This is a genomic window from Streptomyces sp. NPDC005722 (assembly GCF_040630935.1).
Classification (GTDB): Bacteria; Actinomycetota; Actinomycetes; order Streptomycetales; family Streptomycetaceae; genus Actinacidiphila.
The window spans coordinates 53,951-109,618 of the sequence record NZ_JBEXYN010000006.1; the positions used below are offsets into that span (position 1 = coordinate 53,951).

The 55,668-nt window shown below is 73.3% G+C and carries 52 protein-coding genes (2 of these 52 only partly in view); 23 read left to right on the forward strand and 29 right to left on the reverse strand.

Features of this window, described 5'->3' with window-relative positions; all coding sequences use genetic code 11:
• Positions 1 to 213, forward strand: partial view of a helix-turn-helix domain-containing protein gene (locus ABZ479_RS09785; protein ID WP_500461013.1) — the final stretch only. The gene continues 645 nt to the left of window position 1, outside the view; 213 of the gene's 858 nt are visible here — the last part of the coding sequence; the start codon falls outside the window, past its left edge; the stop codon is at positions 211 to 213.
• A 160-nt stretch (positions 214 to 373) separates the two neighbouring features.
• Positions 374 to 583, forward strand: coding sequence for a DUF397 domain-containing protein (locus ABZ479_RS09790; protein WP_499600004.1), 210 nt, complete (start codon positions 374 to 376; stop codon positions 581 to 583).
• Between the two features lie 94 nt (positions 584 to 677).
• Here ABZ479_RS09790 and ABZ479_RS09795 read toward each other — a convergent pair whose 3' ends face one another.
• Positions 678 to 1,520, reverse strand: a complete 843-nt coding sequence (locus ABZ479_RS09795; protein WP_500461014.1) for a hypothetical protein — start codon at positions 1,518 to 1,520, stop codon at positions 678 to 680.
• A gap of 106 nt (positions 1,521 to 1,626) precedes the next feature.
• Here ABZ479_RS09795 and ABZ479_RS09800 point away from each other — a divergent pair, with 106 nt between their 5' ends.
• From ABZ479_RS09800 to ABZ479_RS09810, 3 genes are all read left to right on the forward strand, one after another.
• Complete coding sequence (locus tag ABZ479_RS09800; protein WP_500461016.1) at positions 1,627 to 2,820, forward strand: aminotransferase-like domain-containing protein; 1,194 nt, start codon at positions 1,627 to 1,629, stop codon at positions 2,818 to 2,820.
• Between the two features lie 51 nt (positions 2,821 to 2,871).
• Positions 2,872 to 3,657: an SDR family oxidoreductase gene (locus ABZ479_RS09805; RefSeq protein WP_500461018.1), complete on the forward strand. Its 786-nt coding sequence runs from the start codon at positions 2,872 to 2,874 to the stop codon at positions 3,655 to 3,657.
• Positions 3,658 to 3,936: 279 nt separating this feature from the next.
• Entirely contained in the window at positions 3,937 to 5,469 is a 1,533-nt protein-coding gene (locus tag ABZ479_RS09810; RefSeq protein WP_499599996.1) for a sodium:solute symporter family protein, read from the forward strand.
• Positions 5,470 to 5,557: 88 nt separating this feature from the next.
• Here ABZ479_RS09810 and trxA read toward each other — a convergent pair whose 3' ends face one another.
• Together trxA and ABZ479_RS09820 are read right to left on the reverse strand one after the other, a co-directional pair.
• The gene (gene trxA / locus ABZ479_RS09815) at positions 5,558 to 5,896 is read right to left on the reverse strand and encodes a thioredoxin (protein WP_500461019.1); all 339 of its coding nucleotides are present in this window, start codon (positions 5,894 to 5,896) and stop codon (positions 5,558 to 5,560) included.
• Entirely contained in the window at positions 5,893 to 6,312 is a 420-nt protein-coding gene (locus ABZ479_RS09820) for a MerR family transcriptional regulator (RefSeq protein ID WP_500461021.1), read from the reverse strand. The genes trxA and ABZ479_RS09820 overlap by 4 nt, the downstream gene beginning before the upstream one ends.
• A 122-nt stretch (positions 6,313 to 6,434) precedes the next feature.
• Here ABZ479_RS09820 and ABZ479_RS09825 point away from each other — a divergent pair, with 122 nt between their 5' ends.
• The 4 genes from ABZ479_RS09825 to ABZ479_RS09840 all read left to right on the forward strand — a co-directional run bounded on the left by ABZ479_RS09825 (position 6,435) and on the right by ABZ479_RS09840 (position 11,718).
• A complete protein-coding gene (locus tag ABZ479_RS09825; RefSeq protein ID WP_500461022.1) occupies positions 6,435 to 9,008 on the forward strand; it encodes a bifunctional FO biosynthesis protein CofGH in 2,574 nt (857 codons plus the stop codon).
• A 203-nt stretch (positions 9,009 to 9,211) separates the two neighbouring features.
• Positions 9,212 to 9,964 (forward strand): SCO2400 family protein, encoded by a 753-nt coding sequence (locus ABZ479_RS09830; protein ID WP_500461023.1) that lies wholly within the window; start codon positions 9,212 to 9,214, stop codon positions 9,962 to 9,964.
• Positions 9,965 to 9,981: 17 nt separating this feature from the next.
• Positions 9,982 to 10,467 carry a hypothetical protein gene (locus ABZ479_RS09835; protein ID WP_500461024.1) on the forward strand — a complete coding sequence of 162 codons (486 nt, stop codon included), beginning with the start codon at positions 9,982 to 9,984 and terminating at the stop codon, positions 10,465 to 10,467.
• 144 nt (positions 10,468 to 10,611) lie between these two features.
• A complete protein-coding gene (locus ABZ479_RS09840; protein WP_500461025.1) occupies positions 10,612 to 11,718 on the forward strand; it encodes an ADP-ribosylglycohydrolase family protein in 1,107 nt (368 codons plus the stop codon).
• A 30-nt stretch (positions 11,719 to 11,748) separates the two neighbouring features.
• Here the strand turns inward: ABZ479_RS09840 and ABZ479_RS09845 are convergent, their stop codons facing one another.
• From ABZ479_RS09845 to ABZ479_RS09880, 8 genes are all read right to left on the reverse strand, one after another.
• Positions 11,749 to 12,579 (reverse strand): LLM class F420-dependent oxidoreductase, encoded by an 831-nt coding sequence (locus ABZ479_RS09845; protein ID WP_500461026.1) that lies wholly within the window; start codon positions 12,577 to 12,579, stop codon positions 11,749 to 11,751.
• Between the two features lie 99 nt (positions 12,580 to 12,678).
• On the reverse strand, positions 12,679 to 14,418 hold the full coding sequence (locus ABZ479_RS09850; protein WP_500461027.1) for an N-acyl-D-amino-acid deacylase family protein: 1,740 nt from the start codon (positions 14,416 to 14,418) through the stop codon (positions 12,679 to 12,681).
• A gap of 160 nt (positions 14,419 to 14,578) precedes the next feature.
• Positions 14,579 to 15,700, reverse strand: coding sequence for an LLM class flavin-dependent oxidoreductase (locus ABZ479_RS09855; protein WP_500461028.1), 1,122 nt, complete (start codon positions 15,698 to 15,700; stop codon positions 14,579 to 14,581).
• Between the two features lie 93 nt (positions 15,701 to 15,793).
• Positions 15,794 to 16,558 carry an SDR family NAD(P)-dependent oxidoreductase gene (locus tag ABZ479_RS09860; RefSeq protein WP_500461029.1) on the reverse strand — a complete coding sequence of 255 codons (765 nt, stop codon included), beginning with the start codon at positions 16,556 to 16,558 and terminating at the stop codon, positions 15,794 to 15,796.
• Positions 16,559 to 16,570: 12 nt separating this feature from the next.
• A complete protein-coding gene (locus tag ABZ479_RS09865; protein ID WP_500461030.1) occupies positions 16,571 to 17,443 on the reverse strand; it encodes a TIGR03619 family F420-dependent LLM class oxidoreductase in 873 nt (290 codons plus the stop codon).
• A 38-nt stretch (positions 17,444 to 17,481) separates the two neighbouring features.
• A complete protein-coding gene (locus tag ABZ479_RS09870) occupies positions 17,482 to 17,916 on the reverse strand; it encodes a hypothetical protein (protein ID WP_500461031.1) in 435 nt (144 codons plus the stop codon).
• Between the two features lie 90 nt (positions 17,917 to 18,006).
• Entirely contained in the window at positions 18,007 to 19,242 is a 1,236-nt protein-coding gene (locus ABZ479_RS09875; RefSeq protein WP_500461032.1) for an amidohydrolase family protein, read from the reverse strand.
• A 1,225-nt stretch (positions 19,243 to 20,467) separates the two neighbouring features.
• On the reverse strand, positions 20,468 to 21,208 hold the full coding sequence (locus ABZ479_RS09880; RefSeq protein WP_500461033.1) for an AMP-binding protein: 741 nt from the start codon (positions 21,206 to 21,208) through the stop codon (positions 20,468 to 20,470).
• Positions 21,209 to 21,484: 276 nt separating this feature from the next.
• Between ABZ479_RS09880 and afsR the strand changes: the two genes are divergently transcribed.
• The 3 genes from afsR (at position 21,485) to ABZ479_RS09895 (ending at position 25,269) form a co-directional block, all read left to right on the forward strand.
• A complete protein-coding gene (gene afsR / locus ABZ479_RS09885; RefSeq protein WP_500461034.1) occupies positions 21,485 to 24,421 on the forward strand; it encodes an SARP-family global regulator AfsR in 2,937 nt (978 codons plus the stop codon).
• A 175-nt stretch (positions 24,422 to 24,596) separates the two neighbouring features.
• A complete protein-coding gene (locus ABZ479_RS09890) occupies positions 24,597 to 24,731 on the forward strand; it encodes a hypothetical protein (protein WP_265737386.1) in 135 nt (44 codons plus the stop codon).
• Positions 24,732 to 25,125: 394 nt separating this feature from the next.
• Positions 25,126 to 25,269 (forward strand): hypothetical protein, encoded by a 144-nt coding sequence (locus ABZ479_RS09895; RefSeq protein WP_500461035.1) that lies wholly within the window; start codon positions 25,126 to 25,128, stop codon positions 25,267 to 25,269.
• A gap of 64 nt (positions 25,270 to 25,333) precedes the next feature.
• On the opposite strand, the gene ABZ479_RS09900 is transcribed toward ABZ479_RS09895, so the two are convergent.
• Positions 25,334 to 26,902: a FadD3 family acyl-CoA ligase gene (locus ABZ479_RS09900; RefSeq protein WP_500461036.1), complete on the reverse strand. Its 1,569-nt coding sequence runs from the start codon at positions 26,900 to 26,902 to the stop codon at positions 25,334 to 25,336.
• Positions 26,903 to 26,959: 57 nt separating this feature from the next.
• Between ABZ479_RS09900 and ABZ479_RS09905 the strand changes: the two genes are divergently transcribed.
• Genes ABZ479_RS09905 through ABZ479_RS09915 form a run of 3 tightly spaced genes read left to right on the forward strand, consistent with a single transcriptional unit; the run spans position 26,960 to position 29,265 of the window.
• Positions 26,960 to 28,108: a lipid-transfer protein gene (locus tag ABZ479_RS09905; RefSeq protein WP_500461037.1), complete on the forward strand. Its 1,149-nt coding sequence runs from the start codon at positions 26,960 to 26,962 to the stop codon at positions 28,106 to 28,108.
• Between the two features lies 1 nt (position 28,109).
• Positions 28,110 to 28,517: a Zn-ribbon domain-containing OB-fold protein gene (locus ABZ479_RS09910; protein ID WP_499599966.1), complete on the forward strand. Its 408-nt coding sequence runs from the start codon at positions 28,110 to 28,112 to the stop codon at positions 28,515 to 28,517.
• Positions 28,486 to 29,265, forward strand: a complete 780-nt coding sequence (locus ABZ479_RS09915; protein WP_500461038.1) for an enoyl-CoA hydratase/isomerase family protein — start codon at positions 28,486 to 28,488, stop codon at positions 29,263 to 29,265. The genes ABZ479_RS09910 and ABZ479_RS09915 overlap by 32 nt, the downstream gene beginning before the upstream one ends.
• A gap of 188 nt (positions 29,266 to 29,453) precedes the next feature.
• Here ABZ479_RS09915 and afsK read toward each other — a convergent pair whose 3' ends face one another.
• On the reverse strand, positions 29,454 to 31,844 hold the full coding sequence (gene afsK / locus ABZ479_RS09920; RefSeq protein WP_500461039.1) for a protein serine/threonine kinase AfsK: 2,391 nt from the start codon (positions 31,842 to 31,844) through the stop codon (positions 29,454 to 29,456).
• Positions 31,845 to 31,979: 135 nt separating this feature from the next.
• The gene (locus ABZ479_RS09925) at positions 31,980 to 32,780 is read right to left on the reverse strand and encodes a VOC family protein (RefSeq protein WP_500461041.1); all 801 of its coding nucleotides are present in this window, start codon (positions 32,778 to 32,780) and stop codon (positions 31,980 to 31,982) included.
• A gap of 193 nt (positions 32,781 to 32,973) precedes the next feature.
• Between ABZ479_RS09925 and ABZ479_RS09930 the strand changes: the two genes are divergently transcribed.
• Positions 32,974 to 33,621 (forward strand): TetR family transcriptional regulator, encoded by a 648-nt coding sequence (locus ABZ479_RS09930; RefSeq protein WP_089222431.1) that lies wholly within the window; start codon positions 32,974 to 32,976, stop codon positions 33,619 to 33,621.
• A 159-nt stretch (positions 33,622 to 33,780) separates the two neighbouring features.
• Here the strand turns inward: ABZ479_RS09930 and ABZ479_RS09935 are convergent, their stop codons facing one another.
• A complete protein-coding gene (locus ABZ479_RS09935; protein ID WP_500461044.1) occupies positions 33,781 to 34,281 on the reverse strand; it encodes a nitroreductase/quinone reductase family protein in 501 nt (166 codons plus the stop codon).
• Positions 34,278 to 35,531, reverse strand: coding sequence for an acyl-CoA dehydrogenase family protein (locus tag ABZ479_RS09940; protein WP_500461046.1), 1,254 nt, complete (start codon positions 35,529 to 35,531; stop codon positions 34,278 to 34,280). Before ABZ479_RS09940 ends, ABZ479_RS09935 begins: the two co-directional genes overlap by 4 nt.
• A gap of 72 nt (positions 35,532 to 35,603) precedes the next feature.
• Here ABZ479_RS09940 and ABZ479_RS09945 point away from each other — a divergent pair, with 72 nt between their 5' ends.
• Positions 35,604 to 36,770, forward strand: a complete 1,167-nt coding sequence (locus ABZ479_RS09945) for a thiolase C-terminal domain-containing protein (RefSeq protein WP_500461048.1) — start codon at positions 35,604 to 35,606, stop codon at positions 36,768 to 36,770.
• A gap of 45 nt (positions 36,771 to 36,815) precedes the next feature.
• Here ABZ479_RS09945 and ABZ479_RS09950 read toward each other — a convergent pair whose 3' ends face one another.
• The 4 genes from ABZ479_RS09950 to ABZ479_RS09965 form a co-directional block, all read right to left on the reverse strand.
• Positions 36,816 to 37,646 (reverse strand): glycoside hydrolase domain-containing protein, encoded by an 831-nt coding sequence (locus ABZ479_RS09950; protein ID WP_500461050.1) that lies wholly within the window; start codon positions 37,644 to 37,646, stop codon positions 36,816 to 36,818.
• Between the two features lie 249 nt (positions 37,647 to 37,895).
• Complete coding sequence (locus tag ABZ479_RS09955) at positions 37,896 to 38,447, reverse strand: GNAT family N-acetyltransferase (RefSeq protein ID WP_500461051.1); 552 nt, start codon at positions 38,445 to 38,447, stop codon at positions 37,896 to 37,898.
• Between the two features lie 8 nt (positions 38,448 to 38,455).
• On the reverse strand, positions 38,456 to 38,881 hold the full coding sequence (locus tag ABZ479_RS09960; protein ID WP_500461052.1) for a Zn-ribbon domain-containing OB-fold protein: 426 nt from the start codon (positions 38,879 to 38,881) through the stop codon (positions 38,456 to 38,458).
• Complete coding sequence (locus ABZ479_RS09965; RefSeq protein WP_500461054.1) at positions 38,878 to 39,330, reverse strand: DoxX family protein; 453 nt, start codon at positions 39,328 to 39,330, stop codon at positions 38,878 to 38,880. The genes ABZ479_RS09960 and ABZ479_RS09965 overlap by 4 nt, the downstream gene beginning before the upstream one ends.
• 132 nt (positions 39,331 to 39,462) lie before the next feature.
• On the opposite strand from ABZ479_RS09965, the gene ABZ479_RS09970 reads away from it, so the two are divergent.
• The 3 genes from ABZ479_RS09970 to ABZ479_RS09980 all read left to right on the forward strand — a co-directional run bounded on the left by ABZ479_RS09970 (position 39,463) and on the right by ABZ479_RS09980 (position 43,966).
• The gene (locus ABZ479_RS09970) at positions 39,463 to 40,656 is read left to right on the forward strand and encodes a flavin-containing monooxygenase (protein ID WP_500461056.1); all 1,194 of its coding nucleotides are present in this window, start codon (positions 39,463 to 39,465) and stop codon (positions 40,654 to 40,656) included.
• Between the two features lie 270 nt (positions 40,657 to 40,926).
• Positions 40,927 to 43,134: an acetate--CoA ligase family protein gene (locus ABZ479_RS09975; RefSeq protein ID WP_500461057.1), complete on the forward strand. Its 2,208-nt coding sequence runs from the start codon at positions 40,927 to 40,929 to the stop codon at positions 43,132 to 43,134.
• A complete protein-coding gene (locus ABZ479_RS09980; protein WP_500461059.1) occupies positions 43,127 to 43,966 on the forward strand; it encodes an enoyl-CoA hydratase/isomerase family protein in 840 nt (279 codons plus the stop codon). The genes ABZ479_RS09975 and ABZ479_RS09980 overlap by 8 nt, the downstream gene beginning before the upstream one ends.
• Positions 43,967 to 43,979: 13 nt before the next feature.
• Here the strand turns inward: ABZ479_RS09980 and ABZ479_RS09985 are convergent, their stop codons facing one another.
• Positions 43,980 to 44,606, reverse strand: coding sequence for a hypothetical protein (locus ABZ479_RS09985; protein ID WP_500461061.1), 627 nt, complete (start codon positions 44,604 to 44,606; stop codon positions 43,980 to 43,982).
• Between the two features lie 83 nt (positions 44,607 to 44,689).
• Here ABZ479_RS09985 and ABZ479_RS09990 point away from each other — a divergent pair, with 83 nt between their 5' ends.
• Positions 44,690 to 45,307, forward strand: coding sequence for a flavin reductase family protein (locus tag ABZ479_RS09990; protein WP_500461062.1), 618 nt, complete (start codon positions 44,690 to 44,692; stop codon positions 45,305 to 45,307).
• A gap of 24 nt (positions 45,308 to 45,331) precedes the next feature.
• Here the strand turns inward: ABZ479_RS09990 and ABZ479_RS09995 are convergent, their stop codons facing one another.
• Positions 45,332 to 46,666, reverse strand: a complete 1,335-nt coding sequence (locus ABZ479_RS09995) for an MFS transporter (protein ID WP_500461063.1) — start codon at positions 46,664 to 46,666, stop codon at positions 45,332 to 45,334.
• 70 nt (positions 46,667 to 46,736) lie between these two features.
• On the opposite strand from ABZ479_RS09995, the gene ABZ479_RS10000 reads away from it, so the two are divergent.
• Positions 46,737 to 47,762 carry a GlxA family transcriptional regulator gene (locus ABZ479_RS10000; RefSeq protein WP_500461064.1) on the forward strand — a complete coding sequence of 342 codons (1,026 nt, stop codon included), beginning with the start codon at positions 46,737 to 46,739 and terminating at the stop codon, positions 47,760 to 47,762.
• 6 nt (positions 47,763 to 47,768) lie between these two features.
• On the opposite strand, the gene ABZ479_RS10005 is transcribed toward ABZ479_RS10000, so the two are convergent.
• The 4 genes from ABZ479_RS10005 to ABZ479_RS10020 are packed head-to-tail and all read right to left on the reverse strand — an operon-like array spanning position 47,769 to position 52,357.
• Positions 47,769 to 48,818, reverse strand: coding sequence for a Zn-dependent alcohol dehydrogenase (locus tag ABZ479_RS10005; RefSeq protein WP_500461065.1), 1,050 nt, complete (start codon positions 48,816 to 48,818; stop codon positions 47,769 to 47,771).
• On the reverse strand, positions 48,818 to 50,284 hold the full coding sequence (locus ABZ479_RS10010) for an aldehyde dehydrogenase family protein (RefSeq protein WP_500461066.1): 1,467 nt from the start codon (positions 50,282 to 50,284) through the stop codon (positions 48,818 to 48,820). Before ABZ479_RS10010 ends, ABZ479_RS10005 begins: the two co-directional genes overlap by 1 nt.
• Entirely contained in the window at positions 50,281 to 51,426 is a 1,146-nt protein-coding gene (locus ABZ479_RS10015) for an acyl-CoA dehydrogenase family protein (protein ID WP_500461067.1), read from the reverse strand. The genes ABZ479_RS10010 and ABZ479_RS10015 overlap by 4 nt, the downstream gene beginning before the upstream one ends.
• A gap of 28 nt (positions 51,427 to 51,454) precedes the next feature.
• Complete coding sequence (locus ABZ479_RS10020; protein ID WP_500461068.1) at positions 51,455 to 52,357, reverse strand: SDR family oxidoreductase; 903 nt, start codon at positions 52,355 to 52,357, stop codon at positions 51,455 to 51,457.
• A gap of 95 nt (positions 52,358 to 52,452) precedes the next feature.
• On the opposite strand from ABZ479_RS10020, the gene ABZ479_RS10025 reads away from it, so the two are divergent.
• Entirely contained in the window at positions 52,453 to 53,379 is a 927-nt protein-coding gene (locus ABZ479_RS10025) for a cyclase family protein (protein ID WP_500461069.1), read from the forward strand.
• Between the two features lie 71 nt (positions 53,380 to 53,450).
• On the opposite strand, the gene ABZ479_RS10030 is transcribed toward ABZ479_RS10025, so the two are convergent.
• The 3 genes from ABZ479_RS10030 to ABZ479_RS10040 all read right to left on the reverse strand — a co-directional run.
• Positions 53,451 to 53,924 carry an ATP-binding protein gene (locus tag ABZ479_RS10030; protein ID WP_499599926.1) on the reverse strand — a complete coding sequence of 158 codons (474 nt, stop codon included), beginning with the start codon at positions 53,922 to 53,924 and terminating at the stop codon, positions 53,451 to 53,453.
• A gap of 387 nt (positions 53,925 to 54,311) precedes the next feature.
• Positions 54,312 to 55,223: an acyl-CoA dehydrogenase family protein gene (locus ABZ479_RS10035; RefSeq protein ID WP_500461070.1), complete on the reverse strand. Its 912-nt coding sequence runs from the start codon at positions 55,221 to 55,223 to the stop codon at positions 54,312 to 54,314.
• 6 nt (positions 55,224 to 55,229) lie between these two features.
• Positions 55,230 to 55,668, reverse strand: the final stretch of a protein-coding gene (locus tag ABZ479_RS10040; protein WP_500461072.1) for an acyl-CoA dehydrogenase family protein. 683 nt of this gene lie beyond the right edge of the window; 439 of the gene's 1,122 nt are visible here — the last part of the coding sequence; its start codon lies beyond the right edge, outside the window; the stop codon is at positions 55,230 to 55,232.

The following is a 55,668-nucleotide window of genomic DNA, read 5'->3' on the forward strand; positions in this document are numbered from 1 at the left end:
GGCATGTCCGGCAACTTCGCGATCCTGGAGTTCGCCGACGCGACCGACTCCAGCGTCGTGTACATCGAGGGTGTCACGAGCGACCTCTACCTGGAGAAGCCGACGGACGTGCACGGCTACAGCGTGATGTACGAGCACCTGCGGGCGCAGGCGCTCAGCGCGGAGCAGAGCCGGCAGTTCATCGCGGACGCCGCCAAGGAGTACGCACGCTGATTCTGCGACAGGGAATGCCGCAGAGTACACCTGTGCCCCGTGGGGTGGAGGACCTCCTGGAATATGCCACTCGTTGGAGGTAACAGCCGCTGTGGGCAGTGATGTTGGCGAGTAGCTTCGATCACGTCAGAGCTGCACAAAAAGAAAGCTCGGAGCGATCATGGCTATTCAGCTCGGTAACACCAATGCGTGGACCAAGTCCACCCGTTCCCAGGGAAATGGCGCCTGCGTGGAGGTGGCCTCCCGTACGTCGTCCGCCGTCGACGTCCGCGACTCCAAGGACCCCGACGGCCCGACGCTCGCCTTCTCCCCCGATGCCTGGACGGCGTTCGTCGCGGACATCGGCCACGGGACCTACGACCTCGACTGAGCACCGGCGCAGTACCCGTACGGGCCCTCTCGACCGGCACGCCGTCCTGGCCGAGGGGGCTCACTGCCACCCTGACGTCCTCTCCCCGCGGCCGTCACCGCAGTTCGTCGACGTACATGTCGGTCCCCGGCACCGTGGGCACGAAGGGCGCGACGAGTTCGACCCGGCCGAGCCCCGTGCCGGCCACCTCGGCGTCCAACCCCGTGAAGTGCTCCTCCCACACCTCGCGCGGGTCCCGCTGCAGGAACCAGAGCAGGGTGAGCCGGGTGCCGACGCCCTCGACCTGCTTCACGTAGGACATCCGCTCCAGCGGCAGCGGTGTGGGACGGAAGACCGTCACCATCGCCGAGGGCGAGCCGGCCAGCCGCCGCGGCAGCTGACGGTCGCGCAGCAGGCCGAGCAGTTCGTCGCACTGCTGCGGCGTGTCGGTGTCGACCACCTCGACGACCAGTCCCCCGTAAGGGTGGTCGAGCGCGTGGAAGTCCCGGGGGCCGGACGGGCCGTCGCGGTAGACGGTGACGGCGTGGTCCTGGAAGGCGGTGAAGACGTGGGTGCGGTCGTGGTGGACGCGGGCGTCGCGGTTGAGGCGCCGGTTGATGGCGACGGTCCACTTCATGTGGTCCGCGTGACGCCCGGCCGTGATCCAGTACACGGTGATGTAGCAGCCGTCGGTGACCGGCTGGGCGACCGCGGACTTCTCCGGGTAGCGCAGTGACCGCAGGTCCCGGGTGGCCACCCAGCGGCGCCCGGCGAACATCCAGGGCATCGCCATGGCGCCGGCGATGAAGTGGTCGTCCTCGTACCAGCGGTTGTAGGCGCGCTCGTGGCCCGGGTGCGGCTCGACCATGGTGATGAGCGCGTGGCCGAGTCCCGGGCCGTAGGGGCCGACGGAGGCCAGTTCTGCGTAGAGCTCGCTGCGGGTGTCTTCTTCGGTCATGCCTCCGGTTTAGCTGACGGAACGTCAGATATGGAAGACCGTGGCGGGTAACGGGACATCTGTGTACGGTCCCCGGAAATCACCCGCCACCGCGAAGGAGCCCGCCATGCGCGCCGCCGTCCCCGGACTCGCCACCCGTGCCACCGCCGTCGGCGGCTCGCCGGTACGGGAGATCCTCGCGCTGACCGCCCGCCCGGAGGTGATCTCCTTCGCCGGCGGCCTGCCCGCCCCCGAGCTCTTCGACGCCGGGGCGATACGCGCCGCGTACGACCGCGTCCTGGCGGAGGCGCCCGAGCGGGTGCTGCAGTACTCCACCACCGAGGGGGACCCGGCGCTGCGCGGGGCGGTCGCCGGCCGGCTCACCCGCGCGGGACTGCCCACCGGCTCCGACGACCTGCTCGTCACCGGCGGCTCCCAGCAGGCCCTCACCCTGCTCTCCACGGCCCTGCTGGAGCCCGGGGACGTCGTCCTCGTGGAGGACCCGGGCTACCTGGCGGCGCTGCAGTGCTTCGCCTTCGCCGGCGCGCGCGTGGTGCCCGTGCCCTCCGACGCGGACGGCATCGACCCGGCGTCCCTGGAACTGGCCGCCGTCCGGGAGAAGGCCAAGCTGCTCTACCTGGTGCCGACCTTCCAGAACCCCACGGGCCGCACGACGACCGCCGGACGCCGGGAGGCCGTCGCCCGGATCGCCGAACGGCACGGGCTGTGGATCGCGGAGGACGACCCGTACGGGGAACTGCGCTACGACGGCGAGGCCGAGCCGCGGATCGCCTCCCACGAGGCGGCGGCCGACCGGACGGTCCTGCTCGGCAGCCTGTCCAAGATCATGGCGCCCGGGATGCGGCTCGGCTGGCTGCGTGCCCCCGCCGCGCTGCGCCGCGCGTGCGTGGTGGCCAAGCAGGCCGCCGACCTGCACACCTCGACCGTGGACCAGGCCGCCGCCGCCCGCTACCTCGCCGACTCCGACCTCGACGCCCACCTGGCCCGGGTCCGCGCCGCCTACCGGGAACGGCGGGACGCACTGCTGGCCGGGCTGCCCGCGGCGCTGCCCGGGGGCAGCACCTGGAACCGGCCGGAGGGCGGCATGTTCGTCTGGGCGCGGATGCCCGCCGGGTACGACGCGACGGAGCTGCTGCCCCGGGTGGTGGCGCACGACGTGGCCTACGTGCCGGGGGCGCCCTTCTACGCGGGCGAGCCCGACCGTGCGGCGCTGCGGCTGTCGTTCGTGACGCACACCCCGGACGAGATCGGGGAGGGGCTGCGCCGGCTCGCCAAGGCCCTGGCCATCGCCGGCGGCTGAGCCTATTCTGACGGTCCGTCAGTTCATCCGTCCGGGTGGAGGTGGTGGGCCGTGCTGCTGCGCGACAAGACCGTGGTGGTGTCCGGGGTGGGGGCCGGCCTCGGGCAGCGCGTCGCCGAGGCCGTCGTCCGTGACGGCGGGAACGCCGTGCTCGGGGCCCGCACCGAGGCGCACCTCGCCAAGGCGGCCGGCGAGATCGACCCCGGGGGCGGCCGCGTCGCCTGGCGTTCCACCGACATCACGGACGCCGCGCAGTGCGAGGCGCTGGCCGCCCTCGCCGAGGAGCGGTTCGGCGGGATCGACGCGGTCGTCCACGTGGCCGCCATGGACGGCCACTTCGGCGGTCTCGCGGACGCCGACTTCGAGACCTGGAAGACGGTGCTCGACGTCAACCTGCTCGGCACGCTGCGGATGACCCGGGCCTGCCTGGGCGGGCTGCGCCGGCGCGGCGGCGGCTCGGTGGTCCTCATCGGCACCCAGTCCGCCGTGGCCGCCCCGTCCCAGGTGCGCCAGGCGGCGTACGCGTCCTCCAAGGGCGCGCTGACCTCGGCGATGTACTCGCTCGCCCGTGAGCTGGGCCCGGAGCGGATCCGGGTCAACACGGTGCTCCCGGGCTGGATGTGGGGCCCTCCGGTCCAGGCCTGGGTCGGCTTCACCGCGCACACCGAGGGCGTGCCCGAGGACGAGGTGCTGCACCGGCTCGCCGAGCGGATGGCGCTGCCCGAACTGGCCACGGACGGCGACGTGGCGGAGGCCGTGGTCTTCCTGGCCTCCGACCGGGCGCGCGCGATCACCGGGCAGTCGTTGCTGGTGAACGCGGGCGAACTGATGCGCTGACAGGGACGGCCGGGGCCGGTCGGGCCCCGTTCTGTGTGCGGTCGTTCCGGCGAAGTACCCGCTCATCGTGGGGCGCCGGGCAGGTTCACAACAACGTGAAGTAAGGTCAAGAACAAGTAAAATCGTTCTACGTGCTGATCGACGTTCATGTCCTTGAACGCCGATGGTCTTGACCAGCCCCTTTCCAGGCGGTTCAATCTGGGGCGCCGCCCCGCGACGGACGTACCGGCGAAGTGCGCTCCCGTTCACAAGGCGGACCCCTGGAAGGGGCAACAGCACATGAATGGTCTCGACTGGGCCGTACTCGTCGGCTACTTCGGCGTGATGGTCGCCATCGGCCTGTGGTCCCACAAACGCGTCGACGACGTCAGCGACTTCTTCACCGCGGGCGGTCGCATGCCCTGGTGGCTGTCCGGCATCTCGCACCACATGTCCGGCTACAGCGCGGTGATGTTCACCGGTTACGCCGGCATCGCCTACACCTACGGCGTCACCTCGTACGTCACCTGGTCCTTCCCCATCGCCATCGGCATCGCCATCGGCGCCAACCTCTTCGCGCCCCGGCTCAACCGGCTGCGCTCCCGGCTGCACGTGGCCTCGCCCCTGGAGTACCTGAAGAACCGCTACAACGTCCCGACCCAGCAGGCCCTCGCCGTCTCCGGCGTGCTGCTCAAGATCGTGGACGTGGGCGCCAAGTGGGCGGCGATCGCCACCCTGCTGTCGGTCTTCACCGGGGTCTCCCTCAACCAGGGCATCCTCATCACCGGTGCGGTCACCGCCGTCTACTGCACCGTCGGCGGCCTGTGGGCCGACGCGCTCACCGAGCTCGGGCAGTTCGTCATCCAGCTGCTCGCGGGCCTGGCGATGCTGGTCGCCGTGCTCGGCGAGATCGGCGGCGTCAGCGGCCTGTGGACGGTCTGGGACAAGCTGCCCGACAACCACACGGCGCCGACGGCCGGCCCGTACACCCTGACCTTCCTGCTGGCGTACCTGTTCATCAAGACCTTCGAGTACAACGGCGGCATGTGGAACCAGGCCCAGCGCTACATGGCCACGAGCAACGCCCGCGAGGCCACGCGCTCGGCGCGGCTGTCGTCCGTGCTGTGGTTCGTCTGGCCGCTGATCCTCTTCTTCCCGATGTGGGTCGCCCCGCTGCTGGTGAAGGCGCAGAAGCCGGACGCCTCCGACTCGTACGCCCTGCTGACCGAGCAGCTGCTGCCGCACGGCCTGCTGGGCCTCGTGGTCGTCGGCTTCTTCTCGCACACCATGGCCATGTGCTCCTCCGACGCCAACGCCATCGCCGCCGTCTTCACCCGGGACATCGCCCCGGTGCTGTCCAAGGCGGCGCGCGGCTGGAACGCGCGGGCCGGACTGCTCGCGGCGCGGCTCACCACCGTGGCCTTCCTCGCCCTGTCGATGGCGGTGGCCACCCAGGTCAACTCGCCGACCTTCAAGGACATCATCACGGTCGTCATCAAGTGGGTGGCCGGCCTGATGGGCCCGATCGCGATCCCGTTCATGCTCGGGCTGCTGCGGACGTTCCGGAAGTCCGGCCCCACGGCCGCGCTGGTCTCGTGGGCGGCGGGCCTGTTCGCCTTCTGGCTCACCAACTACGGCCTGGACGGGGTCCAGCTGCAGATCCAGATCGTGACGCCGCTGGCGGTCAGCCTCGTGCTGTACGTGCTCATCGGCTTCGTCAAGCCCGAGGACACCCCGGAGCGCGACGCGGTCCTGGCGCAGATCAACTCCGACGGGGACGGGGACGACGCGGCCGCCGCGGCGACCCTGCCCGAGGAGCCCGCGAAGGCCTGACGCCCGGTGTCCCCGGGGCGGGCCGTCACCCGCCCCGGGGACACCGCGCCGCCGGCGGCCCGGCCGGCCCCCACGGCGCCCACGGCGCTCACGGCAGGACGTCGGCGAGCTCCTGCAGCAGCCGCCGCTTGGGCCGGGCGCCCACGAGGGACTTCACCGGCTCCCCCGACCGGAAGACCATCAGGGTCGGCATCGACAGGACCCCGTAGGCCGCCGTGGTCCGCGGGTTGTGGTCCACGTCGATGCAGACGACCTTCAGCCGGCCCGCCTCCTCGCGGGCGACCTCCGCCAGGACCGGGGCGATCTGACGGCAGGGCGGGCACCAGCCGGCGGTGAACTCCACCAGCACCGGCCCCCGCGCCCGCAGCACCTCCTCGGCGAACGTCGCGTCGGTCACCTCGGTCAGCCCCTCGACGTGCGTCGTCATCGCGTACTCCCCTCACTCGCCTCGCAACCGAACTCGCAGCGCGGAGCGGAACCGCCCCCGGCCGAGGCCAGCTCCGCGTGGGCGAGCTGCGAGCCGAGCCGCTCGCGGACCTCGCCCAGGCGGGCGATGCACTCGTCCAGCTCGGCCAGCTTGCGCCGGTAGACCTCGAGCGAGGCGTCGCAGGAGTCCCCCTCCGGGTGGCCCGCCCGCAGGCAGTCCACGAACGGGCGGGTGTCCTCCAGTTCGAAGCCGAAGGCGCGCAGCGCCTGGATCTGCCGGAGCAGCCGCAGGTCCTGCTCGTCGTAGGCCCGGTAGCCGTTGCCCGCGCGCCGGGCGTGCAGCAGGCCGATCGATTCGTAGTGGCGCAGGGCGCGGGTGGTGGTCCCGGCCCGTTCCGCGAGTTCTCCGATCCGCATGCCCCGACGGTAGACCTTGACGTGGGCGTCAAGGCCAGCGCGGATATTCCCGGCCGGGGCAGCGCGGCCCGGTGATCCTCCCGACACAGCCGACTGACGTACACCGCACCTATCCTCGGAGGATGACCCAGACTCCGCCCACCGCCAACAGCATGCGTCGTGCCCTCAGGCGTGCCCGTGACGGCGTCGCGCTCGACACCGCGGAGGCCGCGGTGCTGCTCCAGGCGCGGGGGGAGGACCTCGCCGCCCTGACGGAGAGCGCGGCCCGGGTGCGCGACGCCGGCCTGGAGGCGGCGGGACGGTCGGGGGTCATCACGTACTCCAAGAGCGTCTTCATCCCGCTCACCCGCCTGTGCCGGGACAAGTGCCACTACTGCACCTTCGTGACCGTCCCCGGCAAGCTGCGGCGGGCCGGGCACGGGATGTTCATGTCCCCGGACGAGGTGCTGGAGATCGCCCGGCGCGGTGCCGAACTCGGCTGCAAGGAAGCCCTGATCACGCTCGGGGACAAGCCGGAGGACCGCTGGCCCGAGGCGCGCGAGTGGCTGGACGCCCACGGCTACGACGACACCATCGCCTACGTCCGGGCGATGTCCGTCCGCATCCTGGAGGAGACGGGGCTGCTGCCGCACCTCAACCCCGGGGTGATGAGCTGGACGGACTTCCAGCGGCTGAAGCCGGTCGCGCCCTCGATGGGCATGATGCTGGAGACGACGGCGACCCGGCTGTGGAGCGAGCCCGGCGGCCCCCACTACGGCTCCCCCGACAAGGAACCCGCCGTGCGGCTGCGGGTGCTGGAGGACGCGGGGCGCAGTTCCGTGCCGTTCACCAGCGGGCTGCTCATCGGCATCGGGGAGACGTACGAGGAGCGCGCCGACTCGCTGTTCGCGCTGCGCCGCGTGGCCCGGTCGTACCACGGCATCCAGGAACTGATCATCCAGAACTTCCGCGCCAAGCCGGACACCGCGATGCGCGGCATGCCGGACGCGGAACTGGACGACCTGGTGGCGACGGTGGCCGTCGCCCGGCACATCATGGGGCCGTCGGCCTGCCTGCAGGCACCGCCGAACCTGGTGGACGCGGAGTACGCCAGGCTGATCGGGGCCGGCATCGACGACTGGGGCGGCGTCTCCCCGCTGACCCCGGACCACGTCAACCCCGAGCGGCCCTGGCCGCAGATCGAGGAGCTGGCGGAGCGCTCGGCGGAGGCCGGCTTCTCCCTGCGCGAACGGCTGTGCGTCTACCCGGAGTTCGTCCTGCGCGGCGAGCCGTGGCTGGACCCGCGGCTGCTGCCGCACGTGACCGCGCTGGCGGACCCCGCCACGGGGCTCGCGCGTGAGGACGCCGAGGTGACCGGCCGTCCGTGGCAGGAGCCCGAGGAGGTCTTCACCGCCGCGGGCCGCACCGACCTGCACCGCACCATCGACACCGACGGCCGCAGCGGCGACCGCCGGGAGGACTTCGACGAGGTGTACGGGGACTGGGAGGCGCTCCGCGAACAGGCCGCGCCCGGCCTCGTCCCGGACCGCATCGAGGCCGACGTGCGCACCGCGCTGTCCGTGGCCGCCGACGACCCCACGAAGCTGACCGACGCCGAGGCGCTCGCGCTGCTGCACGCCGACGGCGCGGCACTGGACGCGCTGTGCCGGATCGCCGACGACGTCCGGCGTGACGCGGTCGGCGACGAGGTCACCTACGTCGTCACCCGGAACATCAACTTCACCAACGTCTGCTACACCGGCTGCCGGTTCTGCGCCTTCGCCCAGCGCCGCACCGACGCCGACGCCTACACCCTGTCGCTGTCCCAGGTCGCCGACCGGGCCGAGCAGGCCTGGCAGGTCGGCGCGACCGAGGTGTGCATGCAGGGCGGCATCCACCCGGACCTGCCCGGCACCGCCTACTTCGACATCGCTCGGGCGGTGAAGGAGCGCGTACCCGGCATGCACGTGCACGCCTTCTCCCCCATGGAGGTCGTCAACGGGGCCACCCGCACGGGCCTGTCCCTGCGCGAATGGCTCACCGCCGCCAAGGAGGCCGGCCTCGACTCCGTCCCCGGCACCGCCGCCGAAATCCTCGACGACGAAGTGCGCTGGGTCCTCACGAAGGGCAAACTGCCCGCGGCCACCTGGGTGGAGGTCGTCACCACCGCCCACGAACTGGGCCTGCCCTCCTCCTCCACGATGATGTACGGCCACGTCGACCAGCCCCACCACTGGCTGGCCCACCTGCGCCTGCTCGCCGGGATCCAGCAGCGCACGGGCGGCTTCACCGAGTTCGTGACCCTGCCCTTCATCCACACCAACGCGCCCGTCTACCTCGCCGGCATCGCCCGCCCCGGCCCGACCATGCGCGACAACCGCGCGGTCACCGCGATGGCCCGTCTCCTCCTCCACCCGCACATCCGCAACATCCAGACCAGCTGGGTCAAGCTGGGGACCGAGGGCGCCGCCGAGATGCTGCGCTCCGGCGCCAACGACCTCGGCGGCACCCTGATGGAGGAGACCATCTCCCGGATGGCCGGCTCCGGTTACGGCTCCTACCGCTCCATCCGCGACCTGGTCGCCATCGCCGACGCCGCCGGCCGGCCCGCCCGTCAGCGCACCACCACCTACGGCCCGGTGCCCGCGGAACGCATCGCCGCGGGTCTGGCCTCCGACGGTCACCTGCCGGAGCTGCTGCCGGTGCTGGAGGACTGAGCCGGGGCGCGGCCCCGGGCCGCGCCCTCCGGCGACCTGTGCAAAAGAGTCCGAGCAACTCTCCAAAAGCGTCACACAGGCTGCGCACCTCCTGCGGGAGGTGTCGTTAGCGTTGCTGGCCGTCCCGCCCTGCACGGGGAACGTGCGCGCGGACGTGCCGCCGACGTCCCCCGGCGGCGTTGTCAGCAGAGAAAGACTCGGACATGGACTACTGCTCCTCCTGCCGTCGGCATCTCAACGGGGCTCTCGTGTGTCCGGGGTGCGGTGCCTACGCACCCGACATCGCCCCGCCCATGTGGCAGGGCCCGGACTCGGCAGCCGAATGGGAGAGGCTCCACGACGCGGACGCCCCGGACGACCCCGACGGCACCGGACAGGACGACGCCGACCCGTCCCTGAAGGGCCGTGCCGCCCGGCGCAGACAACTGGAACGCTGGAAGAAGAACCGGCGGCGCGCCGCGGCCGCCACGGCCGTGGCGCTCGTCGGCGGCGGCCTCACCGTCGCGGCGATGCCGCACGGCGGCTCCCAGGGCCGGGCCGACACGGCCGCGGCCGCGGAGCCGCTGACGCCGGCCACCGCCCGCACCCTGCCGCTCTCCTCGATCCCCGCGCAGCCCGGCGGCGACGCCACGCACCGCCCCCCTCGGCACGGGAACCCCACCACCGCCGCGCCGCGCGGCGACGCACCCGGCGCCGCACCGTCCGCCGCGCGCACCACCGCGGGCACCACCTCGCCGGAGCACACCGCCCCGCAGGGCGGGACCGGCTCCCGGGTCCGGACGGTCACGGCCGTCCCCGCTCCCGCGGACACCGCCCCGCACACCACCGCGCCGTCGTCCGCCCCCCACTCCCCCGCGGACGTCCCGGCCACACCCCCCACGACGACGGCGGCCCCCACGCCGTCGGCAACGAAGTCACCGATGCAGCTGTGCCTCCTGGTGCTCTGCGTCGGCTGACCGGAAAGGAACCACACGTGTCAAGCAGCCACGCCGACCACGACCACCGCCGCCTCCACGCCTGGCGGTTGTGGGGCGTCGGTGCCGCGACCGCGGTGCTCGCCGGCCTGCTGGCCAAGACCGGCATCACGGTCGCGCAGAGATTCCTGCTGCTGCCGCTCTTCGCCCCCGAGGGCTACGGACTGTGGCGCGACGCCGCCGCCACCGCCTACGTCCTCGGGGCGGCGCTCGTCGCGCTCGCCGCGACGCTGCTGCTTCGCGTCCTGCTCGCCTCGACGCCGCGCGCCATGCTGTTCTTCGGCTGGATCATGACCGCCCTGACCTTCTTCGCCGTGGTGGTCCCGCTGGCCGTGCACCGCTCGAACGAGATGCTCGCCGCCTGCGTGGTGAACCTGTTCATCGGGCTGATCGTCACCTCCCTGCTCGCGAGCGCGGCCCGCTGGGCGCTGACCCGCGCCGGCCAGTCACCCCGGCCCGCGTGGCAGGGCGGCCGCGGCTGGTAGCCCGCCGAGCCCCGAAGGCCCCCGCTGCTCCGGCAGCGGGGGCCTTCCTCCGTGCGTGACTGGCCACAATCCGTTCGTGACCGGAAGCCGACCGATCTGGGTCGATTACAGTGCTTGGTCGGGTCGAGCAGGGAGGCGTTGGTCATGAGCGGTGCCGTATGGGGGCGCACCGAGCAGCAGGACTTCCGCAGCCGGGTGCGCGGTTGTCTGCTCGGCGGCGCGATCGGCGACGCACTCGGCGCCGGCGTGGAGTCCGACGCGCTGGCCGCGATACGGCAGGCGCACGGGGAGGCCGGGGTCACCGACTACGTCCCGGCGTACGGGCGGCGGGGCGCCGTCACCGACGACACCCAGATGACGCTGTTCACCGCCGAGGGCCTGATACGCGCCCAGGTGCGCCGGGACGCGGGGACCTGGCACCCGCCGACCGACGTGCACCGCGCCTACCTGCGCTGGGCGGCCACGCAGAACGACTGGGGGCCGGACGAGCGCCGCAAGGACACCGGCTGGCTGGCCCGCGAGGAGTGGCTGTACGCGCGCCGCACCCCCGGCACGGCCTGCCTGACCGGGCTCGGCGACGAGCGGATGGGCACCCTCGACCACCCCAAGAACCCGGACTCCAAGGGCTGCGGCACGGTCGTGCGCTCCGCCCCGTTCGGGCTGCTGGTCGGCTGGGAGCCGCCATTGGTGTTCCAGCTCGCCGTCGAGTGCGCGGTCCAGACGCACGGTCACCCCACCGGGGTGCTGGCCGCGGGGGCGTTCGCCGTCATCGTGCACGCGCTGGCCCGCGGCGACGCCCTGGACGGCGCCGTCCAGCAGGCACTGGCCCTCATCACGGCGCGCCCCGGGCACGAGGAGACCTCCGCGGCCCTGCAGGCGGCCCTCGGCGCCGTGCGCCAGGGAATGCCCGGCGCGGAACGGGTGGAGTCCCTGGGCGCGGGCCGGACGGCCGGGGAGGCCCTCGCCGTCGGCGTCTACTGCGCCCTGGTCGCCGAGGACGTCCGGCACGGGCTGCTGCTCGCGGTCAACCACTCCGGGGACAGCGACTCCACCGGCTCGATCTGCGGCAACCTGCTGGGCGTTCAGCACGGCGAGACGGCCCTGCCCCCGGCGTGGACCGCGGAACTGGAGGGCCGGGGCACCATCCTCCAGCTCGCCGACGACTTCGCCATGGAGATGACGCAGGGTCCGGCGCTGCACGGGCCCGGCGGCGCCTCCGCGGCCTGGCTGGAGCGCTACCCGGGCGACTGACCGCCGCCGCCAGGCCGGCGGCCGGGCGCCTCAGAGGTAGCGCGCGTAGTCGTCGAGGGTGCGCAGCACGTCCGCCGTCCCCGCGGACGGCAGTTGGAGCACGACCTCCTCCAGGCCCTGGTCCCGGTAATGGGCCAGCTTCCCCGGGTTCGGGCGCACCGCGTACGGCACGACCCGCAGCGCCTCCGGGTCGCGTCCGGCGTCCGCCCACACGCGGCGCAGGCGGGGGACGCTCTCGGCCAGCCCGGCGCCGCCGATCGGCATCCAGCCGTCGGCGTAGGCGGCGATGTGCGCGAACAGCGCGGGGCCCCCCGCGCCGCCGCACAGGATGCGGGGCCGCCCGCCCGCGACGGGCTTGGGCCAGGCGTGACTGGCCTCGACCCGGCAGGACTCGCCCTTGTACGCGGTCGGTTCCGGCGCCCACAGGGCGCCCATGAGGGCCATCCGCTCCCGCACCAGGTCCCGGCGGCGCGGCCAGTCGACCCCGTGGTCGGCGGCCTCCTCCACGTTCCAGCCGAAGCCGACGCCGAGCGTGAACCGGCCGCCGGAGAGGAAGTCCAGGCTCGCGACCTGCTTGGCCAGCACGATCGGATCGTGCTGCGCGACCAGCGTGACGCCGGTCCCGAGCCGCAGCCGTCGGGTGACGGCGGCGGCCGCGGACAGGCCCACGAAGGGGTCGAGCGTACGGCCGTACTCCGGCGGCAGCGGACCGCCCATCGGCGCGGGGGTGCGGCGGCTGACCGGGATGTGCGTGTGCTCCGGGAGGTAGAGGCCGTCAAAACCGCGCTCCTCCAGTTCCGCGGCGAGCCGGACGACGGGTACGGAGTGGTCGGTCAGGAAGATCGTCGTGGCGATCCGCATGGTGTCGTCGCACCTCCCGTGGTGTGGGCCGACCGTACGCCCGTGCCGGCGGGCGCGTACACCCCCGGCACGGGGTCCCGCCGCGGGGGCGGGCCGGGGTCACCCGCCCGTGGCGACCGTGCGGGTGTCCCGTCCGGAACGCAGGACCCGGCCGGGGACCGCCCCGGTGATCCGGTCGTCGCGGATCGTCTCGACGCCGCCCACCCGCACGCTCACCACGCCCCGGGCCCTGGAGTCCAGGCGCGGGCTGTCGCCCGGCAGGTCGTGCACGAGCGTCGCGGTGCCCGCGTCGATCCGTTCGGGGTCGAAGAGCACCAGGTCCGCGTGGTACCCCGCGGCGACCCGGCCGCGCCCGCGGAGCCCGAACAGCCGCGCCGGGTCGTCGGTGAGCATCCGCACCGCCCTCTCCAGCGGGACCAGCCGGCGGCCGCGCAGGCAGTCGCCGAGGAACCGGGTGGTGTACGGCGCACCGCACATGCGGTCCAGGTGCGCGCCCGCGTCCGAGCCGCCGAGCAGCACGTCCTCGTGCTCCCAGGTGGTACGGCGCAGCTCCCAGCTGTCCGGGTCGTTGTCGGTGGGCATCGGCCACAGCACCGTCCGCAGGTCGTCGGCCGCGCAGATCTCCACGAGGGTGCGGAAGGGGTCCTGCCCGCGTTCCGCGGCGATGTCGCGCACCACCCGGCCGCTGACCCCGGCCCGCCGGTTCTCCTCGCAGTACGTGTCCCCGATGACGTACCGCCCGAAGTCGGCCAGCCGGCGGAAGACGCCCGCCTCGGGGCTGACGGCACGGCGGAGCATCGCGGCGCGGACCTCCGGGTCACGCAGCCGGGCGATGCGCTCGGGGACGGGCAGGGAGAGGACCTCGCCCCAGCCGGGGATGAGGTTGAGGGCGCAGAAGGTGCCGAGCGACATGTTCATCGGCGTCAGGATCGGCATCGTCAGCGCCACGACGCGGCCGCCCGCCTTGCGCGCCCGCTCGGAGGCCTGCAACTGGCGGGGCACCCGCTCCGGGACGGCCGAGTCGACGGTCAGCACGTTCCAGTTGAGCGGGCGGCCGGCGGCGGCGGTCATGTCGACGAGGAGGTCGATCTCGTCGTCGGAGAAGGTGTCCAGGCAGCCCGCGACGATCGCCTCGATCTGCGTGCCCTCGTGCTCCCCGACGGCCCGCGAGAGCGCGAGCAGTTCGGCCGGGCGGGCGTGCCGCGAGGCCACCGGGTGCCCGTCGCCGTCGGAGTGGGTGGACGACTGGGTCGTGGACAGGCCCCAGCCGCCGGCCTCCATGGACTCGTGGAAGAGCCGCAGCATCGCGTCGAGCTGGTCCGGCGTGGGCTGTCCGCCGACGGCGTCGGGCCCCATGACGTAGCGGCGCAGCGCGCAGTGGCCCACCATGAAGCCGGCGTTGACGGCGATCCGGCCCTCCAGGGCGTCGAGGTAGTCGCCGAACCCCTGCCAGCCCCAGTCGACGCCGGACTCCAGGGCCGTGAGCGACATGCCCTCGACCTTGGACATCATCCGGCGGGTGTAGTCGGCGTCCTGCGGCCTCAGCGGCGCCAGGGTGAAGCCGCAGTTGCCGCCGGCGACGGTGGTGACGCCGTGGTTCATGGAGGGGACCGCGAAGGGGTCCCAGAACAGCTGGGCGTCGTAGTGGGTGTGCGGGTCGACGAAGCCGGGGGCGAGGACCAGCCCGGTCGCGTCCTCGGTGGTCCGTGCGGGCTCCTCGGTCCGGCCGGGCGGTGCGACCGTGACGACGCGGCCGTCCCGCAGGCCCACGTCGGCGGCGCGGGCCGGGGCACCGGTGCCGTCGGCGAGCGTCGCCCCGCGGATCAGGTGGTCGAGCATGGGTGGTCCCTCCTCCTGCTGGGCCGCGGGCGGGCGCCCCGCCGCGCGGTGTGGCCCCCGGCCGGCCGCGGGCGCGGCGGGCCGCCGCCGCGGTGCCGCTGCGGTCCGGGGGCCGGGCGGCGGTCCGGGAAGGCGCCGCCCCGTCGGTGGCCCGCGGGCGTCACGCCGCCCGGCGGAAGCGGGTGGTCCGGTGCACCGGGTCCGTGTCGATCTTGGGGATGACGTGCTCCCCGACCAGCTTGATCGTGCGCATGGTGTCCTCGAAGGGGACGCCCACCGGCAGCCCGAACGACAGCTGGTCGGCCCCCGCGGACTCCCAGCGCTTGCACTGTTTGAGCGCGTCGTCGGGGTCGCCGCAGATCATCAGTTCCTCGTCGAGGAGCATCTCGATCAGTTCCTCGGTGTACGTCGGCAGCAGCTCGGGCCACTGCGGGATGTACTCCGGGCGCGGGAAGGTGTCGTGGTAGCGGAAGACCAGCGACTGCAGGTAGTTGAGGTTGCTGCTCGCGGCGACGCGGATCGCCTCCTTGCGGGTCTCGGCGACGATCGCGGTGGTCGTCACCATGACGTTGTCGTTGACGAAGTCGCCGATGGGCTCGGCGTCGCGCACGGCGGTCTTGTACTTCTCCAGCACCCACTCCATGTCGGAGACCTTCTGGACGCTGAAGCCCAGCACGCCCAGGCCCTTGCGGGCGGCCATGGCGTAGGAGGGCGGCGACCCGGCGGCGTACCACATCGCGGGGTGCGACGTCCCGTACGGCTTGGGGAACACCTTGCGGGGCGGCAGGGACCAGTGCTTGCCCTGGAAGCCCGGGTACTCCTCGTTGAGCCACATCTTGGGGAACTCGCCGACGGTCTCCTCCCAGATCTCCTTGGTGGCGTTCATGTCGGTGACGCCGGGGAGGAAGCCGAGGATCTCGTGGCTGCCGGCGCCGCGGCCGGTGCCGAACTCGAAGCGCCCGTCGGAGAGGTGGTCGAGCATGGCGACCTTCTCGGCGACCTTGACCGGGTGGTTGACCTGCGGGAGGGGGTTGAAGATGCCCGACCCGAGGTGGATCCGCTCGGTGGCGTGGGTGAGGTAGCCGATGTAGACGTCGTTGGCGGACAGGTGCGAGTACTCCTCGAGGAAGTGGTGCTCGCTGAACCACGCGTACTTGAAGCCCGACCGGTCCGCCTGGACGACGTACTCGGCCTCCTCCATCAGCGCGTGGTGCTCGGCCTGCGGGTCGACCTCCGAGCGGAACTTGGGCACATATCCCTGTACGAAGATCCCGAATTCCAAGGGGTTCACCGTCCCTAGCTTTTCTGACGGATCGTCAGATTTCCGCTCCGACTCTTCCACCGGCGACGGGGGAGGTCAATACCCGACGGTTCGTCAGAAGAGTTGGACGCCGGCCAGCCAGCCGCCGTCCACGACGAAGGGCTGCCCGGTGACGTACGAGGAGTCGTCACCGGTCAGGAAGAGCGCGAGCCGCGCGACCTCCTCCGGGCGCCCGATCCTCGCGAGCGGCACGAGCTTGCCGTACAGCCGGTCCAGGGCCTCCGCGGGCACGGACTCGCCGGGGTTGGACATGGGGGTGTCGATCGCGCCCGGGCACATCGCGTTGACCCGGATGCCCTTGGGCGCCAGCTCCATGGCGGCCACCCGCGTCATCCCGACGACGGCCGCCTTGGTCGCGGCGTACGAGACCACCCCGGCCATGCCGGTCAGCGCCACATAGGAGGCGGTGTTCACGATGGTGCCGCCGCCGGCCGCCGCGAGCAGCGGGGCCACGGTGCGCATCCCGAGGAAGGCGCCGACCTGGTTGACCTGGACGACTTCCTGGAACTCCGCGAGCGGGGTGTCGACCAGCGCGTTGAAGCGCAGGATCCCGGCGTTGTTGACCAGCCCGTCCAGCCGGCCGAAGGCTTCCGTGGCCGCGTCCAGGGCCGCCGCCCAGTCCGCCTCGCTCGTCACGTCCAGGTGGACGTAGCGCGCCCGGTCGGCGCCGATGCCCTCCGCCACGGCCGCGCCCCGCTCGTCGAGCACGTCCCCGAGGACGACCCGCGCCCCCTCCGCCGCGAAGAGCAGCGCCTCCTGCTCGCCCTGCCCGCGCGCCGCGCCGGTGATCAGCACGACCCGGCCGTCCAGCTTCCCCATGTCCGTCACTCCCTACGCGTCGAGGTGCGGCGCCACGCCGTCGGCGAACGCCTCCATCTGGTCGAGCAGCTCCGCCGCGTCACGACTGCGGAACCGCACCTGGATCTGGTCCACCCCCATCGCGCCGTACTCCCGCAGCGACTCGGCCAGCGCCTCCGGCTTGCCGGTCAGCGTGCGCCGCCCCACCGGCCACCCCGGCTCGCCGACGTACAGCGGCTCCGCGATGACGCCGACGGTGATCGGCGTGGCGCCGCGCAGCCGGCGCAGCCGGGCGATCTGCCCGGGCATGGCCTCCCGGGAGTCGCCCTGCGGCAGCCAGCCGTCGCCCTTGAGCGCCGCGCGCCGCACCGCCGCGGGCGACGATCCGCCGACCCACACCGGGACCGGCCGCTGCACGGGCTCCGGCTTCTGCTCCCCGGCCGCGAAGTGCGCCCGCACGGCGTCGATCGCCCGGTCCAGCAACGCGCCGCGCCGCTCGAAGTCGAGCCCGAGGGCCTCGAACTCCTCCCGTACGTGCCCGGCGCCGACCCCGAGGACGAGCCGGCCCCCGGAGAGGTGGTCCAGGGTCGCGTACTGCTTGGCGGTGAGCAGCGGATGCCGCAGCCCGATCACGGCCACGTGGCTCAGCAGCCGCACCCGCGTCGTCACGGCCGCCAGGAAGGCGAGCGTGGCGACGGGGTCGTACCAGGTGGGGCTCATCGCGGGGGCGAGCCGGGGCGGGACGGCCACGTGGTCGCAGCACCCGATGTACGCGAAGCCCAGCCGGTCCGCCGCCCGTGCGACGTCCACCAGGTCGCCCGGCGGCGCCGCGGCCTCCCACGGCTCCGCGTAGAGGGTGCTCAGGGATTGCACCGGCAACTGCATGCCGTACGCGGTCTCGGTCATGCCGACATGGTCGGACCTGACGGACCGTCAGACAAGGGTCAGCGCACCGCGAACTCCGGGGCGGCCAGGTCCACGGTCAGCGAGTGGCCCAGGTTGTCGGTGAAGGTGGCGTACCGCCCCTCGACCTCGGCGAGCTCGAAGGGGTTGGAGTCCTGGAGCGCCACCACCCACAGCAGACCGCCGTCGGAGTCCAGCCGGGCGAAGAAGCCCTGCGCGCCGTGCGCGCCGTCACCGCAGCACACGTACCCGGTGCCGTCGCAGAGTTCGGCGACTCCCCGCGGACGGGAATCGACCTCGGTGACGCGCTCCGGGTCCTCGGCCAGTCCGGCGGCGACGTCGAAGGGCTCGCCGACGTCGAACACCGACAACCGGGGGCCGTCGACGTGCACGTGCAGCGCCGTGTCGTCCACCCGGTACAGGCCGTCCCGGGCCGGGACCCGGCCCGACAGCCACAACTCGGCGATCGGACCCATCGCCCGCCCTTCTCCCGTCCTACCGGAAGAAGCCCATCAGGCGGCCGCGCACGGCACGCGACACGGCCGCCAACGGCGGGCGAACTCGTCTCAACCGGCGGCCCCGCCCGGCCCCGGCCACAGGCCCTCCGGGGTCAGCCCCAGCAACTCGACGGCGTTCCCCCGCACGATCCGCTCGACGACCTCCGGGGCGAGGTGACCCATCTGCGCCTCGCCCACCTCACGGGACTTGGGCCAGGTCGAGTCGGAGTGCGGGTAGTCGGTCTCGTACAGGACGTTGCCGACGCCGATCGCGTCGATGTTGCGCAGGCCCACCGCGTCGTCGAAGAAGCACCCGTACACGTGCTCCCGGAACAGCTCCGAGGGCGGCCGCAGCACCTTGTCGGCCACACCGCCCCAGCCGCGGTTCTCCTCCCAGACGACGTCGGCGCGCTCCAGGACGTACGGGATCCAGCCGATCTGCCCCTCCGCGTACATGATCCGCAGGGAGGGGAAGCGGTCGAAGATCCCCGACATCAGCCAGTCGACCATCGAGAAGCAGCAGTTGGCGAAGGTGATCGTGGAGCCGACCGCGGGCGGCGCGTCCGCGGAGGTGGACGGCATGCGCGAGGAGGAACCGATGTGCATCGCGACGACGGTCCCGGTCTCGTCGCAGGCGCGCAGGAACGGGTCCCACGCGTCGGTGTGCACGGACGGCAGCCCCAGGTGCGGCGGGATCTCGGAGAAGCAGACGGCCCGCACTCCGCGCGCGGCGTTGCGGCGCACCTCCGCGGCGGCCAGTTCCGCGTCCCACAGCGGTACGAGCGTGAGCGGGATCAGCCGGCCGCCGGCCTGCGGCCCGCACCACTCCTCGACCATCCAGTCGTTGTACGCGCGCACGCACAGCAGCCCCAGCTCCCGGTCCTTCGCCTCGGTGAAGGTCTGGCCGCAGAAACGGGGGAACGTCGGGAAGCACAGGGCGGACTGCACGTGGTTGACGTCCATGTCCGCCAGCCGCTCGGGGACGCTGTGGGAGCCGGGGCGCATCTGCTCGTAGGTGATCGCCTCCAGCCGCACCTCGTCCCTGCTGTAGCCGACGGCGGTGTCCAGCCGGGTCAGCGGGCGCCGCAGGTCCTCGTACACCCACCAGTCGGCGAGGGGCCCGTCGTCGCCGGGCTCGCCCATTCGCGGGGCGAACCGGCCGCCGACGAAGGTCATCGACTTCAGGGGGGCCCGCACGACGTGCGGCGCCCTGTCCCGGTACGCCGACGGGAGACGGTCCCGCCAGACGCCGGGGGGCTCGACCGTGTGGTCGTCCACCGAAATGATCCTCGGGAAGGTCTCCATGGGGGCACGGTAGCGCGAATCTGACGGTCCGTCAGCAGGTCTGTGTGCGGCCGGTTGTCTGTGGTTGCGGCCGGTTGTTGGGTGCGGGTTGTTCCCGCCTGCGGTCGGCTGCGCCGGGCTGCCCGGCTGTTGCGTGCAGGTCCATTGCGCCTGCGGCGGGCTGTCTCCCACCCTCCCTCCCGATTGCCCGGCGCGGTTGGTGCGGGTCTCGCACGTTGTTGTGGGGTCGGGGCCGCGCCGGCGCACGTCCTCAACGCTCGCGGTTTACGCCCACATCATTCGGCACCGCACTTAACCGCTCGTCGTTTCCGGGCGCACCCCGACACACCCCCTCCCGAGGTATGGGCGCACACGGCCGGTGGGTGGGCAGAAGGCAATCCGGGGCGCCCCGAACCGCTCACTGACCCCGCGGCCCCGTGGTTCAGGCCCGCATCATTCGGCGCCGGGTCCGCCCGCTCGTCTGTCCTAGCCTTCGGCCGGGGGGGAGCACCCCGCACCACCCCCTTCGGCGGGTGTGGGCGCACAACGGCCGGTGGGTGGGCAGAAGGCGGCTGGCCGGCCGCACCGCAGTTCGTGGAGTACGGGTACGAGCGACGGGAGGACCAGGGGTGACCCGCGTTTTCTTATCTCGCCCCACTCCGGACGCGGCGGAGTCGGCATCGAAGGCGCCCTCGGGTCACCTGATCGCGGAGTCGAGAGAAGCGCCAGCCAGGACCCGCGTCAGGATCGATGGGCCCCCCGCCCAGTTCAGGTGAGCTCAACGGCGGCGAACGTGGTCGCCGATGTGGGGGTGCGTCAGGTCGGGCGGGGGAGACTCACGCCAACAGCCGGGGTGTTCCCTCTAGCCAAAGGCCGGTGGGAAACGAGCGGCAGACCCGGTACCGAAGGACGCGGGCTTGGACCGCGAGGCCGTGGGGTTCAGCAAGGTACATGCGGCAACCCCGGACTGCCCTCACACCCCCCACCGGCCGTTGTGCGCCCATACCGGCCGGAGGGGGTGTGTCGGGGTGCGCCCGGAAACGACGAGCGGTGGACGCGGTGCCCAAGGATGTTGAGGTAAACCGCGAGCGTTGAGGACGTGCGCCGGCGCGGCGCCGACCCCACAACGAGTTGCGAGACCCCGCACCAATCGCGCCGGGCAATCGGGCGGGAGGGTGGGAGACAGCCCGCCGCAGGCGCAAAAAAACCCGCACACGACAACCGGCCGCAAGCAAACGACCCCGGGTCAGGCGGCTCCGCCGCCGGGCGCGAGCAGGAGCATGCGCCACACCGCGTCCTCCAACCCGTGCACGGAGGCGATCCACCCCAGCCCCTCCGCCCGCGTCCCGCGTCCCACCGCGACCGCCAGTTCCCCGGCCGCGTCCGCCAGGTCCCCGTGCCGCAGCGCGGGCTCCATGCGGCCCCCACCGAGCCCGTCGGCGACGTACCGCTCGTAGCCGGGCGCCGTGCGCAGGACGCCGACCGGGCGCCACTCCTCCGCCAGCCGTTCGACCGGCTCGCCGCCGACCCGTCGCCCGTCGGCCTCCACGACCTGCGTGCGCGAGCGGTCCACCGCGAGCGCGGTCCACGCGTCGGCCCCGGTGAGCACCGCCGCGGGACGGCAGCGTTCGACGGCCTCCGCGACCGTCCCCGCGCTGTCCGGCCCGCCGCCGACCAGCGGCACGGCCGCCATCCCGGCGTACAGGCAGCCGTAGAACGCCCCGGCCAGGTCCGCGCCCTGCTGGTAGGCGAGCAGCACCCGGCTGCCCGGCGGCAGCAGCCGTCCCAGTCGGGCGGCCACCGCGCGCGCCCGGCGGTCCAGGGCGGCGAAGTCGCAGTCGTACGGCTCGTACGGGCGCCCCTCCGGATGCCGTACGGCCCGGCGGCGCAGGGCGGGACCGGGCAGGCGGTAGACGGACGGCGCCGGCCCTCCCCCGCTGCGGCTGCGCGGTCCGCTCACGGCCTGCGGCACACAACGCGAGCACATGGGCGGCCCTCCACCTCCTCCGACCGGACACCGGCCGGGCCGACGGAATATGCTCGCACTTCACATGAAACTGGACCGAACATTCCCCGCTACTCCCTGGAACGCCCCTCCCGAAAGCCACCCATAGGTGACCGCATACAGGTTGAGGCGGCAAACTGGCACAGGCGGCGGAACCGATCGGGATGGTCCCGCCGTCCGTGAAGACTGTTCCGGCTCGTGATGAACGATCGATATACGCGCTCGTCGTGAAGGGTTCGGCGGCACCAGGGGGCAGGCATGGCAAGCGGTAAGGACCAGGACGGAGCGCTGCGCTTCGCGGTCCTCGGCCCGGTGCGGGCCTGGCGCGGCACGGAACCGATCTCCGCCGGGTCGCCACAGCAGAAGGCGCTGCTGGGGGCGCTGCTGCTGCGCGGCGGCCGCACGGCCACCGCGCAGGAACTGCTGGACGCCGTCTGGGGCGAGGAGCCGCCGCCCACCGCGCTGGCGGCGCTGCGCAGTTACGCCTTCCGCCTGCGCAAGGCCCTCGGCGCCGAGGCGCTGGCCACCGTCGACGGCGGCTACGTGCTGCACCCTGGCGACGGCTTCGACCTCTTCCTCGCCGAACGGCACCAGGCCGCGGCCGAGAAGGCCCGCGCGGCCGGCGACCTGGCCGCGGCCCGCGAGGAACTGCGCGGTGCCCTCGCCCTCTTCGACGGCGAGCCGCTGGCCGGCCTCCCCGGCCCGTACGCCGAGACCCAGCGCACCCGCCTGCAGGAGTGGCGGCTGCAGCTCACCGAGACCTGCCTCGACCTGGACCTGCAGGCCGGCTGCCACGCCGAGGTGGTCTCCGAGCTCACCGTGCTGTCCGCCGAGCACCCGCTGCGCGAGCGCCCCCGCGCCCTGCTGATGCTCGCCCTCTACCGCAGCGGGCGGCAGGCCGAGGCGCTCGGGGTCTACGCCGACACCCGCCGCCTCCTCGACGACGAGCTGGGTGTCGACCCGGGCGCCGAGCTCGCCGAACTCCACCAGCGCGTGCTGGAGGCCGACCCCTCGCTGCTGCCGCCGCCCGTCCCGCAGGCGGAGGCCGTCGCCGAGCCGGTGCGGCCCGCCCAGTTGCCCGCCACCGTCGCCGACTTCACGGGCCGCGACGCCTTCGTCCGCGAACTCGGCGAGCGCCTGGCCGGGTCCTCCGCGGAGGGCGGCGTCATGTCGGTCTCCGCCGTCGCCGGCATCGGCGGCGTCGGCAAGACGACCCTCGCCGTCCACGTCGCCCACGCCGTCGCGGACACCTTCCCCGACGGCCAGCTCTACGTCGACCTCCAGGGCACCGCCGCCCGGCCCGCCGAACCCGAGACGGTGCTCGCCTCCTTCCTGCGCTCCCTCGGCGTCACCGACTCCGCGATACCCGAGTCCCTCGCCGACCGCGCCGCGCTCTACCGGTCGACCCTCGCGGGCCGCCGCGTCCTGGCCCTGCTGGACAACGCCCACGACGCCGCCCAGGTCCGCCACCTCCTGCCGGGCACGCCCGGTTGCGCCGCGCTGATCACCAGCCGGACCCGCATGGTCGACCTGGCCGGGGCCCACCTGGTCGACCTCGACGTCATGAGCCCGGAAGAAGCCCTGCTGCTCTTCACGCGCATCGTCGGGGAGGAACGCGTCGCCGCCGAACGCCAGGCCGCCCTCGACGTCGTCGCCGCCTGCGGCTTCCTCCCGCTCGCCATCCGCATCGCCGCCTCCCGCCTGGCCACCCGCCGCACGTGGACGGTGTCCTTCCTCGCCCGCAAGCTCAGCGACGAACGCCGCCGCCTGGACGAGCTCAAGGCCGGCGACCTCGCCGTCAAGGCCACCTTCGAGCTCGGCTACGGCCAGCTCACCCCGCAACAGGCCCGCGCCTTCCGGTTGCTGGCCCTCGCCGACGGCCCGGACATCTCCCTGGAGGCGGCCGCGGCCGTCCTCGACATGGACGTCTACGACGCCGAGGAACTGCTCGAGACCCTGGTCGACATCAGCCTCATCGAGTCCGCCGCGCCCGCCCGCTACCGCTACCACGACCTGGTGCGCCTGTACGCCCGCGACTGCGCCGAGCGCCACGAGGGCGACGACGCCCGCTGCGCGAGCCTCTCCCGGCTGCTGGACTTCTACCTTTCGTCCGCGATGTGCGCGTACGAGCTGGAGAACCCCGGTGACCGACTGCTCGCGCACCTCGCCCCCGTCGGCCGTCCCGGTCTGCCCTTCGGGTCCCGCGAGGACGGCCTGGACTGGCTGTTCACCGAGGCGCCCAGCCTCCTCGCCGCCGTCCGGCAGGCCGCGGGCGACGGCTGCGAGGGGCCGATGCGGCGCGCCGTCGACCTGCTGCTGGTCAGCCAGGACCTGATGGAGTCCGGGATCTACGCGCGCCAGTACGAGCAGGCCACTCGCGCCATCGTCGCCACGGCCGGCGCCTGCGGCGAGCCGCTCGTGGAGGGCCGGGCCCGCGTGCTGCTGGGCCAGCAGTACAGCCTGGCCGGACGCCTGGAGGAGGCGGACCGGGAGGCCGAACGCAGCCTCGTGCTGGGGCAGGCCGTCGGTGACCCTCTGACCAGCAGTTACGCCCCCAACCTGCGCGGGATGGTGGCCTTCCCGGGACGGCGCTTCCATGACTGCGCCGCCCACCACTCCCAGGCCCTGGAAGCCTTCATGGCCGACGGCAACCGGCACGGCGGCGCCGCCGCGCTGAGCAACCTGTCGCGCGCCCAGATCGAGCTCGGGGACGTCTCCGCCGCCGTGGCCTCGGCGGAGCGGGCCCTGTCGATCTACCGTGAGCTGCGGGCCGGTTTCCGCCTGGGCAACGGTCTGTACGCGCTGGCCATCGCGCTGACGGCGGCCGGTCGCCGCGAGGAGGCCCTGGCGTCGCTCTCCGAGGCGTTGCCCGTCTTCAGAGCGGCGCGGCAGCACTTCTGGGAGGCCATGTCCCTCTTCCGCATGGCGGAAGTGCACCTGTCCTCCGGCGCCCACCGTCAATCGGCGGCGCTGGCCGAGCAGTCGCTGAACGCGCTGCGCGACCTCGGGGGCGAGCTCTACCGCGCGAAGGTGCTCACCGTCCTCGGCCGCGCCCTCGACCAGGCCGGCCAGGTGGACCGTGCCCGCGCCTGCTGGCGGGACGCCCTGGCGGCCTTCGTCGCACTGGGCTCCCCCGACGCCGACGAGGTGCGGCGCCTGCTGCACGGTCCCGCCGCTCCGGCCGTCGCCGTGTAGTCCGTTCCGCCTGCGCAACACCATCGGCACAGGACATCAACAGTTCCGTTTATCGGTTGATTATCGACGCCTGCCACGATTCCATCACTGCAAGAGCTGCCCGCCTGGTAGCGCACGGGGGTCGTTGCCAGGCGGGCTTTCCATCGGCCCAGTTCCACCCACCAGGGGAGGCACCATGAGCGAGACGGCACCCGAGTCCGGCTCCACCGTCGAGGAAGAGCCGGAGGTCGTCACCACCGAAGAGGTCGAGGAGCCCAAGGTCAAGGGCGACGACACCACGGTCAAGCCCGACAACTGGCACACCCCCTGACCGTCGCCTGACACGGGGGACGACCGGCCCGGGGGGGCACGGGGGGCACGGGGGAGAGAACGACGGGGGAACGGTACGACGGGGGACAGCACCACCACGGGGGACGGCACGGCCTGAGGAGCGCACCAAGGGGGGAGTGCTTCCGGGGGGAGCAGCACGAAGGAACCACGGACCGACTGCGGCGCGGAGGGGGCGCCGCAGCCGGTCCTTCTTCGCGTGTGCCGGCCGTCGGCCACCGGTGCCGTACGGCACTTGCGTGCCGGGGGGACCGAAGCGGTATGTTCCACAGCCGAGTCGGCCGCACGCGCACCCGCGGTCCGGGCCGCCTCACGGGCACCACCTGTACGCATGCTGCCGCCGGGTGCCCGCACCCGGCCTCTCCTCCGGAGGCGTCATGAAGTTCGTACGCAAGGCCGCCGTCGTCCTCGCCGCCGTCGCGGCCGGACTCCTCTCCGCCGCGCTCCCGGCCGCCGCCGCGGACAGCCCGGACAACTGGCACCAGACGGTCGTCTCGCCCGACAACTTCCACACCCCCTGACACCGGGCGCGCGGATTCGACCGGGTCCCTCACCGTCCTCGGCGGGAGGGACCCGGCACGTCCCTCACCGCGCCCGCAGGGCCGTCTTGAGCACCTTCCCGCTCGCGTTGCGCGGCAGTTCGGCCAGGAACTCCACCTCGCGCGGCACCTTGTAGTTGGCCATCTCCCGCCGGGACCAGGCGATCAGGTCGTCGGCGGTGACCACGGCGCCCGCCCGGCGTACGACGTACGCGCGGCCGACCTCGCCGAGCCGCGGGTCGGGGACGCCCACCACCGCCGCCTCCACCACGTCCGGGTGGCGGGTGAGCGCCTGCTCGATCTCCGCCGGGTAGGCGTTGAACCCGCCGACGATGAACATCTCCTTGATGCGGTCGGTGATGCGCAGGTTGCCGTCGGCGTCCGTCACGCCCACGTCCCCCGTGTGCAGCCAGCCGTCCGCGTCGACGGCCTCGGCCGTGGCCGCGGGGTCCTCCCAGTAGCCGGACATGACGTGGTAGCCGCGCACCAGGACCTCGCCGGGCCGCCCCGGGCCCTCCGAGAGCACCCGCACCTCCGTGTCGGGGATGGCCCGCCCGGAGGTCGCGGCCACCACCTCCGCGGGGTCGCCGCGCCGGCACATCGTCACGGTGCCGCTCGCCTCCGTCAGCCCGTACGCGGTCAGCACCGTGGCGATCTTCAGCTCGCTGCGCAGCCGTTCCACCAGCTGCAGCGGGATCACGGACGCGCCCGTCACGACCAGCCGCAGTGAACTCAGGTCGTGCCGGCCGCGTTCGGGGTGGTCGAGGACCGACTGGTGGAGGGTGGGCGGGCCGGGCAGCACGGTGACGCGTTCGGCGGCGACGTTGGCCAGGACGGTGCCCACGTCGAAGACCGGCTGCGGGATCATCGTCGCGCCCCGCATGAGGCAGGCGATGATCCCGGCCTTGTAGCCGAAGGTGTGGAAGAACGGGTTGACGATCAGGTAGCGGTCGCCCTCCTCCAGTCCCGCCAGGTCCGCCCAGACGTCGTAGACGCGCAGCGTCTGGGCGTGCGTGACCACAACGCCCTTGGGGTGGCCGGTCGTCCCGGAGGTGAAGGTGATGTCGGAGGGCGCGGAGCCGTCGATCGCGTCGGAACGGGCCCGTACCGCCGCACCGCTGACGGGGTCGCCCGCGGCCAGGAAGTCCTTCCAGCGCCGGTAGCCGTGGCCTTCGGGAGCCGCGTCGGACAGGACGACGACCTGTTCCAGGTCCGGCAGCGGGTGCTCGCGCGTCGCGCGCCGCAGCGCGGCGACGTAGGAGGTGCCGAGGAAGGTGCCCGTGACGAAGAGCAGCCGGGCGCGGGTGCGGCGCAGCACGTAGGCCGCCTCCGCCCCCTTGAAGCGGGTGTTGAGCGGGACGAGCACCCCGCCCGCGGTGACCGAGCCCAGGGCGGCGGTGATCCAGTCGAGCGTGTTGGGGGCCCAGACGGCCACCCGGTCCCCCGGGGCGATCCCGGACGCCACCGCCGCCGCGGCGGCGCGCTCGACCCGGGCGCCGAGTTCGGCGTACGTGACACGGGTGCGGCCGTCCACCACCGCCTCGCGCCCGCCCCAGCGCCGCGCGGCCTCCCGCACGAGCCGTGGGACGCTGCCCCACTCCAGGTCACCGCGCATGCGCCGAGCACCTCCCCATGAGCTGACTATCCGTCAGATTAGCGATAACCTGACGGGATGTCAGCATTGAAGGACGCCACCGCGATCGTCGGCATAGGCGCGACACCCTTCGCCAGGCACCTCCCCGAGTCCGAGAAGTCGCTCGCCTGCCGCGCCGTCCTGGCGGCGCTCGACGACGCCGGGATCGAGCCGCACGAGGTCGACGGCCTCGCGTCGTACACGATGGAGGAGACCGACGAGGTCGAGCTGGCCAAGGCCGCCGGTCTCGGCGACCTCACCTTCTTCTCCAAGGCAGGCTTCGGCGGCGGCGGTTCCTGCGCCACCGTCGCCCACCTCGCCGCCGCCGTCGCCACCGGCCAGGCCACCGTCGGCGTCGCCTGGCGGTCCCGCAAGCGCGGCAGCGGCCCGCGCCCCTGGACGAACACCACCGTCCAACTGCCCACCCCCGCGCAGTGGACCCGGCCCTTCGGCCTGCTGCGGCCCGCCGACGAGATCGGCATGCTGACCCGCCGCTACATGCACGAGTACGGCGCCACCCGCGACCACCTCTTCAACGTCGCCCTCGCCTGCCGCAACCGCGCCAACCAGAACCCGGCCGCGATCATGTACGACCGCCCGCTGACCCGCGAGATGTACATGACCTCGCGCTGGATCAGCGAACCGCTCTGCCTCTACGACAACTGCCTGGAGACCGACGGCGCGCTCGCCTGCGTCCTCGTCTCCGCCGACCGCGCCCGCGACTGCCGGCAGCGCCCCGTCTACGTCCACTCCGCCGCCCAGGGGCTGCCCGCCCAGCACCACGGCATGGTCAACTACTGGACCGACGACCCCCTGACGGGCCCCGCCTGGACCGCCGCCCGCCACCTGTGGAAGCACGCCGACCTCACCCCGGGGGACATCGACGTCGCCCAGGTCTACGACGCCTTCACCGCCCTCGTCCCGCTCTCCCTGGAGGGCTACGGCTTCTGCGGCCGCGGCGAGGGAGGCGCCTTCACCGAGGGCGGCGCCCTGGAGATCGGCGGCCGGCTGCCGCTCAACACCTCCGGGGGCGGCCTGAGCGAGGCGTACGTCCACGGCTTCAACCTCGTCACCGAGGGCGTACGGCAACTGCGCGGCACCTCCACCGCCCAGGTGCCCGGCGCGCGGACCTGCCTGGTCACCGCGGGCGAGGGCGTCCCGACCTCCGCCCTGATCCTGAGGAGCTGACATGCTGAGCCCCGTCACCGACGACGACGGCGCCCCCTTCTGGGAGTACGCCCGCGCCGGCGAACTGCGCGTCCAGGCCTGCGCCGACTGCGGACGGCTGCGCTTCCCGCCCCGGCCGTGCTGCCCGCACTGCCACTCCTTCGCCGCCGAGTGGCGGCGCACCAGCGGCCGCGGCCGCGTCTGGTCGTACGTCGTGCCCCATCCCCCGCTGCTGCCCGGCTACGCCGAGCAGGCCCCGTACAACGTCGTCCTCGTCGAGCTCGCCGACGACCCCCGGATCCGGCTGGTGGGCAACCTGGTCACGGCACCGGACGCCCGGCTGGACTCCTTCGACCCCGCCCGCATCCGCATCGGCGCCCCCGTGAAGGCGGTCTTCCATGACGGCATCCCGCGCTGGCTTGCGCTGTGAGACCGGCGACGGCGTCGCCGTCGTCACCCTCGACCGCCCGGAGCGGCACAACGCGATCGACCTCGCCACCGCGGCCGGACTGACCGAGCTGTGGAAGGAGTTCCGCGCCGGTGACGAGGTCCGCGCGGTCGTCCTCACCGGGGCCGGCGACCGTGCCTTCTGCACCGGCCTGGACCGCGCGGCCGAGGTCCCGCAACCGCCCTCCCCCTACACGCTCGACGATCCACTGCTGACCGTCGGGCCCAAGGCCAACGACCTGTGGAAGCCGGTCATCGCCGCCGTCAACGGCATGGCCTGCGGCGGCGCCTTCTACCTGCTCGGCGAGTGCGAGTTCGTCATCGCCGCCGAACACGCCACCTTCTTCGACCCGCACACCAGTTACGGCATGGTCAGCGCCTACGAGGCCATCGCGATGGCACAGCGCATGCCGTACGGCGAGGTGATGCGCATGGTCCTGATGGGCACCGCGGAGCGGATCGGCGCGCGGCGCGCCCACGAGACCGGACTGGTCTCGGAGGTCGTGCCCGGGCCGCTGCTGCTCGACGCCGCCCTGCGTGCGGCGGCGGTCCTGGCCGCCCACCCCACCGAGGCCGTGCAGGGCACCGTCCGCGCCGTCTGGTCGGCCCACGAGGCCGCGCGGGCCCAGGCCTTCGCCCACGCGCCGCACCTCGTCGCCCTCGGCAACCTCCCCCCGGAGCGCCAGGCCCGGCTGTTCGCCGGCCGCACCCGGGAGCACCGCGTGCGCTGACGCGTCCTGCCCGGACCCGCCCCGGACGAGGAGCCGGGGCCGCCTTGCTGCGGCGGCCTCACGACGGCCGGAACGGGGTCACCCTGACGGCCCCTCGCGTGGCGCCCCCGTCCCGCGCCGCGTAAGTTGGCCGGCGGCGGCCGTCGTTGCCCCTTCCGTGTGCGGCACGACGGCCGTCAGCCGGGTCCTCACGTACGCCGGGTCGCCGCCTCGGTGCCCTTCACGGCGTTGAGGGCGTACACGCAGCGGTCCTTGCTGCTCGCGTAGACCACACCGTCCGAGACCACCGGGGAACCGGTGATCTCGCCGCCGGTCTCGAGCTTCCAGCGCAACTGGCCGCCGCTCGCGTCGACCGTGTACAGGCAGTGGTCCTTCGAGCCGAAGTGCACGCGCCCGTCGGCCACCACCGGGGAGCCGACGATCTCGCCCTGCGCGGCGAAGCGCCACTTCGGGGTGCCGGAGACCGCGTCGAGCGTGTACAGCGCGCCTCCCGCGCCCAGCATCACCGAACCGCCCGCGATGAGCACGGGCTCCACGCTCTGCCGCTGCTCGGTCGCGACCCGCCAGCGGTCGCGTCCGTCCACCGGGTCCAGGGCGTAGACGGTGCCCAGGTAGTCCGCGACGTAGACACCGCCGCCGGTGACGCCCGGTCCGGGCACGTAGGCGGGCGGCGCGAACATCACCGCGGGGGCGTCGAAGCGCCACCGCTCGGTGCCGCTGCGGGCGTCCAGGGCGAGCACCCGGTTCCCCACGGTCACGTACACCGCGCCGTCGGCGACGACCGGACGGGTCGGCATGGCGCCGCCCTCCCCGGTCGGGTACGACCAGTGCTCGGTGCCGCTCGTCGCGTCCAGGGCGTGCAGCCGTCCGCCGCCGTGGAAGTAGACGACCCCGTCCACCACGCTCGGGCCCGACTCGGGCGTCTCGAACTCCGTCTGCGCCCCGCCGCGTTCCCAGCGCAGCCGCCCGGCCGCGGCGTCCCAGACCTGCACGCCGCCGCCGCGGGTGCCGGTGACGACGGTCCCGCCGTCCGCGCGGAGGGAGTAGATCCAGCCGTCCACACCGGTGCGCCAGTGCTCGGAGCCGTCCGCGGCGTCCAGCGCGTACAGGCTCGGCCCGTCGGAGCCGTGGATCCGGCCGCCCGAGACCGCCATCGTCCACGCCACGTCACGGGTCTTGAACTGCCGCCGCCCGGTGGCCACGTCCAGGGCGTGCACCTCGAAGGAGGTCACGTAGAGCCGGCCCGAGGAGACGACCGGGGTGCCCCACACGTCGTTGGACATGCGGAAGCGCCACGGCCGCCATTCGCCCGGCGGCACCGCGGGCGCCTGCGGCACGCCCTGGGGACCGCCCTGACCGCTTCCCTGACCGGGCACCGCCGCCGGCGGTCCTGCGGCCACGCCGCCGCGACCGGCCCAGCCCAGCGCGCCCCCGGCGGCGGCGGTGGCCGCGGCCTGGTTCTTGCGCTCGGCGAGCCGCATCCCGGGTCCTATCGGTGCCGAACCGGCGAGCTGCACCGGCCCGCCCGGGCCCTCGGCGGCGACCGGAGGGGGCCCCGCCGGTCCCACGGGCGGCACGGGAGGCCGCGCCGGCATCGGGGGCACCGCGGCGCCCGCACCACCGCCGCCCGGCACCCCGCCGCCCGCGCCGCCGCCGGGGGCGCCCGGCCCCGCGCCGGGGCGGCCGCCACTGCGCCGTTCCTCTATCAGTCCCACCGCCGCGGGCGGCAGCCACGCGGAGGCCGTACCGGTGTCGTCACCCGCGGACGAGAACAGATGCGGCGCCAGCTGCGCCTGCAGGTCCGCCGGGCTCGGCCGGCGGTCGGCCTCCATCCGCATGCACGCCTCGATGAGGGGGCGCAGATCGTCGGGCAGGCCCGACAGGTCCGGGCCCTCCCGCAGGAGCATGAACACCGTCTCCACGGGGTTCGCCCCGTGGAAGGGCGCGTGCCCGGTCGCGGCGAAGACCAGCGTCGAGCCCAGCGAGAACACGTCGCTGGAGCCGGTGACGCTGCGCGAGTCCTTGGCCTGCTCGGGCGACATGTACGCGGGCGTGCCGACGGCGACGTTCGTCATCGTCAGCCGCGTGTTGGACACCCCGCTCGCGATGCCGAAGTCGATCACCCGCGGACCGTCCTCCACGACGAGCACGTTGGAGGGCTTCATGTCCCGGTGGACCAGCCCCGCCCCGTGGATCGACTGGAGCGCCTCCGCGACCCCGGCCGCCAGCCACCGCACGGCCTGCACCGGCAGCGGCCCCGACTCGTTGACGATCTCCTCGAGCGAGGGCGCCGGCACGAACGCCGTCGCCAGCCAGGGCACGGCGGCCCTGGGATCGGCGTCGACGACCGCCGCCGTGTAGAAGCCGCTGACCGCGCGGGCCGCCTCCACCTCACGGGCGAAGCGCACGCGGAACAGCTGGTCCTCGGCCAGCTCCGCCCGTACGGTCTTGATCGCCACGCGCCGGCCGGATGCCGAGCGCGCGAGATAGACCAGGCCCATACCGCCGGCACCCAGCCTGCCCAGCACCTCGAAAGGGCCGATCCGTCTCGGATCGTGCTGCGTCAGCTGCTGCACCACTGTCCTGCCACCTCCCCGTGGGTTCCCCCCATCCCGGGGTCCGTCCCTGATTCTTCCTGGGATGAGTATCAGTTGCGAACCCGGGGCGGTGTCGACACGCGATTACCTTCGATTCGGTTGCGGATCCGGGTGCGTTCAGGACGGCTTCCCGCCGACCGTGGTAGCGGGGTCGATCAGGGCGAAATGGGCACCCTGGTCGTCAGCGACCAGGAGGAAACGGCCGAAAGGCGAATCCATCGGACCCAGGGTGACCCGGCCCCCGAGCCGCACGACCGTTTCCGCGGCCCGGTCGGCGTCGGAGACGGCGAAGTAGACGATGAAGTGCGCGGGCAGTTCCGCCGGGAACCCCTCCCCCATCCGGAAGCGGCCGAGCACCGCGTTCCCGGGCGTGACCTCCCGGCCCTCGGGGACGAAGATCCGGAAGTCGACGGCCTCGTCCTCGATCCGCTTGCCGCCGAAGCCGAAGACCTGCTCGTAGAAGGGGTCGGTCCGCTCGGTCTCCCGCGTGTAGACCTCGGTCCAGATGTAGGAGCCCGGGACACCGGTCACCTCGAAGCCCCCGTGCGTGCCGGCCTGCCACACCCCGAAGACCGCACCGCCCGGGTCGGCCGCCATGAGCATCGTCCCGAAGGGCCCAACCGCCATGGGCTCCATGATGAGTTGGCCGCCGGAGTCGCGGATCCTGCTCGCGGTGGCCCGGATGTCGGAGGAGGCGAGGTAGACGTTCCACACCGTCGGCATCCGGCCGTCCGGCTTGGGGGAGAGGGCCGCGACGTTCTTCCCGTCCGGGCCGTACGCCTGCGTGTACTGGCCGTACTGCTCCTCCCCCTCCCCGAAGGTCCAGCCGAGCAGCCCGCCGTAGAAGCGCTTGCCGGCCTCCAGGTCATTGAGCATGGCGTCGGCCCAGCAGGGGGTGCCCTCGGGGTGTGCGGCCATCTCGTCCTCGATTCGTCCGATGATGCGACCGGCGATCCCGATTCACGTGGGGATTCGCATGGATCGACGGAGTGTCTGGCTTGACACGTTATCGGCGGATCCCCCGCTGTGCCCGAGGAGAAATCGAACACATGGCCTTCCCCATTTGCAGGCATCGAATCGCGCGCTGATCACCAGCCCGTAAACTGACGGCATGACAGGACAAGTTCGCACCGTCGACGGCCGTGTGGCAGGCCGCCGGGGACAGGCGACGCGGCAGAAGCTGCTCGACTGCCTCGGCGAAATGCTCAGCACGTCGCCGTACCGGGACGTCAAGGTGATCGACGTCGCCCGGATGGCGGGTACCTCCCCCGCAACGTTCTATCAGTACTTCCCCGACGTCGAGGGCGCCGTCCTCGAGCTCGCCGAGGAGATGGCCAAGGAGGGGGCCGCGCTGACGGACCTCGTCGCCGGCCGATCCTGGGCCGGCAAGTCCGGCGCCACGGCGGCGGAGGAACTGGTCGAGGGCTTCCTCTCCTTCTGGCGCAAGCACGACGCCATCCTGCGCGTCGTCGACCTGGGCGCCGCCGAAGGGGACAAGCGTTTCTACAAGATCCGCATGAAGATCCTCAACCCCCTCACCAACTCCCTTTCCGATTCGATCAAGGAGCTCCAGGGCAAGGGCCGGGTCGACAAGGATGTCAGCCCGGCAGCCGTCGCCGGATCCCTCGTCGCGATGCTCGCCGCGGTCGCCGCGCACCAGAAGGGTTTCCAGACCTGGGGCGTCAAGCAGGCCGAACTGAAGCCGAACCTCTCGCTGCTGGTGCACCTCGGCGTGACGGGCAAGAAGCCGACGCGGTGACGCCGCGGCGCTGACGCCCGCCTCCGGCGGCATTGTTGAGCTACGTTCACGTCGAAGTCCTGCCTGCAACGACGCGGGCGCCCACCGGTCCTCGGGGGAGGTTGCCGGCCCGGGCGCCCGCGTTGTCCTTTCCGGGGGCTCCCCTCCTGCGAACCCGCGCTACGGCTTCCCCGGCGCCCCGCCGCCCGGCTCCCTGGGGACCAGCCGGAACAAGCGGATCCGCCGCTCCACGCGCCGCGCGTAGGTCGCGTACGGCGGCCAGAACTCCAGCAACGCCGCCCACACCGCCTCGCGCTCGCCGCCCGTCAGCAACTCCGCGCGCACGGGGAGGTCCCGGCCGCGCCAGTTGACCTCGGCGTCGGGGTGCTTGAGCAGGTTCCCCGTCCACGCCGGGTGGTCGGTGCGGCCGAAGTTGCTGCCGACCAGTACGAAGCTGCCGCCCTCCTCCGGCATGCAGGCCAGCGGGGTGCGCCGGGGCAGACCGCTGCGCGCTCCGGTGGCGGTGAGCACCAACCCGGGCAGCATGCGCGCGCTGAGCAGCACCCTGCCGCGGGTCGCCCGGTGCACGAACCGGTCCACCGCCGGCACGACATGCGGCCCCACCCTGGCGAACAGCCGGGTCGACGACACCTTCTGCACCGCCGTCCGCAACAGGCTCATGCCGTCGCCCTTTCCCGGCTCGTGGTCGTGGGCACGGTGCCGGCGGGGGCGGCGGTGAAGAGGCCCGCGCCCTCGGCCGCGTGGGCCCGCAGCGCGTGCACGGGGCCGAAGAGCAGGTCGTCGGAGGCGGCCCGTTTCACGTACAGGTGCGCGTGGTGCTCCCACGTGAAACCGACGCCGCCGTGCAACTGGACGGCCTGTCCCGCCGCGGCACGCAGCGCCTCCAGGCCCTGCGCGAGCGCGAGCGGTGCCGCCACCGCGGCGTCCGGCGCCTGCTCCTGCTCCTGCTCCTGCTCCTGCTCCTGGGTGCTCCCGACGGCCCAGGCGGCGTAGTAGGCGGCCGAGCGGGCCGCCTGGACCTGGACGTAGAGGTCGGCGAGACGGTGCTTGACGGCCTGGAAGGACCCCACAGGCCGCCCGAACTGCTCCCTGACCGCGACGTACTCCACGGTGCCCGCGAGCGCCCTGGAGGCCGCCCCCACGGCCTCCGCGGCCAGTGCGGCGGCGGCCAGGACACCCGTACGGGCGAGTGCGGGGCGCGGATCGACGGCGTCCTCCCCGCCCAGCGGCTCGGCGGGGACGTCGCGCAGTTCGACGCGGGCCTGTGGGCGGGTCTCGTCCAGGGCGGTCAGCCGCCTGCGGAGCAGGCCCGGGGCGTCACCGCGGACCAGGAAGAGCCGGATGCGGCTGCGGGCGTAGCCACCCGCATGGGCGGCCACGAGGAACAGCCCGGCACCGGGGCCGCCGAGCACCTGGTCGGCCTGCCCGTACAGCCGCCAGACGCCGTCGGTCCGGCGGGCCTGCACGCCCCCCGCGCGGCCGCCGCCCGCCCAGTCGCCGGTGTTGGGGCGGGTGAGGCCGAGGGCCACCGGGGGCGCGGCGAGGGCGGCGGGTTCACCGGAGGCGAGGCGTGGGAGCAGGGCCCGGCGCTGGGTGTCGGTGCCCAGCGCCTCGACCAGGGGGGCGGTGAGCACGGCCGTGCCCAGCAGCGGCGAGGGCAGCAGCGCCCGGCCGGTCTCCTCGCAGGCCAGCACGAGTTCCGTGCGGCCGCAGCCGGCTCCCCCGTACGCGGTGGGGAGGGCGAGGCCGGGCAGCCCCAGCGACTGCGCCAGCAGCCGCCACAGGCCGGCGTCGTGGCCCGCGGGGGTTCGGACGGCGGACTTCACCTCGTCCGGTCCGCAGCGTTTGCCGAGCAGTTCGCGCAGGGTGCGGCGGATCTCTTCCTGCTCCTCGGTGAAGGCGGCGTCCACGGCGAGCTCTCCTCCCACCCCGGGGCGTCCGGAGGCGTCCGGAAACCGCGGATCTGATGTACCGTCAGATTCATGGCTCAGGGTCAGGGTACTCGCAACGGCCGCGAAGTCGCCGTCCTCGGCGTCGCGTTGTCGGACTGCGGCCGGGTCGACGACGCCACCCCCTACGCCCTCCACGCGCAGGCGGCACGCCGCGCGCTCGCCGACAGCGGGCTGCCCCGGTCGGCCGTGGACGGCTTCGCCTCGGCCGGGCTCGGCACGCTCGCGCCGGTCGAGGTCGCCGAGTACCTCGGGTTGCGGCCGCGCTGGGTCGACTCGACGTCCGTGGGCGGGGCGACCTGGGAGGTCATGGCGGCACACGCCGCCGACGCGATCGCCGCCGGGCACGCCGACGTCGTGCTCCTGGCCTACGGCTCCACCGCCCGCGCCGACCTCAAGGCCGGGCGGCGCACCGCCAACCTGTCCTTCGGGGCGCGTGGGCCGCTGCAGTTCGAGGCCCCGTACGGGCACACGCTGATCGCCAAGTACGCGATGGCCGCCCGCCGCCACATGCACGCGTACGGCACCACCGCCGAGCAGCTCGCCACCGTCGCCGTCCGGGCCCGGGCGAACGCGGCCCGCAACCCCGACGCGATGTACCGCACGCCGATCACCGTCGACGAGGTCCTGTCCGGGCCGATGATCGCCGACCCGTTCACCAAGCTGCACTGCTGCGTCCGCTCCGACGGCGGCTGCGCGGTGCTCCTGGCCGCCGCGGAGTACGTGCGGGACGCCGCACGGCCCCCGGTGTGGGTACTGGGCTCCGGCACCGCCGTCTCGCACGCCACGATGTCGGAGTGGGACGACTTCACGGTCTCCCCCGCCGCGGTCTCTGGGCCGCAGGCCTTCTCGCGCGCGGGCGTCACCCCGGACGAGATCGACCTCGCCGAGATCTACGACGCCTTCACCTACATGACCCTGGTGACCCTGGAGGACCTGGGCTTCTGCGCCAAGGGGGAGGGCGGGCCCTTCGTCGCGGCGTCGCCGCTGCCCGTCAACACCGACGGGGGCGGGCTGTCGGCCTGCCATCCCGGCATGCGGGGCCTGTTCCTGATCGTCGAGGCGGTGCGGCAACTGCGGGGGGAGGCGGGCGAGCGGCAGGTGCGCAAGGCCGGCGGGGCACTGCCGGAGCTGGCCGTGGCCTCGGGGACGGGGGGCTGGTTCTGCTCCTCGGGGACGGTGGTGCTGGGGCGGGGCTGAGGGGCGCGGGGCCTGCCCGCGCCGCTCCGTCCCCGCCCCGAGGCGTCAGCCGGTGATGGCGACCGGGGCGTCCCAGTCGCTGCGGTCCACGGTGATCGTGTAACCGCCGCGGGTCTCCTTGCTGTTGACCATGTACTGGTGGCCGCGGCGGTGGCCCGTCCACAGCGACGTGGCGAACGGCCAGTCGGCGGTCGTGGTCTTGCGCTCGTCCCACAGCGCGTACCAGAGGATGTCCGGCATGTCGGTACGGTTCGTCGTCGTGGCGACGGCCTTCGCGCTGGAGCTGCGGAAGCCGTAGAAGCCGGCCCAGTACCCCTTGGCGTGCACCGCCTTGTCCCAGGCCCGGACGTAGGTGAGCACCGCGTTGTTGCACGAGGTGTTGGCGACGTCGTAGGACTCCATGTCCAGGTACACCGGGCTGCCGGCCTTCATCCCCAGCGCCGACGCCTTGGCCACCGCGTCCGCGCCGTCCTTCGCGCCGAGCGAGGCGGCGGTGGAGGCGGTCAGCTTCTCCGGGTTGCGGCTGGTCTGGCACGGGGGCTGCGCGCCCACGTAGAGCGGGATCAGCTTCCAGCCCGTGGCGCTGACCGACTTGACCCAGGACGCCGTGAGGTTGGGCTGCGCGCACCCCCGGTTCCTGCCGCCGACGTACACGGCGGCCGCGCCGTAGAAGCCGTTGTGCCACGCCTTCATCGCCGACGCGGACGGCGCCGTGCACGTGTCGAACGCCCGCCCGGTGAACACCTTGGGCGCCGGACGCGACACGGTGGTCGCCATCGAGGCCTCCGCGGCGACTCCGCCGCCCACGAGCACCGCGGCAGCGGCCACCGCCCACGCGATGTAACGACGCTTCTTCGACATCCGGTGACCGGACATCCCCACCCCATTCACGAACAAGGGACGCACCGCACCGGGTGCGCCTGGCAGAACTCCGAGGCCCCGGGACAGCACGGCGCGCGACGGCCGTGCGGCGCGCGGCCGCACCCGTGTACGGGTCCGCGGCGCGCGAGGGGCGGATCGCACCCTAGCCAACCCACCCCTCCCGATCGGGAAAGCACATGTCCCGATCGGCACAAGATTCTCCCAAGGCACGGCAAATCCCCGCGCACCGTGCCACCGCGCAGATCAGGGGTGCGGATCGGTCGCCAGACGGCTGTGCAGGTGGACGTCCTGGAGCGCGCCGGACAGGTCGACCATCGCATCGCGCAGGAAACCTTCGAGGACGTAGCCGCAGCGCCGCGCGACGCCGCAGGAGGGCTCGTTGCCGACGGCGTGCCCCAGCTCCAGGCGGTGCAGCCCGAGATCGCGGAAGGCCCACCGGGTCACCGCCTCCAGTGCCCGGGAGGCGACGCGGCGCCCACGGGCCTCGGGCAGCATCCAGTAGCTGACGCGGGCGCCGCGCATGGTGCGGTCGATCGCCCCTATCCCGGCCTGGCCGAGCACGACACCGGCCTCGGTGACGGCGAAGGACGCGAGGTCCCCGGCCGCCCAGCCGTCGCGCCTGCGCCTCAGGAAGCCCTGCGCCCCCGCTTCGTCGGGGTCGGGGGCGTGTGCGGTGTTCCAGCGGCGGAAGTCCGGGTCACCGAGGCCGCGCAGGGCCGCTTCGAGGTCGCCGGCCGTCTCCTCCCACGGCCGGAGCAGCAGTCCGTACGCTTCCAACTCCACTGGCCTCAGCACGCCCTCATTCAAGCAAACGCGGCCGTCCCGGCCGGGCGGAAGATGGGGATGGCGATCCGGGCGCCGTCGGCCGCGGGGCGGAAGCAGACGCGGAGGTCCATGCCGATACGCAGCGCGTCGTGGGCGCAGCCGACGACCTCCGTCATCATGCGCGGCCCCTCGGCGAGGTCGACGACGGCGGCGACGTACGGCACCCGCCCGGCGAAGGGCCGAAGGTCGTTGGCATGCACCACGGACCAGGTGTAGAGGGTGGCCCGGCCTGCGGACTGCTCCCAGACGACCTCCTCGCCCCAGCAATGCGGACAGAACTCCCGGGGGTAGTGGTGGGCGAGCCCGCAGCCCGGATCGAGGCAGCGGCGGATCAGCAGCCGGCCCTCCGCCGCGGCCCTCCAGTAGGTGTCCGTGAAGGCGTCGGGCTCGGGCAGGCCGGTCACAGGAAGAGCCCCCAGGCGCTGTCCAGCGACCAGGCCTGCCAGCCCATGGCGAAGAGGAGGACGACGGAGGCGAGGATCATCATGGCGTTCTGCCCCTGCTCTGCCCAGTCGTGGATCATGAGGACGAGGTAGAGCAGGTTCAGGACGGCGCCCCCGGCCAGGGCTATCGGGGTCAGCAGGCCGAAGGCCAGGCCGAGCCCGATGGCGAGTTCGGCGTGGACGACGACGTGGGCCATCAGCTTGGGACGGGGCGCGACGAGCACGGAGAAGCCGTTCCGGACTGCGGTCCAGCGGTGTTCGGCGGCGACGCCGGCGGCCCAGGCGATGCCCGTGCCCCGCTCGAACCAGCCCTTCTTGTCCTTGTGCCGCCAGCTCTCCAGCCACCACAGTCCGAGGCCGATGCGCAGGACGGCGAGCCATTCGGCGCCGGTCAGCCAGATCGTCTGCATCTCATGCCTCCCGGGACAACGAATCTGACGGGATGTCAGTTGACCGGATGCCGTCGCACCTCCGCAAGGTGCCGGGGCGAAAGCGCGCTACCTTCCGGTGATGACCCTCACCCAGCAGGCACGGGAGCAGCCATGACCGACACCCCGGCATCCGCCGGTACCTCCGCATCCGAAGCCACCCCCATACCGAGCACGGCGGCGCCGGACGCCATCGTCGTCGGCGCCGGCCCCGGCGGACTCGCCGTCGCGGCGTCGCTGCGGCACCGGGGGGTGCGCACCCTGGTCGTCGAACGGTCGGACGCGGTGGGCGCTTCATGGCGCGGCCACTACGACCGGCTGCGGTTGCACACGACCAGACGCCTTTCCGCGCTCCCCGGGCTGGGGATCCCCCGGTCCTACGGCCGCTGGGTGGGCCGCGACGACGTCGTTCGCTACCTGGAGCAGTACGCCGACTTCCACGGGCTGGACGTCGCCACCGGCATAGAGGTGGGGCGGATCGAGCCCGCCGGGGGACCGGCGACCGGGTGGGTACTCCCGGCCACCGGCGGCCGCCGGCTGACCGCCCGGAGCGTCGTCCTCGCCACCGGCTACAACCACTCGCCGCACCTCCCGGACTGGCCCGGGCGCGACACCTTCGACGGGGAGCTGCTGCACGCCTCGCACTACCGCAACGGCCGGCCCTACGAGGGCCAGGACGTCCTGGTCGTCGGCGTGGGCAACACCGGTGCCGAGATCGCCGTCGACCTCGCCGAATCCGGCGCGGCCCGCGTCCGGCTGGCGGTGCGCACGCCCCCGCACATCATGCGCCGCTCCACGGCCGGATGGCCCGCGCAGCGCACCGGGATCATGGTGCGCCGCTTCCCGACGAAGCTGGTCGACGCGATCGCGCCCCTCGTGGAGCGGATCTCCGTGCCGGACCTGTCGGCCCACGGACTTCCCCGCCCGGACAACGGGCTCTACTCCCGCGTGCGGGAGGGCGCGATCCCCGTCCAGGACGTCGGCATCATCGACGCCGTCCGGTCCGGCAAGGTCGCGCCCGTGGCCGCCGTCGAGGGCTTCGACGGACGCGAGGTGCTGCTCGCCGACGGCACGCGGATCACCCCGGACGTGGTGATCGCGGCCACCGGCTACCGGCGCGGCCTGGAACCGCTGGTCGGCCATCTCGGCGTCCTGGACGAGCGGGGCCGGCCCGTGACGCACGGCCGCCGCAGCCCCAAGAACGCCCCGGGCCTGTACTTCACCGGCTTCACCAATCCCATCAGCGGGATGTTCCGTGAAATGGCCATCGACGCACGCAGGATCGCCAAAGCGGTGGCGCGGCGGTAGCGAACGCGACGCGACGGGCACGGAGAGGGTACGGACGAGCATCCGCGGGACCCCACGCAAGGCCTCCGTACCACCTCTGCACGCACCCCCGGCCCTCCCGCGCCACCCCCGTCCGGTTCCACGGCAGGCCCTCTCCCCGCCGGCCGCCCGGGCCGCCTTCCCGTGGAGCGCACAGGTTTCTCGCATCCTCCCCGTTCCTGACGGATCGTCAGTTAAGTAATCTGACATTGCGTCAGTTCTCTGGACCCTCGAGCGGGACGGGCGGGACACATGCTTGGTTCGACCTTCAGCACGCTGGGCACCGATCCCGCGGCGGGCACCGGCGGCCCCGGTCGCCGCACGGACGACCTGGACGTCAGTGGACGTCCGCTGCACGCCCGGGTCCTTGACCTCGACCGCTTCTTCCGGCCCGAGTCCCTGGCCGTGGTGGGCGCCTCCGACGCCGAGGGCCGGCCCAACACCGGCATCACCCGGCAGCTCGTCGACTGGGCCGGGCGGGTCGGCGCCCGGCTCCATCCGGTCAATCCCGGCCGCGCGACCGTGTTCGGCCTGCCCTGCCACGCCTCCGTCGCGGACCTCCCCGAGCCGGTCGACCTCGCCGTCCTGCTCGTCGCCGACCCGCTCCCCGTCCTCGAGCAGCTCACCGGGGCCACAGCGCGGTTCGCCGTCGTCTTCGCCTCCGGGTTCGCCGAGACGGGGGAGGCCGGCGCCGCCGCCCAGGAACGGCTCGGCCGCGTCGTCGCGGCCGGCGGGCTGCGCCTGCTGGGGCCGAACACCAACCTCAACGCCTTCCAGCCGTTCCGCGAGGACCTCCCCGGCCCGGCGATCGCCCTGATCACCCAGTCCGGCCACCAGGGCCGCCCCGTCTACGCCCTGCAGGAACTCGGCATCCGGCTCAGCCACTGGGCGCCCACGGGCAACGAGGCCGACCTGGAGACGGCCGACTTCCTCTCCTACTTCGCCGGGCGCCCGGAGGTCGGCGCGATCGCCGTCTACGCCGAAGGCCTCAAGGACGGCCGCTCGTTCGCCCTCGCCGCGGACCGCGCGGCCCGCAACGGGGTGCCGGTGGTCATGGTCAAGGTGGGCCGCACCGAGACCGGCACCCGTGCCGCCGCCACCCACACCGGGAAGCTCACCGGCTCCGACGCGGTCGCCGACGCGGCCTTCCGCCAGTTCGGCGTCATCCGCGTCGACGCCCTGGACGAACTCCAGGACACCGCCGCCCTGCTGGCCAGGGCCCGGCCACCGGTCGCCGAGGGCGTCGCCGTCTACTCGATCTCCGGCGGCACCGGGGCGCACTTCGCGGACCTGGCCACCGCCGCCGGCCTGCTGCTGCCCACCTTCCCGGGGACGAGGCAGGCCGAACTCCACCAGTGGATACCGCAGTACCTGGACGTCTCCAACCCCGTGGACAGCGGCGGCCACCCCGTCGGCGACTGGCGCGGGCGGAAGATCATCGACGCGCTGCTCGCCGATCCCGCGATCGGCGTCCTCGTCTGCCCGATCACCGGCCCCTTCCCGCCGATGAGCGACCGGCTCGCCCGGGACCTCTGCGAGGCCGCCGAGGCCACCGACAAGCTGGTGTGCGTGATCTGGGGCTCCCCCGTGGGCACCGAGGAGGCCTACCGGACCATCCTGCTGGGCTCCTCCCGGGTGGCCACCTTCCGCACCTTCGGCAACTGCGTGACCGCCGTACGGGCCTGGCTGGACCACCACCGCTTCACCGCCGGCTACCGCTCCCCCTTCGACGAGGCACCGCGCACCCCCTCCTCCTCCGCCCGCAAGGCCCGCGCACTGCTGCACCCCGGCCGCCGGCTGAGCGAGCACGCCGCGAAGCAGCTGCTGCGGGCCTACGGCATCCGCGTCCCGCGCGAGCAGTTGGTCTCCAGCGCCGCCGGTGCCGTCCGGGCGGCCGCGCTGGTCGGCTACCCCGTGGTCATGAAGGCGTCCGCCGACCGGCTCGCGCACAAGACCGAGCTCGGCCTGGTGAAGATCGGTCTCACCTCCGCCAGCCAGGTCCGCGACGCGTACCGCGAACTCGCCGACATCGCCCGCTACGAGGGCCTGGACCTCGACGGCGTCCTCGTCTGCCAGATGGTCGAGCCCGGTGTGGAGATGGTCGTCGGCATCAGCCACGACCCGCTCTTCGGGCCCACCGTCACCGCCGGCCTCGGCGGGGTCCTCGTCGAGGTCCTGCGGGACACGGCCGTCCGCGTACCGCCCTTCGACGCCGCGACCGCGCAGGACATGCTGCGGGAACTGCGCGGCGCCCGGATGCTCGACGGGGTCCGCGGGGCTCCGCCCGCCGACACCGACGCGCTCGTCGACGTCATCCTCCGCGTGCAGCGGATGGCGCTCGAACTCGGCGACGGCCTCGCCGAACTCGACATCAACCCGCTGATGGTGCTGCCGCGCGGGCAGGGCGCCTGCGCCCTCGACGCACTGGCCGTCTGCCGCCTGGAGAACACCCATGACTGACTCCCCCCGTGGAGTGACGATCACGGAGCGTGACGACTCCGTGGAATCCGTTGTACTCCACGTCACCGACAACGGGGTCTCCCGGCTCACCCTCAACCGCCCCCAGGCGATGAACGCCATTACCCCTGACCTGCGGGAACGCCTCATCGAAAAATTTCTGGAGGCCTCCGCGGACCCCGCCGTGCGGGCCGTCGTCCTGACCGGCGCCGGCCGCCGGGCCTTCTGCGCGGGGGCCGACCTGCGGGGCGGCCCGGCCGGTGCGGACCGGGTGGCGGGCGACGTCGCACGGATGATCCGGTCCGGGGCCCAGCGCCTCGTCGCCGCCGTCCTCGACTGCGAGAAGCCCGTGATCGCCGCGGTGAACGGCACCGCCGCGGGCCTCGGCGCCCATCTCGCCCTCGCCTGCGACCTGGTCCTGGCCGCCGACACCGCGAAGTTCATCGAGGTCTTCGTCCGCCGCGGCCTCGTCCCCGACGGCGGAGGCGCCTACCTCCTCCCCCGCCTGATCGGCCCGCACCGCGCGAAGGAACTCCTGCTGCTCGGCGACGACCTGCCCGCCGCCTCCGCCGAACGCCTCGGGCTGGTCAACCGCGTCGTCCCCGCCGACGACCTCGACCAGGCCGTCCGCACCCTCGCCGAACGTCTGGCGGCCGGCCCCACCCGCGCCCTCGCCCTGACCAAACAGCTCGTCAACGCGTCCCTGGACTCCGACCGCGCGACGGCCTTCACCGCCGAGGCGGCCGCGCAGGAGCAGAACATGACCACCGCCGACGCCCAGGAGGGACTGCGCGCCTTCCTCGAACGCCGCCCGCCGGACTTCCGCGGGCGGTAACACCCCGGAGGGTTCACCCGGAGGAGGAAGCGGCCCCCGGCGGCGGCCGGTACTCCTCCAGCAGTCCGGTGCCGTACGCCAGCAGACCGCCCGCGAAGACGACGCCGATCACCGCGATCGTCACGACCCCGACCTGGAAGGCGACGTGCCGTTGCCGCGCCCACCCGGTGCGGCCCTCCGGGTCCCTGCGCCCCGCGTAGAACGAGGTGACCAGCACCGGCGCCGCGCCGGCACCCGCGACGCACGCCCAGGCGGGCAGGTACGGACCGTCGAGCCACACGACGGGCAGCGCGACCACGGCGGCCGTCGCCACCTCCACCGCCAGGAGGCAGAGCCATCGGGGACGTCCGGTGCGTGCCGCGAGCCGCAGTCCCAGCACCGTCGCCGGCAGGGCGTGCAAGAGGGAGGCGGCCACCGCGCAGGCCCAGACGGGGATGAGGAAGAACGGCAGGAAGCAGCAGGCGAGCGGTTCGTCGAAGGCACGCGCCGATGACGCCTGGGACGGCAGGAGGACCACGTGGACCGTTGCCGCGACCGCCACCACCGCGCAGTACGTCGAGACCGCCGCCGCTCGTCCGGCGTCGCCCCACGGGTCGACCGGGGGCCGCACCGGGGACCCCCACCCCACACGCCACCCCATGACGAGCACGGTACGTCCGGGCCTCGACCGCCCTCCGCCCGGCCCTTCACTTCTGACGACCCGTCAGTTTCAATGGATGCGTGATGGGACAAGCAGGCATGGCGGTAGCCGTCGTCCGCTACCTCCGGTCGGCCGGGGCCGCGACGGCGGCCGGGCGGCTGGATCCGCTGCCGCCGCCCGAACTGCGTGCCGTGCGCCCGGACGAGCGCGCCCCGGTGGACCAGGCGGTGTTCCGTGAGGTGCTGGGGAACTTCGCGAGCGGTGTGACGGTGATCGCGGCGCCCGGGGACGACGCGGGGGGCGGCCCGGCCGGGTTCGCCTGCCAGTCGTTCGCCTCGCTGTCGCTCGATCCGCCGCTCGTCGTGTTCATGGTGGCGCGCACGTCCACCAGTTGGCCGCGCATCGCCCGGGCCGGGGTGTTCTGCGTGAACGTCCTCGGCGCGGAACAGCACGGACTCTGCCGCTCCTTCGCCGTGAGCGGCGGGGACAAGTTCGCGGGCGTGGCGTGGGACCCGGCACCGGTGACGGGATCGCCCCGGCTGCACGGGGTGCCCGCGTGGATCGACTGCTCGATCCACGCCGTGCACACGGGCGGCGACCACCTGGTGGTCATCGGCCGGGTCCGCGACCTCGGTCGCGCGGCGGAAGGCAGCGGGCCCCTGCTCTTCCACCGCGGCCGCTTCGGCCGGCTCGCCCCTTGACCGCGGCCGGCCCGCGAAGGCCGGCTACGCCGCGAGGGGCAGCGCTCCGGAACCCGGCTCCGTCCGCCGCCGGATGACCAGCGACATGAGCGCCGCCAGCGCGCACAGCGCCCCGGAGGAGTACCAGACCACGTTGTACGAGCCGAAGGCGTCGCGCGCCGCGCCGCCCAGGAACGCCACCAATGCGGCGCCCAGCTGGTGGGAGGCGAGCACCCAGCCGAAGACGATGGCGCTGTCGGCGCCGTAGTACTCGCGGCACAGGGCGATCGTGGGCGGCACGGTGGCGACCCAGTCCAGCCCGTAGAAGACGATGAACAGCACCATGGGCGGGTGGACGGAGTCGCCCAGGAGCACCGGCAGGAACATCAGCGACAGCCCGCGCAGCCCGTAGTAGGTGGCCAGCAGCCGCCGCGGGCTGAAGCGGTCGGTGAACCAGCCGGAGGCTATGGTGCCGGCGATGTCGAAGACGCCGATCACCGCGAGCAGGGAGGCGGCCGCCGTCACCGGCATCCCGTGGTCGTGTGCCGCGGGCACGAAGTGTGTCTTGACCAGGCCGTTCGTCGAGGCGCCACAGATCGCGAAGGTCCCCGCCAGCAGCCAGAACGGGCCACCCCGGGCGGCGCTGGTCAGCGCCTTGACCGCCCTCGTCGCCGCGCCCGTCACCGGCGGCGGCTTCGGCACGAACTCCTTGGCGCCGTAGGGGGCGAGGCCCACATCGGCCGGGTGGTCCCGCAGCAGCAGGTAGACCAGGGGCGCGACGAGGACCGCGGCACCCGTGACGGTGAGGGCCGCCGCGCGCCAGCCCGCGTGCTCGATGATGACGGAGAGCAAGGGCAGGAAGATCAGCTGCCCCGCCGCGCCGGCCGCGGTCAGGATGCCGGTGACCAGGCCGCGCCGGTGCTCGAACCAGCGGTTGGTCACGGTGGTCGCGAAGGCCAGCGCCATGGAGCCGCTGCCCAGCCCGACGAGGACACCCCACAGGAGCACGAGCTGCCAGCTCGCGGTCATGAAGACGGTCAGGCCCGCTCCGGTCGCGATGGTGACGAGCGCCACCGCCACCACCCGGCGGATGCCGAAGCGGTCCATCAGGGCGGCGGCGAACGGCGCCGTCAGCCCGTAGAGGGCGAGGTTCACCGATACCGCCAGGCCGATCATGCCCCGCGACCAGCCGAACTCGCCGTTCAGCGGCTCGATGAGCAGTCCGGGCAGGGAGGCGAACCCCGCGGCGCCGATGAGCGTGACGAAGGCAGCGGCGGCCACCGACCACGCACGGTGGACACGGGGGGTGCGGAACGGCCGGGAACCTTCGGGGACCCTGTCGGCCAGGGTCTGCGCGGGAAGCTCGGGAGTCTGCGTCACCGGATCAGCATCCGGCATCGGTTTCCCCGGAACGAGTGGCCGGATGGCCATGTTGTGCAAGGATCGGGCCATGGCCGTATCCATGGAGACGCCTTCGCGGAACGCAGACCCCGGCACGCCGGCGCGCCACCGGGTCGCCGTCCTGGTGCAGCACGGGGTGATCCCCTTCGAGGTGGGCATCCCCCACCGCATCTTCGGCGGCGCGAGGGACTCCGGCGGGGCCGACCTGTACGAGGTGGTGACGTGCTCCCCGCACGGTCCCGGACCGGTGCGCGCCGACGCCGACTTCGAGATCCACGTCGCCCACGGCCCCGAGGCGCTGGAGACGGCCGACACGGTCATCGTCCCCGCCGCCCACGAGCGTTCCGCCGCGCACACGGAGGGCCGGCTGCCCAAGGAGATGGCGGCCGCCTTCGCCCGTATCCGCCCCGGGACCCGGCTCGTGTCCATCTGCACCGGGTCGTACTTCCTGGCCGCGGCCGGCTACCTGGACGGTCTGCGCGCCACCACGCACTGGTCGAGCACGGACCACTTCCAGAGGCTCTTCCCCCGGGTGCGGGTCGAGCCGGACGTCCTGTACGTCGACAACGGCGGCATCCTCACCTCCGCGGGCGTCGGCTCGGGCGTCGACCTGTGCCTGCACATCGTCCGCCGCGACCACGGCATCGCCGTCGCGAACGCCAGCGCGCGCCGTACGGTCGTACCGCCGCACCGGGAGGGCGGCCAGGCCCAGTACATCCAGCGGCCCCTGCCCGAGCCCCAGCAGGCCACCACGGCAGCGGCGCGCACCTGGGCGCTGGACCGGCTCGACCGGCCGCTGACGCTGCGCGAGCTGGCCGAGCGCGAGGCGATGAGCGTGCGCACCTTCACCCGGCGCTTCCGGGAGGAGGTGGGCACCAGCCCCGGGCAGTGGCTGACGCAGCAGCGCGTCGAACGCGCCCGGCACCTGCTGGAGTCCAGCGACCTGTCGGTCGACCAGGTCGCCCGGCAGGCCGGGTTCGGCACGGCGGCCTCCATGCGGCAGCACCTCCAGACCGTCATCGGCGTCTCGCCCAGCGCCTACCGGCGCACCTTCCGGGCGACGGCGGCGCTCTGAGACGGTTCAGAAGGTCAGCACGCCACGCGCCACACGACCGCCCCGGGCGTCCTCCACCGCCTCGGCGAAGTCCTCCACCGGGTAGGTCCGGGTGACGAGTTCGTCCAGCAGGAGCCGGCCTCGCCGGTAGAGGTCGGCGTAGAGCGCGATGTCGCGCTGCGGCCGTGACGAGCCGTAGCGGCAGCCCAGGATGGACTTGTCGAGGTACACGGAGGACACCAGGAAGGACGCCTCGGCGTCGGCAGGCGGCACGCCCAGCAGGACGGCCTGGCCGTGGCGGTCCAGGAGGTCGACGGCCTGGCGGATGAGCCCCACGTGTCCGACGCACTCGAAGACGTGGTCGGCGCCGGTGGGCAGCAGCGCGCGCACCGCCTCCGCGGAGTCCGTGAAGTCGGTGGCGCCGAACAGCCGCGCGGGCTCCTCCTTCGCCGGGTTGGTGTCGACGGCGACGATCCGGGAGGCGCCCGCGAGGCGCGCGCCCTGCAGCACGTTCAGGCCGACGCCTCCGGTGCCGATGACCACGACCGTGTCGCCGCGGTCGACGCGGGCGCGGTTGAGCGCGGCACCGACCCCCGTCAGCACCCCGCAGCCGATGAGCGCGGCGGAGGTGAGGGGGATTCCGTCGGGCAGGCGGACGGCCTGGACGGCCTTGACGACGGTCAGTTCCGCGAAGGCCGAGTTGGAGGCGAAGTTGAACAGCGGCTCGCCGTGCCGGCTGAAGGGCCTGCCGGGACGGCCGATCGCCTTGCGGCACATCGTCGGGCGTCCCCGGTCGCAGTCCGGGCAGGTGCCGCAGTTGGCGAGGGTGGACAGGGCCACGTGGTCGCCGGGCGCGACGTGCGAGACGCCCGCGCCGGTCGCCTCCACGACGCCCGCCCCCTCGTGGCCGAGCACGACCGGGACGGGGAAGGGGATGACGCCGTCGACGACGGACAGGTCGCTGTGGCACAGCCCCGCCGCGCGGATGCGGACCAGCACCTCGCCCGGGCCCGGGTCCCGGACCTCGAGGTCGTCGACGACCGCGGGCTGCTTCCCGTCGAAGATCACGCCTCTCATCACCACACCACCGCCTGGAGTTCGCTGTAGGCCTGCAGCCCGAAGGAGCCGCCGTCGCGGCCGATCCCGCTGTGCTTGAAGCCGCCGAACGGCGTCTCGGGATGACGCTGCACGGTGTTGACGCCGACGTTGCCGCTGCGCAGCCGGGCGGCGAGGGCCCAGGCACGGGCGGTGTCGTCGCCGAAGACGTAGTCGTACAGGCCGTACGGGGTGCCGTTGGCGATCGCGACGGCCTCGGCCTCGGTGTCGTACGGGAGGGCGGCGACGACCGGGCCGAAGACCTCCTCCTGGGCGACCGTCATGTCGGGCGTGACGTCCGCGAGCAGTGTGGGGGCCACGTAGTAGCCCGGTTTGAGGTCGGGGCGCGCACCGCCGGTGACGACGCGGGCGCCCTGTTCACGGGCGCCCGCGACGTGGGCCTCGACGCGGTCGCGCTGGGCGGCGGTGATCAGCGGGCCGACGACGGTGGAGTTATCCACAGGGTCCCCGAGGGTCAGCGAACGGGCGTACTGTTCAAGGGCGGTGATCACCTGCTTGTACCGCCCGCGGGGGACGAGGACACGGGTCGGCGCCGTGCAGATCTGACCTGAATGGAATGCCCATGTTGAACCGACAGCAGATATCGCTGATCTGAGGACGCCGGGAGCGGCGTCCTCGAGGATGATCGCCGCGCCCTTGCCGCCCAGTTCCATCAGGGTCCGCTTCATCGACGCACCCGCGACGCGGGCGATCGCCTGCCCGACCGCCGTCGAGCCGGTGAAGCTGATCATGTCGACACCGGGGTGCGCGACCAGTGCCTCGCCGGCCGCGGCGCCCGTGCCGGTGATGACGTTGAACACCCCGTCGGGCAGGCCCGCCTCCCGCATGATCCCGCCGAGCAGCAGGCAGGTCAGCGGGTCCTGGGGCGCGGGCTTGGCGACGACGGTGTTCCCCACGGCCAGCGCGGGGGCGACCTTGCCGGCCAGGTTGACCAGAGGGAAGTTGTAGGAGGTGATGCAGGCGACGACACCCACCGGACGCCGTACCGCGGCCGCGTTGACCAGCCCGCCGGGCGCGAGCGGCGAGGCCTTCACGGGCTGCGGCGCAAAGGGGATCGTGTCCGGTTCCAGCGCACCCCGCGCGTAGCGCCGGAAGCGGTCCACCGCTGTGGGGATCTGCATGCTCGACGCGACACGGATCGTCGCTCCCGTCTCCTGCTGGAGCAGCGGTACGAGATCCGCCGACCGCGAGGCGAGGACGTCCGCGATCCGCTCCAGGATCGCGGCGCGCTCCGCCGGGCTCGTACGGGACCAGCCCTCGTACGCCTCCCGCGCGGCGCGCACCGCGGCGTCCACGTCCGCCGGGCCCGCTTCGGGGGCGCGCCCGACGGTCTCCTCCGTGGCCGGATTGACAACTGGATAGTGAGCTCCGGCCGGTTCGTGCCACCGGCCGCCGATCCAGTGGCCGTACGTCCCGTCGCTGTTCATCCGCGAGGCTCCTTCGGGAGGCCGAGCACCCGCTCGGCGATGATCGTGCGCTGGATCTCGTCCGAGCCGCCGTAGATGGTGTCCGCGCGGCTGAACAGGAACATGTGCTGGGCCTGGTCGAGTTCGTAGGGTCGTGCCGGCTCCCACGGCGCGGGGCCGGCCGCGGCGGGGGCGCCGCCGACGGCGACGGCCAGTTCGCCGAGCCGCTGGTGCCAGCCGCCCCACAGCAGCTTGGCGACGCTCGGGGCGGCGGGGTCGGCGGTGCCCAGCGTGCGCAGCGCGTTCCAGCGCATGACGCGCAACTCGGCCCACTGCCGCACCAGCCGGTCCCGCAGCACGGGGTCGGCCGCCGCCCCGGTGGCGACCGCGCGGTCGACGACCTGGCGCAGTTCGCGTTCGAAGCCGATCTGCTGCACGAGGGTGGAGACCCCGCGCTCGAAGCCGAGGAGGGACATGGCGACCTGCCAGCCGTGGCCCTCCCCGCCGACGAGGTGGGCGGCGTCGGCGCGCGCCCCGTCGAAGAAGACCTCGTTGAACTCGGCCGTGCCGGTCAGCTGGCGGATGGGGCGCACCTCGATCCTGCCGGGCTGGTCCATGGGGACGAGCAGGAAGCCCAGTCCGTGGTGACGCCGCGAGTCGGGATCGGTGCGGGCCAGGACGAAGCACCAGTCGGCGTGCTGGGCGAGGGAGGTCCAGATCTTCTGGCCGGTCACGCGGTAGCAGGGGCCCTCGGCGTCGTGGTCGCGGACGGCCGCGGTCCTCACGCCGGCGAGGTCGGAGCCCGCTCCGGGCTCGCTGTACCCCTGGCACCACAGTTCCTCGCCGCGGGCGACGGGTGGCAGGAAGCGGTCGCGCTGGCCGGGGGTGCCGTGCGCCTCCAGGGTGGGGGCCAGCAGGTTCTCGCCGATGTGCCCGGACCGGGCGGGCGCCCCGGCACGGGCGTACTCCTCGCCCCAGGCCACCTGTTGGGGCAGGGTGGCGCGGCGGTTGCCGTACTCGCCGTGCCAGCCGAGCCCGATCCATCCGGCGGCACCGAGTTCCCGCTCCCACTCCCGCCCGGACACGCGGTCCGGGTGCGCGCTCAGCCACGCCCGTGCCTCCGCGCGGAAGGCCTCCGTCTCCGGGCCGAAGGTGAAGTCCATGGTCCGCCCTCTCCTCGGTACGGGGCCGTCACTGCCCTCGGACAGCGGCAGCGGCGGCACGCATGGCCTCGAGCTGGGCGAGCATCGGCATGGGGTCGGTGCCGACCGTGCCCGGCAGGGCGGCGGCGATGCGCTGCGGTGTCCAGCCCTCGCCGTCCGCGTAGGCGGCGCGCAGTTCGCGTGGCTGGGCCCAAACCGCGATCTTGGGTCCGGCGACGGTGTAGACCTGTCCGGTGATGTCGCGGGCGTGGTCGCTGAGCAGGAAGACGACCATCGCGGCGACGTCCTCGGGTTCGCCGATCTCGGCCAGTTCCATGGGCACGTTGGCGGACATGCGGGTGCGTGCCACGGGGGCCACGCAGTTGGCGGTCACCCCGTAGCGGTGCAGGCCGAGCGCGGCGCTGCGCACCAGCGAGATGATCCCGCCCTTGGCCGCGGAGTAGTTGGCCTGGGAGACGCTGCCCTGGTGGTTGCCGCTGGTGAAGCCGACGAGGGTGCCCGTGCCCTGTCGGCGCATCACGGCGGAGGCGGCGCGGAAGACGGTGAAGGTGCCCTTCAGGTGGGTGGCCAGGACCGGGTCCCACTCGTCCTCGCCCATGTTGAAGAGCATGCGTTCGCGCAGGATCCCGGCGACGCAGACGACCCCGTCGACGCGGCCGTAGGTCTCCACCGCGGTGGAGACGATCCGTTCGCCGCCCGCCATGGAGGAGACGTCGTCGGTCACCGCGGTGGCCTCGCCGCCCGCCGCCTCGATCTCCTTCACGACGGCGGCGGCGACCTCGCCGGCCGGCTCGCGGCCGTCGACCGCGACGCCGTAGTCGTTGACGACGACCTTGGCGCCCTCGGCCGCGCACGCGAGGGCGACGGCCCGCCCGATGCCACGCCCGGCGCCGGTGACCGCGACGACCTTTCCGCTCAGGAAGTTGCCCACGTCCGGTCCCGCCCCTTCTCAGAGTTTCTGACGGACCGTTAGATTTTAGGAGCACGGACGCACCCCAGCACAAGCCCTGAGACCGGGAGGCAGCGATGGCGTTCCCCGCCGAGTTCCACGACATCGCCAAGCGCGTCAACAACTGGGGCCGCTGGGGGGAGGCCGACGAGACCGGCACCCTCAACCTGATCACCGACGAGGTCGTCCGCGCGGCGACCGGCACCGTGCACAGCGGACGCCGCGTGCCGCTCGCGCTGCCCCTGCAGCAGGACGGGGTGCAGACGGGGATGATCCCGGGCCGGGTGAACCCGCTGCGCACCATGGTGATGCTCAACCACGAGATGTTCGGCCCGGGCACGGTCGCCACCAGCGACGACATCGTCACCATGGGACTGCAGGCGGCGACCCACTGGGACGCCCTGACCCACGTCTCGCACTCGGGGCGCATCTACAACGGCCGGCCGGCCGGCTCCGTCACCGCCCACGGCGGGGCGGCGTTCAGCGGCATGGAGAAGATCACGACACTGCTCTCCCGCGGCGTCCTGCTCGACGTGGCCCGCGCCCGCGGCACGGACCGGCTGCCCGGCGACCACGCCGTCACCCCCGACGACCTCGACGCGGCCGAGGAACTGGCCCGCACCACGGTCCGCGCCGGGGACATCGTGCTGGTCCGCACCGGCCAGATGCGGGTGTACCTGGCGGGCGACAAGCACGCCTACGCCTTCCCGTCACCGGGACTGTCGGTGCGCACCCCCGAGTGGTTCCACGCCCGCGACGTCGCGGCGGTCGCCAACGACACACTGACCTTCGAGATCTTCCCGCCGGAGATCGACGACCTGTGGCTCGCCGTCCACGCCCTGGACCTGGTGGAGATGGGCATGCTCCAGGGCCAGAACTGGAACCTCGAGGCGCTGTCGGAGGCCTGCGCCGAGGAGGGACGGTACGCGTTCCTGCTGGACGCCACGCCGCAGCCCTTCGTGGGCGGGGTCGGCAGTCCGGTCGCGCCGGTGGCGGTGCTCTGAGGACGGCCCCTCGGTCCGTACGGCCGGAAGGCCCGTGCGTCCGGGACCGTGCGGGTGGAAGACCCGTGCGGTCAGAAGGCGGGGCGGCGGATCAGCCCGCCGACGGACTGCGCGGGGACGATCGCCGGACGCTCGCTGCGGTCGATCTCGCACCAGATCTGCTTGCCCGCCCCCTCGCGCTGCCAGCCCCAGCGGTCCGCGAGGCCGTCCACGAGTTCGAGTCCCCGGCCGCCGGTCTCGTCGTTGTCGGCGTGCCGCGGGCGCGGCGGGGCGTCGCTGGTGTCGGCCACCTCGACGCGCACGGTCTCCTGTTCACCGCTCTGCGCGGCGCCGGAGGAACGGAAGAGCATCCGCAGCACCGCGGGGCAACCGGTGTGCACGACGGCGTTGGTGACCAGTTCGGAGATGAGCAGGATCAGCGTCTCGGCGACCGGCTCGTCGGCTCCTATCCCGGAGCCCGCGAGACGCGAGCGGGCCCACCGACGGGCCCGGCCCACCTCTGCGGGGTCGGGGCCGACCTCAAGTTGAACCTGGAGCACCTGCACCGCTCACACCATCCGAACCGGCGGACACATCGCCTCGCGCCTCGGCAGGGTCACCGTACGTGACCTCATCGCGACCCAGCATGATTGACCCGCAGTCACCGCAACAAGCGCTTCGGGCATATTCCAGCGCAAGGGGGTACGAGTGCTGCATACTGTGCGGGGCTCATTACGGGGCGAATTCGAACAGCCCGGCACAGGCAGCCCACCGGGCACCGAGGCCCCGCCACTGCCGCATCCGTCGCGTTTCGCCACCACACGCACCCGATGGAGCGTACCCGAGGCGGGATCCGACTCCATGGCGTGACAAGTCACACCTCGGACACAACCCGATATCGACGCTCGGGAACCCTTTATCCGTGACGAAACGGCCATAACCAGCCAATCGCCTTAAAAGGTGCCATCGAGCAGACCCTCCGCGAGGCTCTCCTCACACTCCGCCACGGAACGGCCCCGGCTCCGCAGGATCCACGACCGCTTGATGTGGAGATGCACCTCCGCCTCCCAGGTGAAACCCATCCCGCCGAACACCTGCAGACAGTCGCGGGCGTTGCGGACCGCCGCCTCGTCCGCCAGCAGTAGCGCGGCGGGCGCCTCGCCCGGCGCGCCGGAGACCGCCGCGGCACGCACCGCCGTGCGCGCCATCTCAGCCCGCACCAGCATGTCCGCGCACAGGTGCTTGACCGCCTGGAAGGAGCCGATGGGCCGCCCGAACTGCTCCCGGGCGGCGGCGTGACGGACGGCGAGTTCCACGGTGCGCGCGGCACTGCCGGTCTGCTGGGCCGCGGTCAGCAACTCGCCGGCCGTGCCCCCGCCGGCCATGCCTTCGCCCGCGGGTTCGCCGCCCACAACCCGGTGCAGCGGGGTGAGCGGGTCCACCGAACGCACCGGCTCGGCCTTGTCGTAGGAGCCCAGCACATGGTCGGACGCCTCCAGCCACTCGGCCAGCCCGCCGGCGGCCGCGGTGACCACCGCGGTGCCCTCGGCCGCCCCCGGCACCCGGCCGGCCGCCAGGTGCGTCGTCACCAGCGGCCCCGGCAGCAGCGCCCGTCCGGCCTCCTCGAAGACGAGCACGGCCTCCGGGAGTCCGAGCCCGAGTCCGCCCCGTTCCTCCGGCAGCCGCAGCGCGAAGAACCCCGCCTCCCCCAGCGCCCGCCACATCCCGCGGTCGAGGGTCGCCGGGTTGCCCGCAGCCGCCCCGGCCGCGTCCTCCCGCAGCCGCTCCGCCGGGTAGAGGCGCGCCAGCAGCCCGCGGGTCCCCTCGGCGAGGGCCCGTTGGTCCTCGGTGAGGCGGAAGTCCACGGCCGCTCACGCCCCCTTCGGCAGGCCGAGGATCCGCTCGGCGACGATGTTCCGCTGGATCTGCGACGTGCCCGCCGCGATGGTGTAGGAGAGCGAGGAGAGCCGGTCCGCCGTCCACGGGCGGTCGGCGTCCAGGGCCCCGGTTGGCCCGAGGACCTCGGCGGCGGTGTCGTAGAGCTCCTGCCGTGCGTGCGAGTAGCGCAGTTTGAGTACCGAGCCCCCCAAGCCCGGGGCGCCGGCACTGACGTTCCACTGGACCAGCCGCCACAGGACGCCGAACTCCGCCGCCAGCCGGCCCAGCCTGCGCCGCAGCACGGGGTCGTCCCAGGCCCCCGTTTCCCGGGCGCTCCGGGCCAGTTCGCGCAGGGTCCGCCGGCAGGCGACGACCTCCCCGGCGAAGGCGGTGCCTCGCTCGAAGGAGAGCGTCACCATCGTGACCCGCCAG

Bases quoted from the DNA above. Each gene is read 5' to 3' on its own strand.
- ABZ479_RS09910 (WP_499599966.1), top strand. From the start codon at position 28,110: ATGCTGAGCCCCGTCACCGACGACGACGGCGCCCCCTTCTGGGAGTAC.
- ABZ479_RS09830 (WP_500461023.1), top strand. From the start codon at position 9,212: ATGGACTACTGCTCCTCCTGCCGTCGGCATCTCAACGGGGCTCTCGTG.
- ABZ479_RS09890 (WP_265737386.1), top strand. From the start codon at position 24,597: ATGAGCGAGACGGCACCCGAGTCCGGCTCCACCGTCGAGGAAGAGCCG.
- ABZ479_RS09965 (WP_500461054.1), bottom strand. From the start codon at position 39,330: ATGCAGACGATCTGGCTGACCGGCGCCGAATGGCTCGCCGTCCTGCGC.
- ABZ479_RS09840 (WP_500461025.1), top strand. From the start codon at position 10,612: ATGAGCGGTGCCGTATGGGGGCGCACCGAGCAGCAGGACTTCCGCAGC.
- ABZ479_RS09845 (WP_500461026.1), bottom strand. From the start codon at position 12,579: ATGCGGATCGCCACGACGATCTTCCTGACCGACCACTCCGTACCCGTC.
- ABZ479_RS09905 (WP_500461037.1), top strand. From the start codon at position 26,960: ATGTCAGCATTGAAGGACGCCACCGCGATCGTCGGCATAGGCGCGACA.
- ABZ479_RS10015 (WP_500461067.1), bottom strand. From the start codon at position 51,426: ATGGACTTCACCTTCGGCCCGGAGACGGAGGCCTTCCGCGCGGAGGCA.
- ABZ479_RS09970 (WP_500461056.1), top strand. From the start codon at position 39,463: ATGACCGACACCCCGGCATCCGCCGGTACCTCCGCATCCGAAGCCACC.
- ABZ479_RS09980 (WP_500461059.1), top strand. From the start codon at position 43,127: ATGACTGACTCCCCCCGTGGAGTGACGATCACGGAGCGTGACGACTCC.
- ABZ479_RS09860 (WP_500461029.1), bottom strand. From the start codon at position 16,558: ATGGGGAAGCTGGACGGCCGGGTCGTGCTGATCACCGGCGCGGCGCGC.
- ABZ479_RS09880 (WP_500461033.1), bottom strand. From the start codon at position 21,208: ATGTGCTCGCGTTGTGTGCCGCAGGCCGTGAGCGGACCGCGCAGCCGC.
- ABZ479_RS09900 (WP_500461036.1), bottom strand. From the start codon at position 26,902: ATGCGCGGTGACCTGGAGTGGGGCAGCGTCCCACGGCTCGTGCGGGAG.
- ABZ479_RS09985 (WP_500461061.1), bottom strand. From the start codon at position 44,606: ATGGGGTGGCGTGTGGGGTGGGGGTCCCCGGTGCGGCCCCCGGTCGAC.
- ABZ479_RS09975 (WP_500461057.1), top strand. From the start codon at position 40,927: ATGCTTGGTTCGACCTTCAGCACGCTGGGCACCGATCCCGCGGCGGGC.
- ABZ479_RS09800 (WP_500461016.1), top strand. From the start codon at position 1,627: ATGCGCGCCGCCGTCCCCGGACTCGCCACCCGTGCCACCGCCGTCGGC.
- ABZ479_RS09850 (WP_500461027.1), bottom strand. From the start codon at position 14,418: ATGCTCGACCACCTGATCCGCGGGGCGACGCTCGCCGACGGCACCGGT.
- ABZ479_RS10005 (WP_500461065.1), bottom strand. From the start codon at position 48,818: ATGAGAGGCGTGATCTTCGACGGGAAGCAGCCCGCGGTCGTCGACGAC.
- ABZ479_RS09825 (WP_500461022.1), top strand. From the start codon at position 6,435: ATGACCCAGACTCCGCCCACCGCCAACAGCATGCGTCGTGCCCTCAGG.
- ABZ479_RS09790 (WP_499600004.1), top strand. From the start codon at position 374: ATGGCTATTCAGCTCGGTAACACCAATGCGTGGACCAAGTCCACCCGT.
- ABZ479_RS09915 (WP_500461038.1), top strand. From the start codon at position 28,486: ATGACGGCATCCCGCGCTGGCTTGCGCTGTGAGACCGGCGACGGCGTC.
- ABZ479_RS09795 (WP_500461014.1), bottom strand. From the start codon at position 1,520: ATGACCGAAGAAGACACCCGCAGCGAGCTCTACGCAGAACTGGCCTCC.
- ABZ479_RS09930 (WP_089222431.1), top strand. From the start codon at position 32,974: ATGACAGGACAAGTTCGCACCGTCGACGGCCGTGTGGCAGGCCGCCGG.
- ABZ479_RS10010 (WP_500461066.1), bottom strand. From the start codon at position 50,284: ATGAACAGCGACGGGACGTACGGCCACTGGATCGGCGGCCGGTGGCAC.
- ABZ479_RS09935 (WP_500461044.1), bottom strand. From the start codon at position 34,281: ATGAGCCTGTTGCGGACGGCGGTGCAGAAGGTGTCGTCGACCCGGCTG.
- ABZ479_RS09895 (WP_500461035.1), top strand. From the start codon at position 25,126: ATGAAGTTCGTACGCAAGGCCGCCGTCGTCCTCGCCGCCGTCGCGGCC.
- ABZ479_RS09875 (WP_500461032.1), bottom strand. From the start codon at position 19,242: ATGGAGACCTTCCCGAGGATCATTTCGGTGGACGACCACACGGTCGAG.
- ABZ479_RS09990 (WP_500461062.1), top strand. From the start codon at position 44,690: ATGGGACAAGCAGGCATGGCGGTAGCCGTCGTCCGCTACCTCCGGTCG.
- ABZ479_RS09810 (WP_499599996.1), top strand. From the start codon at position 3,937: ATGAATGGTCTCGACTGGGCCGTACTCGTCGGCTACTTCGGCGTGATG.
- ABZ479_RS09865 (WP_500461030.1), bottom strand. From the start codon at position 17,443: ATGACCGAGACCGCGTACGGCATGCAGTTGCCGGTGCAATCCCTGAGC.
- ABZ479_RS09945 (WP_500461048.1), top strand. From the start codon at position 35,604: ATGGCTCAGGGTCAGGGTACTCGCAACGGCCGCGAAGTCGCCGTCCTC.
- ABZ479_RS09950 (WP_500461050.1), bottom strand. From the start codon at position 37,646: ATGTCCGGTCACCGGATGTCGAAGAAGCGTCGTTACATCGCGTGGGCG.
- ABZ479_RS10000 (WP_500461064.1), top strand. From the start codon at position 46,737: ATGGCCGTATCCATGGAGACGCCTTCGCGGAACGCAGACCCCGGCACG.
- ABZ479_RS09870 (WP_500461031.1), bottom strand. From the start codon at position 17,916: ATGGGTCCGATCGCCGAGTTGTGGCTGTCGGGCCGGGTCCCGGCCCGG.
- trxA (WP_500461019.1), bottom strand. From the start codon at position 5,896: ATGACGACGCACGTCGAGGGGCTGACCGAGGTGACCGACGCGACGTTC.
- ABZ479_RS10025 (WP_500461069.1), top strand. From the start codon at position 52,453: ATGGCGTTCCCCGCCGAGTTCCACGACATCGCCAAGCGCGTCAACAAC.
- ABZ479_RS09820 (WP_500461021.1), bottom strand. From the start codon at position 6,312: ATGCGGATCGGAGAACTCGCGGAACGGGCCGGGACCACCACCCGCGCC.
- ABZ479_RS09925 (WP_500461041.1), bottom strand. From the start codon at position 32,780: ATGGCCGCACACCCCGAGGGCACCCCCTGCTGGGCCGACGCCATGCTC.
- afsR (WP_500461034.1), top strand. From the start codon at position 21,485: ATGGCAAGCGGTAAGGACCAGGACGGAGCGCTGCGCTTCGCGGTCCTC.